Origin of the sequence: Paenibacillus sp. NPDC058898, assembly GCF_049316025.1 — a bacterium.
GTDB lineage: Bacteria > Bacillota > Bacilli > Paenibacillales > Paenibacillaceae > Paenibacillus_AQ.
In genome coordinates this window covers 1-56,007 of record NZ_JBMOSM010000021.1, presented here as the reverse complement: position 1 = coordinate 56,007, position 56,007 = coordinate 1, and the positions used below count along the sequence as shown (strand labels likewise).

67 protein-coding genes, 1 rRNA gene and 1 other annotated feature (1 of these 69 only partly in view) are annotated in these 56,007 nt (G+C 48.5%); of the genes, 4 read left to right on the top strand and 64 right to left on the bottom strand.

Annotation, left to right across the window (positions count from 1 at the left end; all coding sequences use genetic code 11):
• The 42 genes from rplO to cysE form a co-directional block, all read right to left on the bottom strand.
• On the bottom strand, positions 1–315 hold the 5' portion of the coding sequence (gene rplO, locus ACOZB4_RS31505) for a 50S ribosomal protein L15 (RefSeq protein ID WP_006212903.1). Its footprint begins 126 nt before the window's first position; 315 of the gene's 441 nt are visible here — the first part of the coding sequence; it begins with the start codon at positions 313–315; its stop codon lies off the left edge, out of view.
• A gap of 46 nt (positions 316–361) precedes the next feature.
• A complete protein-coding gene (gene rpmD, locus ACOZB4_RS31500) occupies positions 362–547 on the bottom strand; it encodes a 50S ribosomal protein L30 (protein WP_076326218.1) in 186 nt (61 codons plus the stop codon).
• Between the two features lie 12 nt (positions 548–559).
• Complete coding sequence (rpsE, locus tag ACOZB4_RS31495) at positions 560–1,057, bottom strand: 30S ribosomal protein S5 (protein ID WP_009589212.1); 498 nt, start codon at positions 1,055–1,057, stop codon at positions 560–562.
• 26 nt (positions 1,058–1,083) lie between these two features.
• Positions 1,084–1,452 carry a 50S ribosomal protein L18 gene (rplR, locus tag ACOZB4_RS31490; RefSeq protein ID WP_076326219.1) on the bottom strand — a complete coding sequence of 123 codons (369 nt, stop codon included), beginning with the start codon at positions 1,450–1,452 and terminating at the stop codon, positions 1,084–1,086.
• Positions 1,453–1,563: 111 nt separating this feature from the next.
• Positions 1,564–2,106 carry a 50S ribosomal protein L6 gene (rplF, locus tag ACOZB4_RS31485; RefSeq protein ID WP_076326220.1) on the bottom strand — a complete coding sequence of 181 codons (543 nt, stop codon included), beginning with the start codon at positions 2,104–2,106 and terminating at the stop codon, positions 1,564–1,566.
• Between the two features lie 29 nt (positions 2,107–2,135).
• Positions 2,136–2,534 carry a 30S ribosomal protein S8 gene (gene rpsH / locus ACOZB4_RS31480; RefSeq protein ID WP_006212908.1) on the bottom strand — a complete coding sequence of 133 codons (399 nt, stop codon included), beginning with the start codon at positions 2,532–2,534 and terminating at the stop codon, positions 2,136–2,138.
• A gap of 33 nt (positions 2,535–2,567) precedes the next feature.
• On the bottom strand, positions 2,568–2,753 hold the full coding sequence (locus ACOZB4_RS31475; protein WP_074961883.1) for a type Z 30S ribosomal protein S14: 186 nt from the start codon (positions 2,751–2,753) through the stop codon (positions 2,568–2,570).
• Positions 2,754–2,799: 46 nt separating this feature from the next.
• Complete coding sequence (gene rplE / locus ACOZB4_RS31470) at positions 2,800–3,342, bottom strand: 50S ribosomal protein L5 (protein WP_076326221.1); 543 nt, start codon at positions 3,340–3,342, stop codon at positions 2,800–2,802.
• 28 nt (positions 3,343–3,370) lie between these two features.
• The gene (rplX, locus tag ACOZB4_RS31465) at positions 3,371–3,727 is read right to left on the bottom strand and encodes a 50S ribosomal protein L24 (RefSeq protein WP_076326222.1); all 357 of its coding nucleotides are present in this window, start codon (positions 3,725–3,727) and stop codon (positions 3,371–3,373) included.
• 78 nt (positions 3,728–3,805) lie between these two features.
• Complete coding sequence (gene rplN / locus ACOZB4_RS31460; RefSeq protein ID WP_006212911.1) at positions 3,806–4,174, bottom strand: 50S ribosomal protein L14; 369 nt, start codon at positions 4,172–4,174, stop codon at positions 3,806–3,808.
• Positions 4,175–4,210: 36 nt separating this feature from the next.
• Positions 4,211–4,477: a 30S ribosomal protein S17 gene (gene rpsQ / locus ACOZB4_RS31455; protein WP_009589223.1), complete on the bottom strand. Its 267-nt coding sequence runs from the start codon at positions 4,475–4,477 to the stop codon at positions 4,211–4,213.
• A gap of 44 nt (positions 4,478–4,521) precedes the next feature.
• Positions 4,522–4,719, bottom strand: coding sequence for a 50S ribosomal protein L29 (gene rpmC, locus ACOZB4_RS31450; protein WP_007132561.1), 198 nt, complete (start codon positions 4,717–4,719; stop codon positions 4,522–4,524).
• Positions 4,709–5,143, bottom strand: coding sequence for a 50S ribosomal protein L16 (gene rplP, locus ACOZB4_RS31445; RefSeq protein WP_009589221.1), 435 nt, complete (start codon positions 5,141–5,143; stop codon positions 4,709–4,711). Before rplP ends, rpmC begins: the two co-directional genes overlap by 11 nt.
• Positions 5,144–5,145: 2 nt before the next feature.
• Positions 5,146–5,811: a 30S ribosomal protein S3 gene (gene rpsC / locus ACOZB4_RS31440; RefSeq protein ID WP_006212915.1), complete on the bottom strand. Its 666-nt coding sequence runs from the start codon at positions 5,809–5,811 to the stop codon at positions 5,146–5,148.
• 13 nt (positions 5,812–5,824) lie between these two features.
• Positions 5,825–6,157, bottom strand: a complete 333-nt coding sequence (gene rplV / locus ACOZB4_RS31435) for a 50S ribosomal protein L22 (protein ID WP_015737624.1) — start codon at positions 6,155–6,157, stop codon at positions 5,825–5,827.
• A 36-nt stretch (positions 6,158–6,193) separates the two neighbouring features.
• Positions 6,194–6,469, bottom strand: a complete 276-nt coding sequence (gene rpsS / locus ACOZB4_RS31430) for a 30S ribosomal protein S19 (RefSeq protein WP_023964919.1) — start codon at positions 6,467–6,469, stop codon at positions 6,194–6,196.
• Between the two features lie 71 nt (positions 6,470–6,540).
• Positions 6,541–7,371: a 50S ribosomal protein L2 gene (gene rplB, locus ACOZB4_RS31425; RefSeq protein WP_076326223.1), complete on the bottom strand. Its 831-nt coding sequence runs from the start codon at positions 7,369–7,371 to the stop codon at positions 6,541–6,543.
• A gap of 29 nt (positions 7,372–7,400) precedes the next feature.
• Positions 7,401–7,694: a 50S ribosomal protein L23 gene (gene rplW, locus ACOZB4_RS31420; RefSeq protein WP_006212919.1), complete on the bottom strand. Its 294-nt coding sequence runs from the start codon at positions 7,692–7,694 to the stop codon at positions 7,401–7,403.
• Positions 7,694–8,317 (bottom strand): 50S ribosomal protein L4, encoded by a 624-nt coding sequence (gene rplD / locus ACOZB4_RS31415; protein ID WP_076326224.1) that lies wholly within the window; start codon positions 8,315–8,317, stop codon positions 7,694–7,696. The genes rplW and rplD overlap by 1 nt, the downstream gene beginning before the upstream one ends.
• A 26-nt stretch (positions 8,318–8,343) precedes the next feature.
• Positions 8,344–8,967, bottom strand: coding sequence for a 50S ribosomal protein L3 (gene rplC, locus ACOZB4_RS31410; RefSeq protein ID WP_076326225.1), 624 nt, complete (start codon positions 8,965–8,967; stop codon positions 8,344–8,346).
• A 41-nt stretch (positions 8,968–9,008) separates the two neighbouring features.
• Positions 9,009–9,317: a 30S ribosomal protein S10 gene (gene rpsJ, locus ACOZB4_RS31405; protein ID WP_006212922.1), complete on the bottom strand. Its 309-nt coding sequence runs from the start codon at positions 9,315–9,317 to the stop codon at positions 9,009–9,011.
• A 457-nt stretch (positions 9,318–9,774) separates the two neighbouring features.
• Positions 9,775–10,965 carry an elongation factor Tu gene (gene tuf, locus ACOZB4_RS31400; RefSeq protein ID WP_076326226.1) on the bottom strand — a complete coding sequence of 397 codons (1,191 nt, stop codon included), beginning with the start codon at positions 10,963–10,965 and terminating at the stop codon, positions 9,775–9,777.
• Positions 10,966–11,060: 95 nt separating this feature from the next.
• The gene (gene fusA, locus ACOZB4_RS31395; RefSeq protein ID WP_339268319.1) at positions 11,061–13,142 is read right to left on the bottom strand and encodes an elongation factor G; all 2,082 of its coding nucleotides are present in this window, start codon (positions 13,140–13,142) and stop codon (positions 11,061–11,063) included.
• A gap of 48 nt (positions 13,143–13,190) precedes the next feature.
• The gene (gene rpsG, locus ACOZB4_RS31390) at positions 13,191–13,661 is read right to left on the bottom strand and encodes a 30S ribosomal protein S7 (RefSeq protein WP_006212929.1); all 471 of its coding nucleotides are present in this window, start codon (positions 13,659–13,661) and stop codon (positions 13,191–13,193) included.
• Positions 13,662–13,714: 53 nt separating this feature from the next.
• Entirely contained in the window at positions 13,715–14,134 is a 420-nt protein-coding gene (gene rpsL / locus ACOZB4_RS31385; RefSeq protein ID WP_006212930.1) for a 30S ribosomal protein S12, read from the bottom strand.
• Positions 14,135–14,274: 140 nt separating this feature from the next.
• Positions 14,275–14,526, bottom strand: a complete 252-nt coding sequence (locus ACOZB4_RS31380) for a ribosomal L7Ae/L30e/S12e/Gadd45 family protein (protein WP_006212931.1) — start codon at positions 14,524–14,526, stop codon at positions 14,275–14,277.
• Positions 14,527–14,694: 168 nt separating this feature from the next.
• Positions 14,695–18,309, bottom strand: coding sequence for a DNA-directed RNA polymerase subunit beta' (gene rpoC / locus ACOZB4_RS31375; RefSeq protein WP_076326228.1), 3,615 nt, complete (start codon positions 18,307–18,309; stop codon positions 14,695–14,697).
• A 93-nt stretch (positions 18,310–18,402) separates the two neighbouring features.
• Positions 18,403–21,948: a DNA-directed RNA polymerase subunit beta gene (rpoB, locus tag ACOZB4_RS31370; protein ID WP_076326229.1), complete on the bottom strand. Its 3,546-nt coding sequence runs from the start codon at positions 21,946–21,948 to the stop codon at positions 18,403–18,405.
• A gap of 348 nt (positions 21,949–22,296) precedes the next feature.
• On the bottom strand, positions 22,297–22,902 hold the full coding sequence (locus ACOZB4_RS31365; RefSeq protein WP_379415373.1) for a class I SAM-dependent methyltransferase: 606 nt from the start codon (positions 22,900–22,902) through the stop codon (positions 22,297–22,299).
• A gap of 183 nt (positions 22,903–23,085) precedes the next feature.
• Complete coding sequence (gene rplL, locus ACOZB4_RS31360; RefSeq protein ID WP_076326231.1) at positions 23,086–23,448, bottom strand: 50S ribosomal protein L7/L12; 363 nt, start codon at positions 23,446–23,448, stop codon at positions 23,086–23,088.
• Between the two features lie 68 nt (positions 23,449–23,516).
• Positions 23,517–24,020, bottom strand: coding sequence for a 50S ribosomal protein L10 (rplJ, locus tag ACOZB4_RS31355; protein WP_090914113.1), 504 nt, complete (start codon positions 24,018–24,020; stop codon positions 23,517–23,519).
• Positions 24,021–24,078: 58 nt separating this feature from the next.
• Positions 24,079–24,237, bottom strand: a sequence feature (ribosomal protein L10 leader region).
• Positions 24,238–24,306: 69 nt separating this feature from the next.
• Entirely contained in the window at positions 24,307–24,999 is a 693-nt protein-coding gene (gene rplA, locus ACOZB4_RS31350; RefSeq protein ID WP_009591966.1) for a 50S ribosomal protein L1, read from the bottom strand.
• Between the two features lie 80 nt (positions 25,000–25,079).
• Entirely contained in the window at positions 25,080–25,505 is a 426-nt protein-coding gene (gene rplK, locus ACOZB4_RS31345) for a 50S ribosomal protein L11 (RefSeq protein WP_076326233.1), read from the bottom strand.
• Between the two features lie 71 nt (positions 25,506–25,576).
• Entirely contained in the window at positions 25,577–26,110 is a 534-nt protein-coding gene (nusG, locus tag ACOZB4_RS31340) for a transcription termination/antitermination protein NusG (protein ID WP_006212939.1), read from the bottom strand.
• A 21-nt stretch (positions 26,111–26,131) separates the two neighbouring features.
• Positions 26,132–26,323, bottom strand: coding sequence for a preprotein translocase subunit SecE (secE, locus tag ACOZB4_RS31335; protein WP_006212940.1), 192 nt, complete (start codon positions 26,321–26,323; stop codon positions 26,132–26,134).
• 24 nt (positions 26,324–26,347) lie between these two features.
• Positions 26,348–26,497, bottom strand: a complete 150-nt coding sequence (rpmG, locus tag ACOZB4_RS31330) for a 50S ribosomal protein L33 (protein WP_006212941.1) — start codon at positions 26,495–26,497, stop codon at positions 26,348–26,350.
• Between the two features lie 573 nt (positions 26,498–27,070).
• A complete protein-coding gene (gene sigH / locus ACOZB4_RS31325) occupies positions 27,071–27,715 on the bottom strand; it encodes an RNA polymerase sporulation sigma factor SigH (protein WP_006212942.1) in 645 nt (214 codons plus the stop codon).
• Positions 27,716–27,920: 205 nt separating this feature from the next.
• Positions 27,921–28,439, bottom strand: a complete 519-nt coding sequence (locus tag ACOZB4_RS31320; protein ID WP_076326260.1) for an NYN domain-containing protein — start codon at positions 28,437–28,439, stop codon at positions 27,921–27,923.
• A 5-nt stretch (positions 28,440–28,444) separates the two neighbouring features.
• Positions 28,445–29,197, bottom strand: a complete 753-nt coding sequence (gene rlmB / locus ACOZB4_RS31315; protein ID WP_076326234.1) for a 23S rRNA (guanosine(2251)-2'-O)-methyltransferase RlmB — start codon at positions 29,195–29,197, stop codon at positions 28,445–28,447.
• An 87-nt stretch (positions 29,198–29,284) separates the two neighbouring features.
• Positions 29,285–29,728: a Mini-ribonuclease 3 gene (locus ACOZB4_RS31310; protein WP_339268328.1), complete on the bottom strand. Its 444-nt coding sequence runs from the start codon at positions 29,726–29,728 to the stop codon at positions 29,285–29,287.
• On the bottom strand, positions 29,725–31,131 hold the full coding sequence (cysS, locus tag ACOZB4_RS31305; protein ID WP_379415334.1) for a cysteine--tRNA ligase: 1,407 nt from the start codon (positions 31,129–31,131) through the stop codon (positions 29,725–29,727). The genes ACOZB4_RS31310 and cysS overlap by 4 nt, the downstream gene beginning before the upstream one ends.
• Positions 31,132–31,189: 58 nt before the next feature.
• Complete coding sequence (gene cysE / locus ACOZB4_RS31300; RefSeq protein WP_379415336.1) at positions 31,190–31,879, bottom strand: serine O-acetyltransferase; 690 nt, start codon at positions 31,877–31,879, stop codon at positions 31,190–31,192.
• 181 nt (positions 31,880–32,060) lie between these two features.
• On the opposite strand from cysE, the gene ACOZB4_RS31295 reads away from it, so the two are divergent.
• Complete coding sequence (locus ACOZB4_RS31295; RefSeq protein ID WP_379415338.1) at positions 32,061–32,276, top strand: hypothetical protein; 216 nt, start codon at positions 32,061–32,063, stop codon at positions 32,274–32,276.
• Positions 32,277–32,553: 277 nt separating this feature from the next.
• Here ACOZB4_RS31295 and gltX read toward each other — a convergent pair whose 3' ends face one another.
• From gltX to ACOZB4_RS31275, 4 genes are all read right to left on the bottom strand, one after another.
• The gene (gene gltX / locus ACOZB4_RS31290) at positions 32,554–34,017 is read right to left on the bottom strand and encodes a glutamate--tRNA ligase (protein ID WP_339268333.1); all 1,464 of its coding nucleotides are present in this window, start codon (positions 34,015–34,017) and stop codon (positions 32,554–32,556) included.
• A gap of 69 nt (positions 34,018–34,086) precedes the next feature.
• A complete protein-coding gene (ispF, locus tag ACOZB4_RS31285; RefSeq protein ID WP_379415341.1) occupies positions 34,087–34,575 on the bottom strand; it encodes a 2-C-methyl-D-erythritol 2,4-cyclodiphosphate synthase in 489 nt (162 codons plus the stop codon).
• Positions 34,572–35,267, bottom strand: coding sequence for a 2-C-methyl-D-erythritol 4-phosphate cytidylyltransferase (ispD, locus tag ACOZB4_RS31280; RefSeq protein ID WP_379415343.1), 696 nt, complete (start codon positions 35,265–35,267; stop codon positions 34,572–34,574). The genes ispF and ispD overlap by 4 nt, the downstream gene beginning before the upstream one ends.
• 77 nt (positions 35,268–35,344) lie before the next feature.
• Complete coding sequence (locus ACOZB4_RS31275; RefSeq protein ID WP_076326240.1) at positions 35,345–36,433, bottom strand: PIN/TRAM domain-containing protein; 1,089 nt, start codon at positions 36,431–36,433, stop codon at positions 35,345–35,347.
• A 385-nt stretch (positions 36,434–36,818) separates the two neighbouring features.
• Here ACOZB4_RS31275 and ACOZB4_RS31270 point away from each other — a divergent pair, with 385 nt between their 5' ends.
• Positions 36,819–37,214, top strand: coding sequence for a DUF1573 domain-containing protein (locus ACOZB4_RS31270; RefSeq protein WP_076326241.1), 396 nt, complete (start codon positions 36,819–36,821; stop codon positions 37,212–37,214).
• Positions 37,215–37,336: 122 nt separating this feature from the next.
• Here the strand turns inward: ACOZB4_RS31270 and pssA are convergent, their stop codons facing one another.
• The 17 genes from pssA to ACOZB4_RS31185 form a co-directional block, all read right to left on the bottom strand.
• Positions 37,337–38,071 (bottom strand): CDP-diacylglycerol--serine O-phosphatidyltransferase, encoded by a 735-nt coding sequence (gene pssA / locus ACOZB4_RS31265; protein WP_379415347.1) that lies wholly within the window; start codon positions 38,069–38,071, stop codon positions 37,337–37,339.
• Between the two features lie 51 nt (positions 38,072–38,122).
• Positions 38,123–39,199, bottom strand: coding sequence for a DNA integrity scanning diadenylate cyclase DisA (gene disA / locus ACOZB4_RS31260; RefSeq protein ID WP_076326243.1), 1,077 nt, complete (start codon positions 39,197–39,199; stop codon positions 38,123–38,125).
• A 13-nt stretch (positions 39,200–39,212) separates the two neighbouring features.
• Entirely contained in the window at positions 39,213–40,580 is a 1,368-nt protein-coding gene (gene radA, locus ACOZB4_RS31255; RefSeq protein ID WP_009594669.1) for a DNA repair protein RadA, read from the bottom strand.
• Positions 40,581–40,895: 315 nt separating this feature from the next.
• Entirely contained in the window at positions 40,896–43,352 is a 2,457-nt protein-coding gene (gene clpC, locus ACOZB4_RS31250; RefSeq protein WP_076326245.1) for an ATP-dependent protease ATP-binding subunit ClpC, read from the bottom strand.
• Between the two features lie 110 nt (positions 43,353–43,462).
• Positions 43,463–44,527: a protein arginine kinase gene (locus tag ACOZB4_RS31245; RefSeq protein ID WP_076326246.1), complete on the bottom strand. Its 1,065-nt coding sequence runs from the start codon at positions 44,525–44,527 to the stop codon at positions 43,463–43,465.
• Positions 44,528–44,565: 38 nt separating this feature from the next.
• Positions 44,566–45,090 (bottom strand): UvrB/UvrC motif-containing protein, encoded by a 525-nt coding sequence (locus tag ACOZB4_RS31240; RefSeq protein ID WP_076326247.1) that lies wholly within the window; start codon positions 45,088–45,090, stop codon positions 44,566–44,568.
• Positions 45,091–45,114: 24 nt separating this feature from the next.
• Positions 45,115–45,576, bottom strand: a complete 462-nt coding sequence (locus tag ACOZB4_RS31235) for a CtsR family transcriptional regulator (protein ID WP_006212959.1) — start codon at positions 45,574–45,576, stop codon at positions 45,115–45,117.
• Positions 45,577–45,938: 362 nt separating this feature from the next.
• Positions 45,939–46,655, bottom strand: coding sequence for a GntR family transcriptional regulator (locus tag ACOZB4_RS31230; RefSeq protein WP_076326248.1), 717 nt, complete (start codon positions 46,653–46,655; stop codon positions 45,939–45,941).
• 8 nt (positions 46,656–46,663) lie between these two features.
• Positions 46,664–47,680 (bottom strand): sugar kinase, encoded by a 1,017-nt coding sequence (locus ACOZB4_RS31225; protein WP_379415354.1) that lies wholly within the window; start codon positions 47,678–47,680, stop codon positions 46,664–46,666.
• The gene (gene dagF, locus ACOZB4_RS31220; protein ID WP_379415356.1) at positions 47,673–48,428 is read right to left on the bottom strand and encodes a 2-dehydro-3-deoxy-phosphogluconate aldolase; all 756 of its coding nucleotides are present in this window, start codon (positions 48,426–48,428) and stop codon (positions 47,673–47,675) included. Before dagF ends, ACOZB4_RS31225 begins: the two co-directional genes overlap by 8 nt.
• A 1-nt stretch (position 48,429) precedes the next feature.
• Positions 48,430–49,533 (bottom strand): DgaE family pyridoxal phosphate-dependent ammonia lyase, encoded by a 1,104-nt coding sequence (locus ACOZB4_RS31215; protein WP_379415358.1) that lies wholly within the window; start codon positions 49,531–49,533, stop codon positions 48,430–48,432.
• On the bottom strand, positions 49,511–50,614 hold the full coding sequence (locus tag ACOZB4_RS31210; protein ID WP_379415376.1) for an amidohydrolase/deacetylase family metallohydrolase: 1,104 nt from the start codon (positions 50,612–50,614) through the stop codon (positions 49,511–49,513). Before ACOZB4_RS31210 ends, ACOZB4_RS31215 begins: the two co-directional genes overlap by 23 nt.
• 348 nt (positions 50,615–50,962) lie before the next feature.
• Positions 50,963–51,709 (bottom strand): hypothetical protein, encoded by a 747-nt coding sequence (locus tag ACOZB4_RS31205; RefSeq protein WP_379415360.1) that lies wholly within the window; start codon positions 51,707–51,709, stop codon positions 50,963–50,965.
• Positions 51,706–52,434: an ABC transporter ATP-binding protein gene (locus ACOZB4_RS31200; protein ID WP_076326253.1), complete on the bottom strand. Its 729-nt coding sequence runs from the start codon at positions 52,432–52,434 to the stop codon at positions 51,706–51,708. Before ACOZB4_RS31200 ends, ACOZB4_RS31205 begins: the two co-directional genes overlap by 4 nt.
• A complete protein-coding gene (locus ACOZB4_RS31195) occupies positions 52,431–52,796 on the bottom strand; it encodes a GntR family transcriptional regulator (protein WP_076326254.1) in 366 nt (121 codons plus the stop codon). Before ACOZB4_RS31195 ends, ACOZB4_RS31200 begins: the two co-directional genes overlap by 4 nt.
• Positions 52,797–52,841: 45 nt before the next feature.
• The gene (locus tag ACOZB4_RS31190) at positions 52,842–53,600 is read right to left on the bottom strand and encodes an ABC transporter permease (protein ID WP_379415363.1); all 759 of its coding nucleotides are present in this window, start codon (positions 53,598–53,600) and stop codon (positions 52,842–52,844) included.
• Entirely contained in the window at positions 53,593–54,630 is a 1,038-nt protein-coding gene (locus ACOZB4_RS31185) for an ABC transporter ATP-binding protein (protein WP_098749124.1), read from the bottom strand. Before ACOZB4_RS31185 ends, ACOZB4_RS31190 begins: the two co-directional genes overlap by 8 nt.
• 183 nt (positions 54,631–54,813) lie before the next feature.
• On the opposite strand from ACOZB4_RS31185, the gene ACOZB4_RS31180 reads away from it, so the two are divergent.
• Together ACOZB4_RS31180 and ACOZB4_RS31175 are read left to right on the top strand one after the other, a co-directional pair.
• Entirely contained in the window at positions 54,814–55,122 is a 309-nt protein-coding gene (locus tag ACOZB4_RS31180) for a metalloregulator ArsR/SmtB family transcription factor (RefSeq protein ID WP_379415366.1), read from the top strand.
• Between the two features lie 2 nt (positions 55,123–55,124).
• Entirely contained in the window at positions 55,125–55,835 is a 711-nt protein-coding gene (locus ACOZB4_RS31175) for an SRPBCC family protein (RefSeq protein WP_379415369.1), read from the top strand.
• 95 nt (positions 55,836–55,930) lie between these two features.
• On the opposite strand, the gene rrf is transcribed toward ACOZB4_RS31175, so the two are convergent.
• Positions 55,931–56,007, bottom strand: a 5S ribosomal RNA gene (rrf, locus tag ACOZB4_RS31170); the annotation flags it as partial.

Genomic DNA, 56,007 nt, shown 5'->3' with positions numbered 1-56,007 from the left:
TGTATTGTTAACAATACCGCTCTCAACCAAAACTTCTGGAGTCACTTCAGTACCTGCTGCAAAGCTGTTAAGTTCTTCGATGTTCACAATCGCGTACTCTTTCCGAGTTGGGTTTACGAAACCGCGCTTCGGAAGACGACGGTACAATGGGTTCTGTCCACCTTCGAAGCCTGGACGTACACCACCGCCGGAACGAGAGTTTTGTCCTTTGTGACCGCGACCCGATGTTTTACCCGTACCACTACTAGTACCGCGTCCAACGCGCTTGCGCTCTTTGCGGGATCCAGGTGCTGGGCTCAGCTCATGTAACTTCATCGTTCGTTGCACCTCCTTAATATGTCCGGGAATACGTTGCCCGGGATTAACCTTCGATTTCTTTAACAGAAACCAGGTGATTTACTTTCTTGATCATTCCGCGAATTGCAGCATTGTCGCTTTGAACCACGGAATGGTTGAGTTTACGAAGTCCGAGTGTTTTCACGGTTGCACGCTGATCCTCTGGACGACCAATCACGCTGCGTACGAGGGTGATTTCAAGTTTAGCCATGAGATTCCCTCCTTAACCCAACAGCTCTTCGACGGATTTGCCGCGAAGCTTGGCAACATCTTCAACACGCTTCAGGCGGGACAATCCCTCCAAAGTCGCATTGACCATGTTCATGGAGTTCGAAGAACCTAGAGATTTTGTCAAAATGTCGCCTACGCCAGCCAGTTCAAGTACTGCACGAACCGGTCCGCCAGCGATAACTCCAGTACCTTCAGATGCCGGCTTCAACAATACTCGGCCTGCTCCGAAGTGACCTGTTACGAGGTGAGGAATAGTTGTTCCAACAAGTGGAATGTGAATCAGGTTTTTCTTAGCATCTTCAATACCTTTGCGGATTGCATCCGGTACTTCGCCTGCTTTACCGATACCTGCTCCTACCCAACCTTTGCCATCACCGACAACTACCAGTGCGCTAAAGCTAAAGCGACGTCCGCCTTTTACAACTTTAGCAACGCGGTTAATGTTTACTACTCTTTCAGTCAGTTCTAAAGTGTTAGGATCTACACGCAAGTCGTTTACCTCCTTTTGAAAATATCTTAGAATTCAAGGCCTGCCTCGCGAGCTGCCTCTGCAAGTGCTTGAATACGTCCATGATACAAGTATCCACCGCGATCGAATACGATCACTTTGTAACCTTTGTCTGCAGCACGTTTTGCAACGAGTTCGCCGACTTTACGAGCGGATTCAACGCTTCCGCCGTTCTTGATATCAGTAGCCAATTCTTTATCCAACGTAGAAGCTGATGCCAAAGTCACGCCAGCCACATCGTCGATCAATTGAGCATAGATGTGTTTCGAAGAACGGAACACGTTCAGACGTGGACGTTCTGCTGTGCCTTGGATTTTCTTACGGACACGCAGGTGTCTTTTCAGACGAGCTTTGTTCTTGTCTTGTTTCGTGATCATGTTTCCATTTCCTCCCTTCAGTTTCGCCTTAAGAGCTTCGCTTTTAGACGCATCGGGTAAGTATGGGAGAAGAAGTAAGTTATCCACCAGGTGAGACCCCGGTTAGCTAACTTATTTCTTCTTACCAGCTTTACCTTCCTTACGGATAATGCGTTCACCTTCGTATTTAATACCTTTACCTTTGTATGGCTCAGGCTCACGTACGGAACGGATCTTAGCTGCGTATGCACCTACGCGCTCTTTATCGATACCGCGAACGGTGATTTTTGTGTTTGTTGGTACTTCGAATTCGATACCAGCTTCCGGTGTAATTTCAACTGGGTGGGAGTAACCCACGTTCAGAACGATTTTATCTCCGGTTTTGCTTGCACGGTACCCGACACCTACCAACTCAAGGTTTTTCGAGAATCCTTCAGTTACACCGTTGACCATATTTGAGACAACGCTGCGGGTCGTGCCGTGAAGAGAGCGATGTGTTTTGTTGTCGGAAGGACGAACAACATTGATCTCGTTGTTTTCTACTGTAATTTGCATGTCTTTATGCAGTTCACGAGTCAAGGTACCTTTAGGTCCTTTTACAGTGATTACAGTGTTATCCAGTGTGACTTCCACACCGTTAGGAATAGCAATTGGTTTACGACCAATACGGGACATTCATTACACCTCCTATCTTGTGACGTTGATTACCATACGTAGCAGAGAACTTCTCCGCCAGCTTTGGATTGACGAGCTTCTTTGTCGGTCATAACTCCCTTAGACGTGGAGATGATCGCAATACCCAAACCACCAAGTACGCGAGGTACTTCGTTGCTCTTCGTGTAAACGCGAAGACCTGGTTTGCTGATTCTTTTCAGACCTGTGATTACACGTTCGTTGTTGGAACCATATTTCAGGAATACACGAATGATCCCTTGTTTATTGTCTTCCACAAACTCTGCATCACGGATGAAGCCTTCACGCTTCAAAATGTCAGCGATTTGTTTTTTAATCGTCGAAGCAGGCATTTCTACTGTTTCGTGGCGAACCGTGTTCGCGTTACGAATACGAGTTAGCATATCTGCAATTGGATCGGACATAGTCATGTAGGATAAACCTCCTTCCCGTTTATAAACTTCTTACCAGCTTGCTTTTTTCACGCCAGGAATCTGGCCTTTATAAGCTAATTCACGGAAACAAATTCTGCAAATTTTAAACTTCTGCAGTACCGAATGTGGGCGACCACAACGTTCACAACGGGTATATGCCCGTACTTTATATTTCGGTGTACGTTGTTGTTTAACTTTCATCGAAGTTTTTGCCACTTAGCCTGACACCTCCTAAATAGTTTCGGAGAAAAGGACAACCGTCTTATTTCGCGAAAGGCATGCCCAGTTGAGCAAGCAGTTCACGGGATTCTTCGTCGGTTTTAGCAGTCGTTACGATAACGATGTCCATACCGCGAACTTTATCCACTTTGTCATACTCAATTTCAGGGAAAATGAGTTGCTCTTTCAGACCGAGCGTATAGTTACCGCGTCCGTCAAATGCTTTCGTGGACACGCCTTGAAAGTCACGTACACGTGGAAGTGTAACGTTGAACAGCTTGTCGAGGAAGTAGTACATACGCTCACCGCGCAGTGTTACCTTCACACCGATAGGCATGTTCTCACGCAGTTTGAATCCCGCGATGGATTTCTTCGCACGGGTGATAACCGGTTTTTGACCAGCAATCAGCTGCATGTCGTTCACAGCGGAATCAAGCACCTTCGAGTTAGCTACAGCGTCACCTACACCCATGTTGACGACAACCTTCTCGATTTTTGGTACTTGCATTACTGTCTTATAGCTAAACTTCTGCATCAGAGCAGGAGTTACTTCGTTCAAAAAACGTTCTTTCATTCTTGCTGCCATGATTCAAGGACCTCCTTTCTAAACCGTCTTATTTATCGATAACTTCTCCGGATCTTTTTGCTACGCGAACTTTTTTACCGTTGTCCAGTACTTTGTAACCGATACGGGTTACTTTTCCGCTCTTCGGATCAACGTGCATAACGTTCGATACATGGATCGGAGCTTCCTTCTCGATGATACCGCCTTGTGGGTTCATTTGGTTTGGCTTCTGGTGCTTCTTGATCATGTTCACACCTTCAACCAAAACACGATTTTCACGAGGGTACGCTGCGATGACACGGCCTTTTTTGCCTTTGTCTTTACCGCTGATGACGATAACAGTATCATCCTTTTTCACGTGCAGTTTGTTGCTATGGGATTCCAGATCTTTTTTCACTTTAGGCATTCGTTACACCTCCTATGACTAGCCAGTTCAACTATTTATCGGGTTCCCGAAAAGTTACGTCACTTTTTGGGGTGTTATTTAGATTACTTCCGGAGCCAAGGAAACGATTTTCATGTAGTCTCTTTCGCGAAGTTCGCGAGCAACTGGTCCGAAAATACGAGTTCCGCGTGGGCTTCTGTCGTCTTTAACAACAACAGCTGCATTCTCGTCAAATGAGATGTAGGATCCGTCTTTACGACGTACAGAACGCTTCGTACGAACGACTACCGCTCTTACTACATCACCCTTTTTGACAACGCCGCCTGGTGTTGCTTGTTTGACGGAACATACGATCAAATCACCGATTTGAGCTGTACGACGACCAGTACCACCCAATACGCGGATACACATCAGTTCCTTCGCACCGGAGTTGTCAGCAACAGCTAAACGTGTAAATGGTTGAATCATTTAAATTTCCTCCTTCCATCAAAAACTGATCATATCTTAGATGATAACCGCTTTTTCAACCACTTCTACCAATCTCCAGCGCTTGTCTTTGGAGAGAGGGCGAGTTTCCATGATTTTAACGGTATCTCCGATTTGAGCTTGATTGTTCTCATCATGCGCTTTAAATTTTTTCGTGTATTTAATGCGTTTGTGATACAAGTCATGCTTCTTATAAGTTTCAACAGCTACAACAATGGTTTTATCCATTTTATCGCTGACAACTTTACCAATTTGCACTTTACGAGCATTGCGTTCTTCGCTCATTTGTTAGCCTCCTTCCTGAATTCAGAACAGTGAGTTCCGTTTCATTAACTAATCCCAAGTTCTCTTTCACGGATAACGGTTTTAGCACGAGCTATTTCTTTGCGAACGTCACGGATCCGAGTCGGGTTGTCAAGCTGGCCTGTGGCCAATTGAAAACGGAGGTTAAAGAGTTCCTCTTTAAATCCGGCGATTTTTTGCTCGATTTCTGCAGTGGTTAAGTTGCGCAGTTCATTAGCTTTCATTTGCTTCACCACCCACTTCTTCTCGTTTCACAAACTTCGTTTTAACAGGCAGCTTGTGAGCGGCGAGACGCATCGCTTCGCGGGCGATTTCCTCGGACACGCCTCCAAGTTCAAACATGATCTTGCCTGGTTTTACAACGGCAACCCATTTCTCTACGTTACCTTTACCGCTACCCATCCGCACTTCGAGAGGCTTTTGAGTAATCGGCTTATCTGGGAAAATCTTGATCCATACTTTACCGCCACGACGAATGTAACGAGTCATCGCGATACGAGCAGCTTCGATCTGACGGTTCGTGATCCAGCCTGGTTCTGTAGCTTGCAGACCGAATTCGCCGAAGTTCAGTTCAGTACCGCCTTTAGCTTGACCTCTCATATGGCCGCGCTGTTGTTTGCGGTGTTTTACACGTTTTGGTACCAACATGATTAGTTGCCTCCTTCCTGAGCAGCTTGTTTCTTAGCCGTAGGAAGAACCTCTCCACGATAGATCCATACTTTCACGCCGATACGGCCGTAAGTCGTATGCGCTTCTGCTGTACCATAGTCGATGTCTGCACGAAGCGTATGAAGTGGAACAGTTCCTTCACTGTAGCCTTCCGTACGAGCAATCTCGGCTCCGCCAAGACGTCCGCTGACCGATGTTTTAATCCCTTTAGCTCCAGAGCGCATAGTTCTTTGAATCGCTTGTTTCAGTGCACGACGGAAAGACACACGACGTTCCAACTGTTGTGCAATGCTTTCAGCAACAAGAATAGCGTCCAGCTCAGGGTTTTTAATTTCAGAAATGTTGATGTGAACTTTTTTACCGCCGGCAATTTTAGTCACTTGTCCGCGCAGTACTTCTACTTCGGAACCACCTTTACCGATAACCATACCAGGCTTCGCAGTGTGGATCGTCACGTTCACACGATTAGCCGCTCTCTCGATTTCGATACGAGATACAGCGGAGTCTTTCAATTTATTTTTCAGGTATTCACGGATTTTCACGTCTTCCAGCAAAAGATCACCGAAGTCTTTGCCTGCATACCATTTGGATTCCCAATCACGGATAATACCGATACGGAGTCCTACTGGATTTACCTTTTGGCCCACACGTTTTCCCTCCTTATTTTTCAGCTACCACCAAAGTAATGTGGCTGGTGCGTTTATTGATCCGGCTTGCACGTCCCATCGCACGCGGGCGGAAACGTTTCATAGTCGGTCCCTGGTTGACATAAGCTTGCGTCACAACCAATTTAGTTACATCCAAAGAGTAGTTATGCTCAGCGTTTGCGATAGCCGAGTTCAAAAGCTTCTCAACAACCGGAGATGCAGCTTTCGGAGTGTGACGAAGAATTGCGATCGCTTCGCCCACTTGCTTACCGCGGATCAAGTCAACAACGAGTTGAGCTTTACGAGGAGCAATACGAATCGATCTAGCATGTGCTTTTGCTTCCATATGTTTAACCTCCTCTCAAACAAAGAGCTTCATTAATTATCTTCTTGTTTTCTTATCATCTTCATGACCTTTGTAAGTACGAGTTGGAGCGAACTCACCCAACTTGTGTCCTACCATGTCCTCTGTTACATATACAGGTACATGTTTACGGCCATCGTATACTCCGAACGTGTGACCGATAAATTGCGGGAAAATAGTGGAGCGGCGGGACCAGGTTTTGATCACAGCCTTTTTGCTTGCGCTGTTCATGTCCTCCACTTTTTTGAGCAGATATCCGTCAATAAAAGGTCCTTTTTTCAAACTACGGCTCATATTGAAATCCTCCCTTCACCAAATTGTCTCGTTACCTTCGAGCCTGTCACGAAGTTATGCACAATCGCGCATTACTTCGTGCGGCGGCGAACGATATATTTGTCAGAAGCTTTACCTTTTTTACGTGTTTTGTAACCAAGGGTTGGTTTACCCCATGGAGACATAGGCGATTTACGTCCGATTGGAGCGCGGCCTTCACCACCACCGTGAGGGTGATCGTTAGGGTTCATTACCACACCACGTACTTCAGGACGTTGTCCAAGCCAGCGGCTACGACCAGCTTTACCGATTTTGATCAACTCATGGTCTTGGTTACCCACAGAACCGATGGTTGCACGGCAAACTTTCAGGATGCGGCGAACTTCACCGGAAGAAAGACGAACAGTTACGTACTTATCTTCTTTACCGAGAAGTTGAGCTTCTGTACCAGCAGCACGAACCAATTGTCCGCCTTTACCTGGTTTCAATTCGATGTTGTGGATAACGGTACCTACTGGAATGTTTTCCAGTGGAAGTGAGTTACCAATCTTGATGTCAGCACCTACTCCAGATACTACTTGGTCTCCAACTTTCAGACCTTTAGGAGCGATGATATAACGCTTTTCACCATCTACATAGTGAATCAGAGCGATGTTGGAAGTACGGTTCGGGTCGTATTCGATTGTAGCAACGCGACCTGGAATGCCGTCTTTATTCCGTTTGAAGTCGATGATACGGTATTTACGCTTGTGTCCGCCGCCATGGTGACGAACCGTAATTTTACCTTGGTTGTTACGGCCAGCTGTTTTGCTCAGCGGAGCCAGCAACGATTTTTCCGGCTGATTCGTGGTGATTTCTTCGAAAGTCGACACGGACATGTTGCGTCGAGCCGGGGATGTCGGTTTATACTTTTTAATAGGCACTGAATTTTCCCTCCTTACTTAAGAAATTCTTATTCAACCGATTCAAAGAACTCGAGCGGTTTGCTGTCTGGAGCCAAAGTCACGATCGCCTTTTTCCATTCGGTTGTGTAACCGGAATAACGGCCATAACGCTTTGGTTTAGCAGGGACACGCATCGTATTCACGTTCGATACTTTAACTTTAAAAATAGATTCGACAGCTTGCTTGATCTCGGTCTTGTTAGCGCGGATATCCACTTCAAAAGCATATTTCAGCTCTGCCATGTAGTCAGCCGTACGTTCCGTGATCACCGGGCGCTTGATTATATCGCGTGGGTCTTTCATTACGCGAGCACCTCCTCTACCTTCTGAACTGCTTCCTTCGTAATGATCAGTTGATCGTACGACATTACGTCAAGAACATTAATGCCGTCAGCCGCTACGAATTTCACACCAGGAATATTACGTGCGGAAAGGGCTACATTATCATCATAGCTTGGAGCAACGATCAGAGCTTTACGGCCTATTTTCAGGTTGCTAAGGATGTTAGCAAACTCTTTCGTTTTCGGCGTATTCAGCGTCAATTGATCCAATACGATAATTGCGTTGTCAATCACTTTGGAAGACAATGCGGATTTGATAGCCAAACGACGAACTTTCTTAGGAAGTTTAAACGTGTAGCTGCGCGGAGTTGGTCCAAATACCACACCGCCGCCTTTCCATTGTGGAGAACGGATCGAACCTTGACGAGCACGGCCAGTACCTTTTTGTTTCCAAGGCTTACGTCCGCCGCCGCGTACTTCAGAACGTCCTTTTACTTTGTGGGTACCACGACGAAGGGAAGCGCGCTGCAACAACACTGCACTGTGCAGTACGTGTACGTTCGGCTCGATGCCAAACACAGCTTCATTCAATTCTACTTCGCCAACTTGGCTACCGCTGACATTATAAAGTGCTACTTTAGGCATTCTTTGTTCCTCCTTTCTTTAGGCGATTATTTCTTCACCGTTTCTTTGATTTGAACGAAACCTTTTTTAGGTCCAGGAATGGAGCCTTTAACAAGGATTACGTTACGCTCTGTGTCGACTTTGACAACTTCGAGCTTTTGAATCGTAACTGTCTCATTGCCCATGTGACCTGGCAGGCGTTTTCCTTTAGGAACACGGTTTGCCTGGATCGAACCCATGGAACCTGGTCTACGGTGATAACGGGAACCGTGAGACATTGGTCCGCGGCTTTGGCCCCAACGTTTGATTACACCTTGGAAACCTTTACCTTTGGAAATACCCGTTACGTCAACAAATTCGCCTTCTGCGAAGACATCAGCCTTCAGCTCTTGTCCAACCTCGACACTCGCGAGGTCAACACCGCGAATTTCGCGAACGTAGCGCTTAGGCGCAGTGTTTGCTTTTTTCGCATGGCCTGCTTCTGGTTTGTTAGATCTGTTCTCTTTCTTATCAGAGAAACCGACTTGAATCGCTTCGTATCCGTCGTTTTCCAGATCTTTCTTTTGAAGAACAACACAAGGACCTGCTTCGATAACCGTTACAGGAATTACAACACCCTCAGGGGTAAACACTTGAGTCATTCCGAGCTTTCTACCTAAGATACCTTTCATGTTGACACCTCTTTTCTCTTCTCTAATTCATTATGCAATGCTTACAGTTTGATTTCGATATCTACACCGGACGGCAGGTCCAAGCGCATCAAGGCATCCACAGTTTGTGGAGTCGGGTTCACGATGTCGATCAAGCGTTTATGTGTACGCATTTCGAACTGTTCCCGAGAATCCTTATACTTGTGCACCGCACGGAGAATGGTAATTATTTGTTTCTCAGTTGGAAGCGGGATCGGACCGGATACACCAGCACCCGAACGTTTTGCTGTCTCAACAATTTTCTCAGCGGATTGATCAAGAACTCTGTGGTCGTATGCTTTCAAGCGAATACGAATTTTTTGCTTTGCCATTTTATTCCCTCCTTCTATCGCCCAATTTGGTATCGGACATACTCCGCGAAAATTTTCCAACCACCCACCTCATGGCAAAGGGGCCGGGTGTGTCGGTAACCTCTCACATCATCGCAACGTCGCAGAACAACATTCACTATTATATATAAAAGATAGGCGTATTGCAAGCACTAATTCATAATTAATATGTATTTACATCTTTAACCGAAGGTTGCAGAACTTGGCTAATAGATTTCATCGCTTTTCGCATATCATATTGTAACGCACTCTCTATTCTATATAATAGAAAGTTTCGAATTAAATAACTGATATCCATCAGAGAATGTAATCAGATTATTGGGGCTGATCCCTAAAGAAAAGAGCCTGATCCAAAGGATCAGACTCTTTTATCAGAACATCACATTGTTGCTCGTTACAATACACTGTTGCTATATTCAAGGCTATTCGTAAGCCTTAATTATTTAATGATGGAAGCAACGGAACCAGCACCTACGGTACGGCCGCCTTCACGAATGGAGAACTTAGTTCCTTCTTCAATCGCGATTGGGTTGATCAGGTTAACCGTTACAGTGATGTTATCACCAGGCATAACCATTTCAGAACCCTCTGGCAAGTTGATCACACCAGTTACGTCCGTAGTACGGAAGTAGAACTGTGGACGGTAGCCAGTGAAGAAAGGCTTATGACGTCCGCCTTCTTCTTTGCTCAGTACGTATACTTGAGCTGTGAACTCCGTGTGTGGTTTAACGGAAGCAGGCTTAGCAAGTACTTGACCGCGTTCGATTTGAGTACGCTCAACACCACGAAGCAATGCACCGATGTTGTCACCAGCTTGTGCGGAATCCAGCAATTTACGGAACATCTCAACGCCCGTAACAACGGATTTCTTAGTTTCTTCAGCGATACCAACGATTTCGATCTCGTCACCAACTTTGATCGTACCACGCTCTACACGACCTGTAGCAACGGTACCACGACCAGTGATGGAGAATACGTCCTCGACAGGCATCAAGAAAGGCTTGTCAGTGTCGCGCTCAGGCAATGGGATGTACTCGTCGATTGTTTTGAACATTTCAACGATTTTTTGTGCCCATTCGCCATCTGGGTTTTGCAGAGCTTCACGAGCGGAACCACGAGTGATCGGAGTGTCGTCGCCTGGGAAGTCATACTCGTTCAGAAGGTCGCGAACTTCCATCTCAACCAATTCCAAGAGCTCTTCGTCTTCAACCATGTCGCATTTGTTCAAGAATACAACGATGTAAGGAACGCCTACTTGGCGGGACAACAGGATGTGCTCGCGAGTTTGCGGCATTGGGCCGTCAGCTGCGGATACAACCAGGATTGCTCCGTCCATTTGAGCTGCACCAGTGATCATGTTTTTAACATAGTCAGCGTGACCTGGGCAGTCAACGTGCGCATAGTGACGAGCGTCAGTTTCATACTCTACGTGGGAAGTAGAGATTGTGATACCGCGTTCGCGCTCTTCTGGAGCTTTGTCGATTTGATCGAAAGACATTGCAGCACCACCGTAAGTTTTGGACAATACAGATGTGATTGCAGCTGTCAAAGTTGTTTTACCATGGTCAACGTGACCGATAGTACCGATGTTAACATGGGGTTTCGTACGTTCGTATTTAGCCTTTGCCATTTGAACAATTCCTCCTTAAGGGGATATATATGTTGGGCCGGAAGCGGAGTTAACGGGATGTTGGTCCCGCCTCCTATCCAGCAGGTAAAACGTTATTACTCTCCGCCTTTGATCTTGGACACAATTTCATCGGAGATATTCTTAGGAACTTCTTCGTAGTGGGAGATTTCCATGGAGAACACACCGCGTCCTTGTGTACCGGAGCGAAGGGTAGTGGAGTAACCGAACATTTCGGAAAGAGGTACTTTCGCACGGATAATTTGAGTACCACCACGGGAGTCCATACCTTCGATACGTCCACGGCGGGAGTTCAGCATACCCATTACGTCGCCCATGTATTCCTCAGGCACGGTAACTTCAACTTTCATAATAGGCTCGAGCAGGACAGGCTTACACTTGTCTTTAGCTGCTTTCAAAGCCATGGAACCGGCGATTTTAAACGCCATTTCATTGGAGTCAACATCATGGTATGAACCGTCGACGATGGTTGCTTTAACGTCAACAAGCGGGAAGCCGGCGAGTACACCGTTCTTCATTTGCTCTTCAATACCTTGTTGAGCTGGACCAATGTATTCTCTTGGTACAGAACCACCGACAACCTTGCTCTCGAATTGATTACCGCTACCTGCTTCCAGAGGTTCGAACTCAACCCATACGTGACCGTATTGACCACGACCACCGGACTGACGAACGAATTTACCTTCAACGCGAGCTGGTTGACGGAATGTTTCGCGGTAAGCTACCTGTGGTTTACCCACGTTGGTTTCTACTTTGAACTCACGACGCATACGGTCGATGATAATGTCCAAGTGAAGCTCACCCATACCTGCCAGGATCGTTTGGCCTGTTTCTTCATCAGTATGTGCACGAAGAGTTGGATCCTCTTCAGTCAACTTACCGAGAGCTACACCCAATTTATCTTGGTCAGCTTTTGTTTTAGGCTCAACTGCGATTTCGATAACCGGATCAGGGAAGTTCATGGACTCCAAGATAACCGGGTCCTTCTCATCACATAGTGTATCACCTGTACCCGTATCTTTCAAACCTACGGCAGCTGCGATATCTCCGGCGAATACTTCGGAAATTTCTTGACGGCTGTTCGCATGCATTTGAAGGATACGACCAATGCGCTCACGTTTGCCTTTAGTTGCATTCAGTACGTAAGAGCCGGATTGCAGTACACCCGAATATACGCGGAAGAATGTCAGCTTACCAACATAAGGGTCCGTAGCGATTTTGAATGCCAAAGCCGAGAATGGCTCTTCATCGGAAGAATGCCGGATAGCTTCAGTTCCATCTTCATGGGTACCCTTGATGTCCGGAACATCAGTTGGAGCCGGCAAATAATCGATTACAGCATCAAGCATCAACTGAACGCCTTTGTTACGGTAAGAGGATCCACAGATAACTGGGAAGATCTTAACTTCGACAACACCTTTACGCAGAGCAGCTTTCAACTCAGCTATGGTGATTTCTTCACCTTCAAGATATTTCATTGTCAAGTCTTCGTCAAGTTCTGCTACCTTCTCAACAAGCTCGTTGCGAAGCTCTTCCACTTGATCCTTGAATTCTGCTGGAATTTCGGTTTCTTCGATGTTTTGACCAAGGTCATCCTTATACATAAAGGCTTTTTCCTCGATAACATCGATGATGCCAATGAAATCATTCTCTGCACCAATCGGAAGCTGAATCGCTACCGCGTTCGCTTGCAGACGTTCTCTCATATCTTTAACTACGTTCAAGTAGTCGGCACCGATAATATCCATTTTGTTTACGTATGCGATCCGCGGTACACCGTAACGGTCTGCTTGTCTCCAAACCGTCTCCGACTGAGGTTCTACGCCCTCTTTCGCACTGAATACACCTACTGCCCCATCCAATACACGAAGGGAACGTTCAACTTCTACTGTGAAGTCAACGTGCCCCGGGGTGTCGATAATATTAACGCGGTGACCCTTCCAAGAAGCGGTAGTCGCGGCGGAAGTAATGGTAATTCCGCGCTCCTGCTCTTGCTCCATCCAGTCCATAGTAGCGGAACCCTCATGGGTTTCACCGATTTTATGAGTACGGCCTGTGTAGAACAAAATCCGCTCTGTTGTGGTCGTTTTACCAGCATCAATATGCGCCATGATCCCGATATTACGTGTATTTTTCAAGGAGAACTCTCTTGTCGCCATGCGAATAGTCTCCCTTCAAAATTAAAGTGTAAAATTAGTTGCTGAATCCTACCAACGGTAGTGAGCAAACGCTTTGTTCGCTTCAGCCATTTTGTGTGTATCTTCGCGTTTCTTAACGGAAGCGCCTGTGTTGTTGGAAGCATCGATGATCTCAGCCGCCAAACGCTCTTCCATGGTTTTCTCGCCGCGGTTGCGGGAGTAGTTTACGAGCCAACGTAATCCAAGGGATGTACGTCTCTCTGGTTTAACTTCGATTGGAACCTGGTAGTTAGCACCACCGACACGACGAGCTTTAACTTCCAATACTGGCATGATGTTCTTGATAGCTGCTTCAAACACTTCCATCGGATCATTACCAGTACGTTCCTTGATGATGTTGAACGAATTGTAAAGGATGCTTTGAGCAACACCTCTTTTACCATCCAACATGATGCGGTTGATCAGACGAGTTACCAGCTTGCTGTTATACACTGGATCTGGCAGCACGTCTCTTTTAGTTACTGGACCTTTGCGTGGCATGGATATCCCCCTTTCTTCAGTCATGAGTCATGTTACGAAAACATGAGCATCAATTAGCTTTTTGCTTTAGGACGCTTCGTGCCGTATTTGGAACGAGCTTGCATCCGGTTGTTTACACCAGCGGTATCAAGTGCGCCGCGAACGATATGGTAACGTACACCCGGAAGGTCTTTTACCCGTCCACCGCGAACCAATACAACACTGTGCTCTTGCAAGTTATGTCCGATACCCGGAATGTAAGCCGTCACCTCAATGCGGTTCGTCAAGCGAACACGAGCATATTTACGAAGTGCGGAGTTCGGTTTTTTCGGCGTCATTGTGCCTACACGAGTGCATACACCGCGTTTTTGCGGAGCGCTCAAGTCGGTCTCCTCACGTTTCAAAGCGTTAAAACCTTTTTGAAGAGCTGGAGATTTCGATTTGTAAACTTTAGCTTGACGGCCCTTGCGAACCAGTTGGTTAATTGTTGGCATGCTAGCCACCCCCTTCCCGTATTTATCATCCTAATTACAACCCCGTTTAAGTCCACAGACCCAGGCGGTTCATAAAAGGACAAATGAAAAGTTTTTGCCGAGAGAAGTAACGCCTTCTCCAACAAAAACGATTTCTCAAATCATGATTTCAAGACAGCTACCATAGCTGCACCAACTTCAATACCGCATGCTTCTCCAAGCTCTATCATCGTGGGTACATAGTTGATATGCACACCATTCTTATCACACTCGGATACGACTTTTGAAATCAAACGCTGGTCGCAATCTTCAGCCACATAAACCTCTGCAGCCAAACCGGATTCAACGGCCTTCATCGTTTGTTTGGTGCCAATCTTGATGTGTGCATCCTGTAATCCCTTATCATTAGACACAAGTCATTCCTCCAAAAGAACAGGGAACAAAGAAACTATTCACGCACCTTTGCTATATTAGCATCTGCCCTAAGCGATGTCAAGCTATTAAATCAGGAAAAAGAAACATTGGGACGGAGAAATTCAGCATCTTACGACGCGAAAATCTCCCCGTCACCTGACTGTCTCTTAATCTATAGAAGCTGTTTCGAGTTCCTGACTTTCGTCATTCACATCGTTTTGTCCCGCGAACTTCACGCTGCGATAACGGTTCATACCCGTTCCCGCAGGGATCAGTTTACCAATGATAACATTCTCTTTCAGACCAAGCAGTTGATCGACTTTACCTTTGATTGCAGCGTCAGTCAACACGCGAGTTGTCTCCTGGAAGGAGGCCGCTGACAAGAACGAATCGGTTTCGAGAGATGCTTTTGTAATCCCGAGAAGAACCGGTTTGGCAACCGCTGGTTCCTTCCCGGAGAGAATAGCGTCTTTATTGGCTGTCTCGTATTCATGCATATCCACGAAGGAGCCTGGCAACAGGTTCGTATCTCCCGCATCAACAATACGGAATTTACGCAACATCTGTCTGATCATAACTTCAACGTGCTTATCGTTAATTTCTACGCCTTGGTTACGGTATACGCGTTGTACTTCCTGAAGGATGTAGTTCTGCACACCACGGATACCTTTGATGCGAAGCATTTCCTTCGGATCAATGGAACCATCGGTCAGTTCATCCCCGGCTTCAATGTGCTTGCCTTCGCTTACGCGCAGACGGGAACCGTAGGTAACTGCGTAAACCTTAGTTTCAGCTTCACCTTGAATTTCGATTTCACGACGGTCCTTCGTTTCGCGGATTTCTTTAACCACACCATCAATCTCACTAATGGTCGCTTGACCTTTAGGATTACGGGCTTCAAAGAGCTCCTGGATACGCGGAAGACCTTGTGTAATATCATCACCGGCAACGCCGCCTGTGTGGAACGTACGCATCGTGAGCTGTGTTCCCGGTTCGCCGATAGATTGAGCTGCGATAATACCAACCGCTTCACCAATCTCAACATGCTTACCAGTAGCCAGGTTACGACCATAACATTTTTTGCAGACGCCATAACGTGCACGGCAGCTCAAGATGGAACGAATTTGCAGCTTCTCAACACCAGCTGCTACGATTTCCTCAGCTTTGTCGGAATCAATCAATTCGTTGCGATTCACGATGATCTCTTTCGTTTCCGGATGACGAACGGTTTCAAAGGCATAACGTCCCTCGATACGGTCATAGAGATCCTCGATAACCTCTTTACCGTCCTGAATACGGCTAACAGTAAAGCCTTTATCCGTGCTGCACTCATCTTCGCGAACGATAACATCCTGGGCCACGTCAACAAGTCGACGAGTCAAGTAACCGGAGTCAGCGGTACGAAGCGCTGTATCGGCAAGGCCTTTACGCGCACCGTGCGTGGACAGGAAGTACTCGAGTACCGTCAGTCCTTCACGGAAGTTCGATTTGATTGGGAGTTCGATGATACGACCCGACGGGTTCGCCATCAGACCCCGCATACCACCGAGCTGAGTGATCTGCGATTTGTTACCCCGCGCTTTGGAATCCACCATGAGCATGATGGAGTTAAAGCGGTCCATCGATTTCATGAGTACATCCGTAATATCGTCTTTGGTCTTGGACCAGATATCGATAACACGGTCATAACGTTCTTCATTCGTAATCAAGCCGCGGCGATATTGGTTCGTTACCACTTTAACCTTCTCGTCGGACTCTTTCAGAATTTCATTCTTCTCGTCAGGTACGATAACGTCGGATACCGCAACGGTTACGCCAGCACGAGTAGAGTATGTGAAACCGATCTGCTTGATTTTATCCAAAATCACAGAGGTTTCGGTTGTATGGTACGTTTCAAAGCAGCGTGCAATGATGGAACCCAGATATTCCTTACCAACAGCACCGCTGATTGGCAGTTCTTGGATCACTTTTTGAATATCTGCACCCTTCTCATATACGAAATACTTCTCAGGCGTACCTTGCAGCAGGTTCGTACGAGTCGCTTCATTGATATAAGGGAAGCTGGCAGGGAAAATCTCGTTAAAGATAATCCGGCCGATCGTCGTAACCAACATCGCATTCTGCTGTTTTTCCGTAAAGCATGTTTTGCCCAGGGCTTTAACCGGAATCGCTACGCGTGCATGCAGACCAGCTGCTTCACGCTGATAAGCGGAAACCGCTTCGTTCACGCTGCCCAGAATCATGCCGGTACCTTTCTCTTCCTTGTTATCCATCGTGAGATAGAAGGAACCCAGTACCATATCCTGAGAAGGCGTAACAACTGGCTTACCGTCTTTCGGGTTCAGAATGTTACCCGATGCCAGCATCAAAAGACGCGCTTCAGCTTGAGCTTCGGCAGACAAAGGAACGTGAACCGCCATTTGGTCACCGTCAAAGTCAGCGTTATATGCTGTACATACGAGCGGATGAAGACGGATCGCATGGCCCTCAACCAGAATCGGTTCAAATGCTTGGATACCGAGTCTGTGAAGCGTCGGTGCACGGTTCAGAAGAACCGGATGCTCTTTAATAACCTCTTCGAGCACATCCCATACTTCTGGACTTACACGTTCTACTTTGCGCTTCGCACTCTTGATATTATGTGCAAGGCCTTTGTTGACCAATTCTTTCATAACGAACGGCTTGAAGAGCTCAAGCGCCATTTTCTTAGGCAGACCGCATTGGTACATTTTCAGGTAAGGACCTACAACGATAACGGAACGACCAGAATAATCAACCCGTTTACCGAGCAAGTTCTGACGGAAACGTCCTTGTTTACCTTTCAGCATGTGGCTGAGGGATTTAAGCGGACGGTTACCAGGACCTGTGACCGGACGACCGCGACGGCCGTTATCGATCAGTGCATCGACAGCTTCCTGCAGCATGCGCTTCTCGTTCTGTACGATAATATCCGGCGCACCGAGATCCAGCAATCTTTTCAGACGGTTGTTCCGGTTAATAACGCGACGGTACAGATCGTTCAAGTCGGAGGTCGCAAAGCGTCCACCATCAAGTTGAACCATCGGACGAAGCTCCGGTGGAATGACTGGCAGCACATCCATGATCATCCACTCCGGATTGTTGCCGGAGTTACGGAACGCCTCAATCACTTCCAGGCGTTTGATGGCCCGGTTGCGGCGTTGACCCTGTGCAGTGCGCAGTTCTTCTTTAAGGAACTCAAGCTCTTTGTCAACATCGATGTCTTGAAGAAGCTTCTTAACGGCTTCAGCACCCATGCCTGCTTGGAATCCGTAGCCGTACTTTTCACGGTAGCTGCGGTATTCCTTCTCGGACAACAGCTGCTTCTTCTCCAGCGGTGTATCTCCTGGATCGGTTACAACATAAGATGCGAAGTAAATGATCTCCTCAAGAGATCTTGGGGACATATCCAGAGCCAGACCCATACGGCTTGGAATCCCTTTGAAATACCAAATATGCGATACAGGAGCCGCAAGCTCGATATGGCCCATCCGTTCACGACGGACTTTAGCGCGTGTTACTTCAACGCCACAGCGATCGCAGACTACTCCCTTATAACGGACACGCTTATACTTACCGCAATGACATTCCCAGTCCTTCTGCGGACCGAAAATCCGCTCACAGAACAGGCCTTCTTTCTCCGGCTTCAATGTACGGTAGTTAATCGTTTCCGGCTTCTTTACCTCTCCGCGAGACCAAGAGCGAATTTTTTCCGGTGAAGCAAGACCGATTTTCATGTACTCAAAATTGTTAACGTCCAACAAGGAGCAACCCTCCTCAACCTAGTCCTATTTATGTGCTATACGACCATAACACCACCGCCGACCTATAAGCCGACGGGGGTGAATGATTGACCGTTATTCCACTCCGACTTCAGTGCCTTCCAAGTTAAGGCTCAGTTTATCACCTTGAGCATCGTCTTCGTCATCGAGTTCTTTCATCTCGATTTCCTCTTCATTCTCGCTCAGGATTTTGACATCCATACCGAGAGACTGAAGCTCTTTAATCAATACCTTGAACGATTCAGGAACACCCGGTTCCGGAACGTTCTCGCCCTTGACGATGGATTCGTAGGTTTTCACCCGGCCGACCACGTCATCCGACTTGACGGTAAGAATTTCTTGCAGCGTATAGGCAGCACCATAAGCTTCAAGTGCCCATACTTCCATCTCACCGAAGCGCTGTCCACCGAACTGAGCTTTACCACCCAGCGGCTGCTGCGTAACGAGTGAGTATGGTCCCGTAGAACGGGCGTGAATTTTATCATCAACCATGTGCGCGAGTTTGATCATATGCATGACGCCGACGGTAACTTCACGTTCAAAACGTTCACCCGTCCGTCCGTCGTACAATACGGTCTTACCATTGCGCTGCATGCCTGCTTCTTCCATCGTATCAAACACGTCATACTCGCTTGCGCCGTCAAATACCGGTGAAGCCACGTGAATGCCGAGCTGGAGCGCAGCCATACCCAAGTGAACCTCGAGCACCTGACCGATGTTCATCCGTGATGGAACCCCTAGAGGGTTCAACACAACTTGAACCGGTGTGCCATCTGGCAGGAACGGCATATCTTCTTCAGGCAAAATACGGGCAACGACACCTTTGTTACCGTGACGTCCGGCCATTTTGTCACCTTCGGAGATTTTACGTTTCTGTGCGATGTAAACGCGAACCAGTTGGTTAACGCCCGGTGGCAATTCGTCACCGTTCTCACGTGTAAACACCTTCACATCCACAATGATCCCGTCACTACCGTGAGGAACGCGCAGCGAGGTATCGCGCACTTCGCGAGCCTTCTCACCAAAGATCGCATGCAGGAGACGCTCTTCCGCCGTCAGTTCGGTTACACCCTTAGGCGTTACCTTACCCACGAGGATGTCTCCGGCGCTGATTTCGGCACCGATGCGGATAATTCCGCGCTCGTCAAGGTTCTTCAGTGCTTCTTCCCCTACGTTAGGAATATCACGCGTAATTTCTTCTGGTCCGAGCTTCGTGTCACGAGCTTCGGATTCGTACTCCTCGATATGAATCGAAGTGTACACGTCCTCTTTGACCAGTTTCTCGGAGAGAAGAATCGCATCCTCGTAGTTGTAACCTTCCCAAGTCATGAACGCCACAACGACGTTGCGGCCCAGTGCCAATTCGCCCATCTCCGTGGATGGACCGTCTGCGAGAATATCACCTTTTTTGATGACATCGCCGCGTTTAACGATTGGACGCTGATTAATGCATGTTCCTTGGTTCGAACGCATAAATTTGTGTAATTTATGTTTAATAAGATCGCCTTTGACTTCTTGTCCGTCGACATTTTCCACACGGCGGACCCAGATTTCATTAGCGGATGAACGTTCAATAATCCCGTCATGTTTGGACACAATACATACACCGGAGTCTTTTGCAGACTTGTGTTCCATTCCAGTTCCGACCAGCGGAGCTTTAGGAATAAGAAGTGGAACAGCCTGCCGCTGCATGTTGGATCCCATCAGCGCGCGGTTGGAGTCATCGTTCTCAAGGAACGGAATGAGCGCCGTCGCTACCGACACTACCTGCTTCGGCGAAACGTCCATGTAGTCTACACGGTCGCTCGGCATAGGAAGGATGTTATCGGATTGCTTGTTATAACGGACGATAACCATTTCGTCAGTGAAGGTACCATCTTCGTTAAGCTCGGCGTTCGCCTGGGCAACGATATAGTTATCCTCTTCGTCTGCAGTCAGGTAATCGATTTGGTCCGTTACTTTACCGGTCTTCGGATCCACCCAACGATACGGAGCTTCAATGAAGCCATATTCGTTGATGCGCGCAAACGTCGACAAGGAGTTGATCAGACCGATGTTCGGTCCCTCCGGCGTCTCGATCGGACACATACGGCCATAGTGACTGTGGTGAACGTCCCGCACTTCAAAGCCCGCACGCTCACGCGTCAAACCGCCGGGTCCGAGAGCAGACAGACGACGTTTATGCGTCAGTTCCGCAAGCGGGTTGGTCTGATCCATGAACTGGGACAGCTGGGAGCTGCCGAAGAACTCTTTAATCGATGCGATAACCGGACGTATGTTGATGAGCGCCTGCGGCGTAATCACATTAGCATCCTGAATCGACATTCTTTCACGAACGACACGTTCCATCCGGGACAAACCGATACGGAACTGATTTTGAAGCAATTCGCCTACAGAACGCAGACGACGGTTACCCAGGTGATCGATATCATCCGTATTGCCGATTCCATGCAGCAAGTTGATGAAGTAGCTGATGGAAGAAATGATATCCGCCTGCGTAATGTGCTTCACAGATTTATCAATGTTTGCGTTCGCGATGACCTTCACGACTTTTGCATCCTCGATTGGAGAGAATACATCGATCGTTTGCAGCGGGATATCCTCGCTGTCCATCACACCGCCGGTAACATGATAATTCTTAAAGCCTACGCTCTTCTCAAGGTAAGGCATGATCTCGTCCAAAAGACGACGGTCTACGGTTTGACCAGCTTCTGCAATGATCTCACCCGTATCGATGTCTATCAAACTCTCTGCCAAACGTTGATTAAAGAGACGGTTCTTAATATGAAGCTTCTTGTTGATCTTGTAGCGACCAACGTTAGCCAAATCATAACGCTTCGGATCGAAGAAACGGGCAACAAGAAGGCTCTTCGCATTCTCTAGTGTTGGCGGCTCACCCGGACGAAGACGTTCATAGATTTCGATGAGCGCTTTTTCCGTGGAGTCGGTGTTGTCTTTATCCAGCGTATTTTGAATATATTCATCATTGCCCAGAAGATCCAAAATCTCGGCATCTGTACCAAAACCAAGTGCACGTAAAAGTACCGTTACAGGGATTTTACGGGTACGGTCGATCCGGACATAGATAATGTCCTTCGCGTCCATCTCCAGTTCAAGCCAAGCGCCGCGGTTAGGGATAACTGTTGCAGTGTACGTCGTCTTACCGTTTTTATCCACTTTTGTGCTGAAATAGACGCTGGGAGAGCGAACCAACTGGCTGACAATAACCCGTTCGGCACCATTGATAATGAATGTTCCGGTTTCCGTCATTAACGGGAAGTCTCCCATGAACACTTCCTGCTCCTTGACCTCTCCGGTCTCCTTGTTAATGAGCCGGACTTTCACGCGGAGCGGCGCCGCATAAGTAACGTCGCGTTCTTTCGCGTCATCGACGGTGTATTTCGGTTCTCCAAGGCTGTAGTCAATGAACTCTAGTACCAAATTACCTGTGAAATCCTGAATCGGCGAGATGTCCTGGAACATTTCGCGGAGTCCTTCCTCCAAAAACCATTCATAAGATTTTTGTTGGATTTCAATCAGGTTCGGAACTTCGAGTACCTCGTTAATACGAGCATAACTTCGCCGAGTGCGTCGACCATATTGAACAAGATGTCCTGCCAACTTAAACTCACCCCTCATGTCTACTCACTTTAAAAATTTCATTGCGAACCTCTGTTTGTAACACTATAATGGAACATACAGAGGACACTCCCATAAATAGAGAAAAGCCCTTATCGAATACCTTTTCGAAAAAAGAGCAGCTTATCCATGGTTATGATAATCATCTCATATCCTGTAGATTTGCCCAAAATGTACATATTATACGTCAATATGATCGACTTTATGCATCTTTCCACACATTAAGTCTTGACATTTCAGCCAACTAAAGACAAAGAGACCATCCTAATACTGACATTTTATAATAATACCATACCAGCATACCCAAGTCAACAGCCTAGTCGAACTATTTTAAGAAGATTTAGTCGCTTTGAATATCCGGTATCCTTTATCCTTCGTTACTTCCTCAACCTGATGAAATAAACTCTCCAGTTTCGCTTTCGCTGAAGGTGCGCCTTGCTTCTTCTGAATCACAACCCACAGTTGCCCATTCTCACGCAAATGCTTCCACGATTCTTCGAATATAGCATGTACCGTCTCTTTCCCGGCACGAATCGGCGGATTGGTTAGAACCACGTCAAATTGCTGATCCTGAACCGCGGCAAACAAATCGCTCTCCAAGATGGTCACATTGGATATACCATTACGTTTCGCATTCTCCTTGGCTAATTCGACAGCGCGGCTATTGATGTCGATCAACGTCACATGTCCTTGCGCAGCCATTCTTGCCGCCGACAGACCGATCGGACCATATCCACAGCCTACATCCAACACTTGGGCGTGCTGGTTAAAATCCATAGCCTCTATTAATACCTTGCTGCCATAATCCACGCCACTCTTAGAGAATACGCCCGCGTCACTGATAAAGTTGAAAGTCTGCCCCCGAAGCTCCGTCTTTAACTCCTTACGGTCATGAGCAATTTCCGGCTGATTCGAGTAATAATGTTGATTCGGCATCATTTCCTCCGTCTTGAATCAAAGTCTACCCGCCTAAGATATTTCACTCTTAAGCGCTCTTATTTCAGTATAACCTTAGTTGCGGAGAATCAGTACCTTGTGGTCTCCCCGCCACAATAACAAACCCCTTGAACAAATATTCAAGGGGTTTGATTCTTGCTGACGTGAATCTCAAGAAGCTAATTACTTAACTTCTACGGATGCGCCTGCTTCTTCCAATTTAGCTTTAACAGCTTCTGCTTCTTCTTTAGCTACTTTTTCTTTCAATGGTTTTGGAGCGTTGTCAACCAGTTCTTTTGCTTCTTTCAAGCCAAGACCTGTGATTTCGCGAACCACTTTGATTACGTTGATTTTGGACGCGCCTGCGCTAGTCAGGATTACGTCAAATTCGGATTGCTCAGCAGCTTCAGCTGCACCAGCGCCACCTACAACAGCTACTGGAGCTGCAGCAGTTACACCAAATTCTTCTTCGATTGCTTTTACAAGATCGTTCAGTTCCAGAACAGACATACCTTTAATTGCTTCCAAGATTTGCTCTTTGCTCATTTAAGTTGAACCTCCATTTATTATTAAGATTTTATAGTTGTTGTTACACAGCTTCAGCAAGACAAAGCTTATGCGCCTTGTTCTTCCTTCTCAGCAACAGCTTTAACTGCAAGCGCGAAGTTGCGCACTGGAGCTTGAAGCACGCTGAGGAGCATGGAGAGGAGACCTTCGCGGGACGGAAGTTCTGCCAGAGCTTTGATTTCGCTCTCTCCGATTACACGGCCTTCTACTACGCCGCCTTTCAATTTCAACGCGTCGTTTTTCTTAGCAAAATCGTTAAGGATTTTTGCTGGAGCGACAGCGTCATTAGTACCAAATGCAACAGCTGTTGGACCAGTCAGGACTTCGTCCAGATCAGACAGCTCTGCTGCCGCAGTTGCACGGCGAAGCAGTGTGTTTTTCAGTACTTGGAACTCGACGCCAGCTTCACGAAGCTGTTTACGAAGTTCAGTTACTTGCGCAACGTTCAGTCCGCGATAGTCAGCAACTACTGTCGATACGCTTTCGCGCAGTTTAGCAGCAACGACATCAACCGCTTCTTGTTTCGCTTGGATCACTTTTGCGTTTGCCAATGATTACACCTCCTGGTTGTATTAGTAGCGTAAGAGCACCAGGCTCTCCGCTCTTCCTACGGGCACTAAAAAAGCCTCCGTAGAATCACGAAGGCCTGATGAATCATCATTTGGCCGGTGTAACCGGACAAATTGTTGACGTTCTATCATAACACCTCGGTAGGAAATTAAGCCTGCTTAGGGCACCTACTGTCTACGGTAAGCATATTCAACTTTAAGGGTCAGTCTCGAAGACTCACAACTGTTACATAATATCAAACTTCATTGACCAAAGTCAATGGTAATATTATCTGTAAACGGTTGTGTTCACGCGAGCGCTTGGTCCCATAGTCGAGGAAACAGCGATACCTTTCAGGTAAACACCTTTAGCAGCAGCTGGTTTCGCACGATTCAATGCATCGATGAGAGCTTTAAGGTTCTCATTCAATTGAGCTGCATCGAAAGACACTTTACCGATTGGCGCGTGAATTTGACCTGCTTTGTCCAGACGGTACTCGATTTTACCGGCTTTGATTTCTTGAACAGCCTTAGCAACATCGAATGTAACCGTACCAGCTTTAGGGTTAGGCATCAGGCCTTTACCACCGAGCAGACGGCCAAGTTTACCGACTTCACTCATCATATCAGGTGTAGCTACGCAGACATCAAACTCGAACCAGCCTTGTTGAATTTTGTTGATCATGTCTTGATCGCCAACAAAATCAGCGCCAGCTGCTTCTGCCTCTTTCGCTTTTTCACCTTTTGCAAATACCAGAACGCGTTGTGTTTTACCTGTGCCGTGAGGCAAGACAACAACACCACGAACAGCCTGGTCTTGTTTACGTGGGTCTACACCCAAACGTACAGCCGCTTCAACAGTTTCGTCGAATTTGGCAGTTGCAGCCTTCTTCACAAGCTCTACAGCTTCCAAAGGCTCGTAAGTTGCTTCGCTGTCAATCAGCTTCGCAGCTTCAACGTATTTCTTACCGTGTTTAGCCATGTTTGTTTTCCTCCTTTGTGGTGTTAGCGGAAATTCCTCCCACATGATCCGAACCTCGTTCGGTTTCAATCGAGAGACAATTAGTCTTCGATTGTGATACCCATACTACGGGCAGTACCTTCTACCATCTTCATTGCAGCTTCAACAGATGCAGCGTTCAGGTCAGGCATTTTTGTTTCAGCGATTTGACGAACAGCGTCACGCTTAACAGTAGCCACTTTCTTCTTGTTAGGCTCGCCGGATCCTTTTTCGATCTTAGCAGCCACGCGAAGCAGAACAGCAGCCGGTGGAGTTTTAGTGATGAATGTAAAGGAACGATCTTCAAACACCGAAATTTCAACCGGAATGATCAGACCAGCTTGATCAGCAGTACGTGCGTTGAATTCTTTACAGAATGCCATGATGTTGACACCCGCTTGACCCAATGCAGGACCTACTGGAGGAGCCGGATTCGCTTTACCTGCAGGAATCTGCAGTTTCACAATCTTGATAACTTTCTTAGCCATAGTTGACACCTCCTTGCATCAATAGTGGTAGCGGACGCTTTGACACGACCTCCCACAAGAAACCTGAAGAATTAAATCTTCTCCACTTGAGTATAATCCAACTCCAGCGGGGTTTCCCGTCCAAACATGTTGACGTGAACTTTCAACTTGCTCTTTTCAGCCAAAATCTCTTCCACGGAGCCCACAAAATTCGCAAAAGGACCAACCTTGATACGAACGGATTCCTTGATGTCGAATTCGATCTTCGGTTTCGGCTCTTCCATGCCCATATGCTTCAGAATCTGTTCTACTTCTTCTGGAAGCAAAGGCGTCGGTTTAGAACCGGACCCTGTCGAACCAACAAAACCGGTCACTCCTGGTGTATTGCGGACAACATACCAAGAATCATCGGTCTGAATCATTTCGACCAAGACATATCCCGGGTAAACTTTACGCATGACGGTTTTTTTCTTGCCGTCTTTGTTTACGATTTCTTCTTCCATCGGAACAAGAACGCGGAATATTTTGTCCTCCATGCCCATGGACTCGACACGTTTTTCCAAATTGGCTTTGACTTTATTCTCATACCCAGAGTAGGTATGAACTACGTACCATCTTTTTTCCATATCAAGCCACCTGGGACCCTTCTAAATTATCGCTTCGATCACAGCGGAAATACCGATGTCTACAACCCAAAAATAAATCGTGACAAACACTATGGTGCCGAGAACAATTAAAGTATAGTTCGTCAGTTCTTTACGATTGGGCCAGCGAACTTTTTTAAGTTCCGCCCAGCTTTCAGAGAAAAAGGAAAACAGAGACTTGAAACCACGTTTCACGCCGACTACACCTCCAAAAGAAAACTATCTGGTTTCGCGATGAGGAGTTTGCTCGTTACAGAACTTGCAAAATTTCTTCATCTCCATGCGGTCGGGGTGATTTCGCTTGTTTTTGGTGGTTGTGTAGTTTCTTTGTTTGCAGCTTGTACAAGCCAAAGTGATAATTACCCGCATGATGTGCACCTCCCGAAGACGTCCTTCTTTGTCAGAAGAATCGATATTGATCCTAGTAGAAACAACCTTGTTCTCATCGAAACTCGGTTATTTCTGCGAGATGAATAAAACCGTTGTTCCAAAAACTGTAACAACGATCCATTCATAAAACACGCGAATTTAGGCCTACCTAAAACACTTTATCACAAGGGTAGCGCCATTTCAAGCCTTTTTCTCTCTGATTGTGGGCTGCAATAAATGCCATTGCCAGCTAGACCAGGGGATTCGTCCCCGGAATATTGTAAACACCTCGCTGTAAAAAACTGTGGCGTTTCACAGTCTTTGTCCATCCTGCATAGCATTTAGTCTATATCCAGTATGTTCAATCTTCCAACAGATGAAACACCAAATATTACACATTTTGCTTTTGCGAAAATGGACATCCTTGATTATCGTCCTATCCTGTCTGCCAACTAAAAATAATGGCGACAAAGTATACGGAGATCCTTCGCCGGCCATCCTGATTCAAAAAACGATCAGGCAATTAAAAAAAGGCTCTGATTGAGCCTTCTGCTTCTTATCCGACACTTGCTATTAATTATCCCTGACTTCCAGATAACGTTCAAGCTTGCGCTTTACCCGCTGGAGTGCATTGTCAATCGATTTTACATGACGCCTTAAATCTACCGCAATCTCTTGATAGGACCGACCGTCCAAATAGAGCATCAGGACTTTCCGTTCCAGATCGCTTAAGATTTCTGACATCTTGTCTTCCAGGCCGACAAATTCCTCTTGATTAATAATCAGTTCCTCCGGATCGCTTACCGCAGTGCCACAAATGACATCCAACAGTGTACGGTCCGAATCCTCATCATAAATCGGCTTGTCCAATGAGACATACGAATTGAGCGGAATATGCTTCTGTCTCGTAGCGGTCTTAATTGCCGTAATGATCTGTCTAGTAATGCAGAGCTCGGCAAAGGCCTTGAACGAAGACAGCTTATCCCCTTTAAAATCACGAATTGCCTTGTACAGCCCGATCATGCCTTCCTGGACAATATCTTCCCGGTCAGCACCAATCAGAAAATAGGAGCGGGCTTTAGCACGTACAAAATTCCGGTATTTATTGATCAAATACTCCAGCGCCCCGCTATCACCCTCGCGGACCGCCTCGACAATGTCTTCATCGCTTATCACATCATACCCTGACAACATGACTTCCTTGAGGTCCACACTCAATAGAATCCCTCCGGCCCGGAACGCACGGTAGCCCGTCACTCGCTTGAAATATATGACAAGTATATATGATGTCTACTAGACCGTCAACCACGTTCTACCTAAAATAGACCGATAATAACATTTAATGTAAACTTTTTCGTAGATTCATATACCGTTTTCATTCTCCAAATGAGCCGACCTTTCGTCCCTATTGTGTAAAACAGTTCTATTCCCTGCGCCAGCGCTCGAACATCTGTCTCACATCCGGCGGCAGCTTCCCGTCAAGTGTATTCCGGCTCTTGGTCTGCTCTTTCGTTATTTTCTGCTTCACTTCGCGCTCGCTCTGTTCCACTTCGTTTAGCAATTCCCGGGCGGACAACCTGAGTGCTCCCCGAGCAAAAATCACATGCTGCTCAATTAAATCGCTGGTCGCCACATAAATTTTTCGCCGGCGGTGGCTGAACTCTCCGACTAGTCGTTCAATGCACTCATCTGCGGTTTCTTTTTCCTTAGTAAAAAACACCTGAACCTTGCCTTGCGTGTAGGATTTCCCCAGCCCAGGGACCCGGTATGCGTCAAAAATCACCACGACTCTGAGGCCGGAATACGCCTGGTAATCCGCTAATTTCTCCAGCAGCAGGTCTCGCGCATCATGCATGCTGCTATTGGCGAGCTTCGCAAGATATGGCCAGCCGCCGATCATATTATAACCGTCGACCAGCAGCACATCCCGCCAATCGGCCATCATTGCTAACCTTGAAGGCGGCGACGGCGAAGCACTTCGTACATAACGACACCTGCGGCAACCGAGGCGTTAAGCGAGTTGATTTTTCCGGCCATCGGCAGTTTCACAAGCACATCGCATTTTTCACGGATCAGACGCCCCATTCCTTTACTTTCATTACCGATAACGATAGCAACCGGCCCGTCAAAAACCTCAGTGTCATACAATTCCTGAACAGCATCAACGACCGTCCCGACAACCCACACGCCCATTTCCTTCAGCTGATCGATGGTTTGGCCCAGATTGGTCACTCTGGCTACGGGTACATACTCTACTGCGCCAGCAGATGTTTTGGATACCGTTGCCGTTACTTGTGCGGATCTGCGCTTAGGCAGTATGACGCCATGAGCACCCGTGCAGTCTGCCGTACGGAGAATCGAGCCCAGATTGTGCGGATCCTCGATCTCGTCAAGCAGCAGCAAGAAAGGCGGTTCGCCCTTTTCCTCCGCAACCTTCAGCAAATCTTCCACTTCCACATAGGCATACGGTGCCGCTTGGGCAACCACGCCTTGATGCTGTACCCCTGGAACCATCTGATCCAGCTTGCGTTTGTCCACATGCTGAATGACAATGCCCAGTTTCTTCGCTTCCGCGATGATCGGCAGGGTCAGATGTTTTTGCGCATTTTCGGCAATCCATATTTTATTGATCGTACGTCCTGATTTGAGCGCTTCCGTTACGGAGTGCTTACCAGCTACTACTTCCTCTTCTTGCAACATGTAGGTCTCCTCCTGCATATCAGCCGGCGTCCCCTTTGAGAAACACCGGCTGTATCGTTTCAATGTTGATCTCTATTGCCTGACGGTCTATTTAACAGACCCCTCAATAAACTCGATGCTCTTCCCAATGAGCTCGCGGAGACGATCCTGCTCCCCCGTATAATATAAATACCCAACGAGCGTCTCAAATGCCGTTGCATGCCGATATTCGAGCACGTCGGCATTTTTGGGGATGCTGCCTGATTTGGCATTGCGTCCTTGACGCACAACATCGCGTTCTTCTTCCGTCAGCTCCGGATCCAGATAAGCCAATATTCGGCTCTGTGCCTTCGCCGACACAAATCCTGTTGCTGTCCGGTGCAAGTGATGGGGGCGGAGATTCGCTCTTGATATCAAAAACTGCCGCACCGCCACCTCATAAATGGCATCTCCGATATAGGCAAGCACGATGGGCGGGATTAACCGGGCCGGCTTCGACGGTGGAAAATCGAACCAGCCTACCGCGGGATCATGATGCTCAGGCCCGCTCATTTACGCCGCCAGCGCATACCTTGCGCCGTATCCTCAAGCACGATGCCTTCGTCCGCCAGCTTGTCGCGGATTTCATCCGCTCGCGCCCAGTTTTTATTCTTCCGGGCTTCGATACGTTCGGCAATCAGAGCTTCAATCTCCTCATCCAGCAATTCATCCGTGCCTGTATTTACGATGCGCAGCACGCCGTTCATTTCGTTGAAAGCACGCAGCACTTCATGCAGGTCAGCTGCAGGAATCGAGGCTTCCTTCAGCAGCTGATTCGCCTCGCTGGCCCATTGGAACATGGCGGTGATGGCATCCGGCGTGTTGAAATCATCCTGCATTTTCTGGTGGAATTCGACAAGGACGGCCGATATTTTATCCGCAACTTCCTGGCTTACGTTATCGTCCTTCGAACCGATCGCGGTACTCAATCGATGCTCGACATTAGCCGCCGCATTCGCCAGACGTTCCACGCTGTTCTGTGCCTGCTCCATCACCTCATCGCTATAATTCAGCGGGTTGCGGTAGTGGGTGGACAACATGAAATAGCGGACAGCTTCTTTTGTATATTGTTCACGAAGTTCCTTAACCAATACACCATTACCTAGCGATTTCGACATTTTCTCGTTATTGATGCGGATATAACCATTGTGCATCCAATAGTTCGCCAGCGGTTTGCCTGTCAGCGCCTCGGACTGCGCCACTTCGCATTCATGGTGCGGAAACTGCAGGTCTTGACCGCCGCCATGGATATCCAGCGTATCCCCAAGATAACGACGGGCCATGGCGGAGCACTCAATATGCCAGCCCGGGCGGCCGTCGCCCCAAGGACTGCTCCAGTAGATCTCTCCGGGCTTCGCAGCTTTCCATAGCACGAAGTCCTCCGGGTTTTCTTTCCGCTTATCCACCTCAATCCGGATACCGAATTGCAGCTCATCGAGATTTTGCTGGGACAGCTTGCCGTAATCGTCAAATTTGCGGGTCCGGTAGAAGACATCTCCCCCGTTCTCATAAGCAAAGTCGCGGTCAATGAGTTCCTGGATGAATTCGATAATGCTCTCCATATTGTCCGTTACCCGCGGATTTAATGTCGCTCTTGGTATGCCAAGACCGTCCAGATCCTCGTAATAGGCGTGTATAAACTTATCCGCGACCTCCGGAACGGTAGTACCGGTTTGCTCTGCTTTCCGGATCATTTTGTCATCTACATCCGTAAAGTTCACCACGTAATTCACATCATTACCCTGATTCTCAAAATAAGCTCGAACCACGTCGAAAAAGATCATCGGACGGGCATTCCCGATATGGATATAATCGTACACGGTAGGACCGCACACGTAGATCTTTACCTTTCCAGGTTCCTGAGCAACAAACGTTTCTTTCATACGGGTTAACGTGTTATAGATTTGAAGTGCCATAGGGTATCATCTCAATCCTTTCATTCCATCGCTTATTGTTCCTTCACGGCTTACGGGTTTACTCTTCTTTGGCCGAAGACACAACGACCTCGGATACCATGCCTTTAGGCTGGTTTCGTTTGCTCTCATGAAGCTCCGCCCGGAGCTGATCGATCTCCTTCTGCATTGAACGCAGCATATCCACAATCGGATCGGGCAGATTCGTGTGATCCAGCCGGTCGCGCACCCGCTCCCCGTTCTGTTTCACGATTTTTCCCGGATTGCCGACAACGGTGCTGTTTTGGGGGACTGGTCTTAGTACGACTGCATTGGAACCAATGTTACAGTTATCCCCAATCGTAAAAGAACCTAGCACTTTCGCCCCCGATCCGATGACCACGTTGTTGCCGATGGTCGGGTGCCGCTTGCCCTTCTCCTTACCGGTTCCACCAAGCGTAACCCCTTGGTAGATCACCACGTCATCCCCAATCTCACAGGTCTCTCCAATGACAACCCCCATCCCATGGTCTATGAACAGCCGATGCCCGATACGGGCTCCCGGATGAATCTCAATCCCTGTCATAAACCGGCTGAACTGGGAGATCAACCGGGCCAGCGTATACCATCGCCGCTTAAATAATGCATGAGCTATCCGGTGCGCCCACAGTGCGTGAAGCCCCGAGTAGGTGAATACCACTTCAAAAAGTCCCCGGGCAGCCGGGTCATTCTCGAACACTGTCCGAATATCCGATTTCATCTGTTTAAACATGAACGCTCCCTCTTTCCCCTCTTCCAATCGCGCATGCAACTTGCCATCCATCGTTATTCCTGTAAATAAAAAACGCCCCTGCAGCTTATCGCTGCAGAGGCGCTAGACCGCGGTTCCACTCTGCTTAGAACCGGCACAAGCCTCCTCCCTTCGTCAGGGACGGATTCTACCGATTCTCTTCATGTCATTAACGGCAGACGACCGGCATGATCTAACGATTGTGTTCGCTTCAACCATGCAGCTCACAGGTGCATTTCCGCTGCAGGCGACGGGACAACTCTCAGCCGGCAAATTCAAGTGGTCCTTGTCTTTTGCCGATTGTCCTCTCTGGAACGTGCCTGTTTTACGCGTACTTCTCCTGATCGTAGCTTTTATACGTTTATATTTGTTGATCTAGGTGAGGGAAACAACGCTCTATAGAACGCTGCGCTGACGGATTGTGCTTCCGATCGCTGTTGCCTTCCGATTTCTTTAACGATATCACATAGGTGGAAATCGGAAGACAAAGGCGAACGCTTCGCTTCTACAGCACAATTCCGTCCTCTCCGCTGCTTCTCCGTATGAGTTGTTGCTACCTAACCTAGATCAAAGAATATCTCACTTATAGTTTGGTGTAATTATAACTGATGATATACGGGCTGACAAGAAACGTTTATCGGAAAGCCGCGCCCTATTTATGCACCCTTGATTTGGGAACGCAAACGGTCAAGCACACGATCCTTACCAAGCAGCCAAATCGTCTGGTTCAGGTCCCGGCCATGGGTTTGTCCCGTCAAGGCTACGCGGATCGGCATAAAGAGCTGTTTGCCCTTAAATCCGGTCTCCTTCTGGACTTCCTTGATCAGTGCCGCAATCTTCGGAGCGTTAAACTCATCCGACTGCTCGATCTTCGCAAGGAATGCCGACAATACGGCGGGCACCTGCTCGCCGCCCATCACTTCAATCCCTTCGGAATCCAGCTCCAGATGTGTGCGGAAGAACACTTCCGACAGATCCACGATATCCGAAGCAGCAGTCAACTGCTCCTGATAGAGCGCCACAAGCGCGCGTGCCCATTCCTCTTGCTCGGCCGTAAGCTCGGACGGCAAGCGACTGGCTTTCTGCAAATGCGGAATGGCTAGATCGGCAATCCGATCCGGATCCGCATTCTTGATATACGTGTTGTTCAGATGAGCCAGCTTGTTTGTATCGAACACTGCCGGGCTCTTGGATAATCGATGCTCATCAAAGATCGAGATCAACTGCTCTTGGGAGAACACTTCCTCTTCCCCTTCCGGAGACCAGCCAAGCAGCGAGATGAAGTTGAACAGCGCTTCAGGCAAATAGCCAAGCTGGTCATACTGCTCAATGAACTGAATAATCGATTCATTACGCTTGCTCAGCTTCTTATGATCCTCGCCCACGATCAGGGTCATATGTCCGAACTGAGGCGGCTCCCAGCCAAAGGCTTCATAGATCATCAGCTGACGCGGCGTATTGGAGATATGATCCTCCCCGCGGAGCACATGGCTGATCTTCATCAGATGATCGTCCAAAGCTACAGCGAAATTGTAGGTAGGAATGCCGTCTTTTTTAACGATGACGAAGTCGCCCGTCTCTTTGCTGTTAAACGAAATCGTGCCCTTCACCATGTCATCGAACGTGTAGATACGATCTTCCGGAACGCGGAAGCGGATGCTGGCCACACGGCCTTCAGCCTCAAGTGCCTGACGCTGCTCTTCCGTCAAATCCCGATGCTTCCCGGAATAGCGCGGTGTTTCGCCGCGAGCCATCTGCTCTTCCCGCTCCTGCTCCAGCTCTTCCTCCGTGCAATAGCAGCGGTAAGCAAGCCCGCGATCCAGAAGGTCCTGCCAATATTCTTTATAAATATCAAGACGCTCGGTCTGGCGATAAGGTCCGTACTCGCCTCCGACATCCACGCTCTCATCCCAGTCCATACCCAGCCACTTCAAATATTTCAGCTGGCTTTGCTCTCCGCCTTCTACGTTGCGTTTCACATCCGTATCCTCGATGCGGATAATGAATTTCCCGTTATTCTTGCGGGCAAATAAATAATTGAATAATGCCGTTCTGGCATTGCCGATATGTAAATGTCCCGTTGGACTCGGTGCATAGCGCACGCGGACTTCTCCGGTCATTGTAACCCCTCCGCTTCCCTATTCTTTCAAGATTCCTCGCTCAAAAAACTCCCTTATTGAACACATACTTCAAGATGATAGCATACCTTTTACGAGGCAGACAACCGATTGCGCGGCGATACCTTCGCCCCTGCCAGCAAACCCGAGCTGCTCGGTGGTGGTCGCCTTCACGTTAACCTGATCCACCTCGGCATCCAGCGCTTTGGCGATCACTTCCGCCATCTGCGGAATATAACGCGCCATCTTCGGCTTCTGCGCAATAATTGTAGAATCGATATTACCAAGTCTATACCCGCGTTCCTTCGCCATGACCCATACCTGCTCCAAAAGCTTCAGGCTGTCGGCGTCTTTAAAGGCAGGATCGTTATCAGGAAAATGACGACCAATGTCGCCAAGCCCAAGCGCTCCCAAAATCGCGTCCGTTACGGCGTGCAGCAGCACGTCGGCATCGGAGTGCCCGAGAAGCCCCTTGTCATAAGGAATCGTGACGCCTCCGATGATGCACGGCCTTCCTTCTACGAGCTGATGTACGTCAAACCCCTGTCCTACTCGAATCATCCCATGTCCTCTCCCTTACGTTTCTGTAAAAAAGCTGCATATTCCAGATCCTCCGGTGTGGTGATCTTAATATTGCTGTATTTCCCCTCCACCACGGTTACCAGATGCCCTGCTCGCTCCATCAGCATGGCATCGTCAGTGCCTGTAAACCCATCCTTCGCTGCAGCCTCATGTGCAGACAGTAGGTCGGAAAGACGAAAAGCCTGTGGGGTCTGGACGGCCCACAGACTTTGACGGTCCGGGGTGCCTGTAATCAGCCCCTTACCGTTCACCTGTTTAATCGTATCCTTCACGGGGACCCCAAGTACCGAGGCGCCCTCACGGATTGCCGCATCGCGACAGACTTCAATTTCCTCTTGCGTTACAAACGGCCTTACGCCGTCATGTATCATTACCCACTCTGAAGAAATTTGCTTGATGCCTTGGTATACGGACTGCTGCCTCTCGCTTCCCCCGGGGATTACAGCGGACACCTTGTTCAAACTGTATTCCTGAATCCAGGATTCGCAGCGAGGGACATCCTCTATCCCCGTCACAAGCACAATTTCCTGCAGCCATGGTATCCGGCTGAATGCTTCAAGCGTATGAACGATAATGGGCTTTCCGTTCAGAGCCAAGTACTGCTTGCTCTCCCGGGTGCCCATCCTCGTTCCTTTTCCCGCCGCTACAATGACAGCGCCGAAGTTACTCATCAAGCACCAAACTCCTGTCTCACCCAACACGTCCCAAACGGACGAATAGCGGATATGTATATCCCCATCATACCCCTTTACTGGGCTTTTTCCAACAGTTTTGGTTTCGCGAAGATCATCCGGCCCGCTGAGGTTTGCAGTACGCTGGTAACGAGCACCTCCATCATCGTGCCGATGTACTCGCGACCGCCTTCCACGACGATCATCGTGCCGTCATCCAAATAAGCGACGCCTTGACCATGCTCCTTGCCGTCCTTGATAATCTGTACCAGTATTTCCTCCCCTGGCAGAACCACCGGCTTCACCGCGTTGGCGAGATCATTAATGTTCAGTACCGACACACCCTGCAGCTCACATACCTTATTCAAGTTGAAATCATTCGTGACCACTTTGCCTTGAAGCACTTTGGCCAGTTTCACCAGCTTGCTGTCGACTTCGGATATTTCCTCAAAGTCCCCTTCATAAATGAGCACCTTGACGTCCAGCTCTTTCTGGATTTTGTTCAAAATATCAAGACCCCGCCGGCCGCGATTTCGCTTAAGAAGGTCTGAGGAATCCGCAATATGCTGAAGCTCCTCCAGAACAAACTCAGGAATGACAATCGTTCCTTCGATAAATCCGGTCTTGCAAATATCTGCAATTCTCCCGTCAATGATGACACTCGTATCCAAAATTTTATGTTCCTCTATGCGCCGGCCCTCAGGCTCAGCAGCTTGACTCCACTTGCCCGACATCCATAGAGAAGCCAGTTCATCCTTCTTTTCCAGTCCAATGCGAAACCCGATGTAACCACCGAGCAGCGTAATGCCAACCTGCAGCAGCTGCCCTGCTTGTCCGAGCAAGGACAACCCTGGTGACAGCAATACAGACAGCAGCAGGCCGCTCAACAGTCCGGCAGTACCCGCAGCCAGCTCATTCATCGGAATCCGGGAGAACGAAGAGATCAGGCTGTGCAGCCATCTCGTTACCCGATCCGCTGACAGCACGCCGATCATGCCAAACAATAATCCTCCAAGCACCGCGAAGGCTCCGCTTCCCGCTGCAAATAAACCTTGTCCAAAAATAGGCGATAGCCCTGAGAAAGACCGTTCCATTGTATGATATAACGTATACCCGCCCCATGCTCCGCATAATACTGTAAATGCTAAAATAGCTTTTTTTACCATGAGCTTCCGCACACCTCCTTTTTATACATAAATATCTTTGCTTCTATTTTCCAGTATGGTCCAATTTATAAAGTCGTAATCGTGCCGACCCATCTTTTTTAAGATAAAAGTTTTCAGTGAAACCAAATGAATTGGATAATCGCAAGAAAAACATCCTCAAATATGCAGGCTATCTTCTGTAAAAGTGCGCCTATTGACGCTTTTTTATCCTATTTCCATATCCCCATATCCTACCGGTTTTGCCCACCCCCATCAGGCTTTGACGTGTACTTACATCAACCTCACAAATGGAATTGACCGCCTTCGGACACCTGAAATTGGTTGAAATCGCCTGAAGTAGTGGAATATAATGAACTCAATTCATAATATCGAGGTGGATGTATAAATGAGCGCTCCTAGTTTACAGGCTTTTCAGGACCAAGTTTCCGAATTGTTGCTCCGTCACCGCAGTCTCTTGGATGTTCTCTCTAAAAATGGTCAAAGCAATGCTTCAGTCAACCGGGCCGTAACCAAGGCCATCACAGAATGCGGATGCATCGAGCTCCACGCCACGAAGCAATCCTTCGATATGGGCGCTGATCTCGAATCAGCCCGGGAATTAGCTGGCACGCACGTCGAAGGCCATCTGTGCGAGAATTGCCGTGAAGCGGTAAGCACCGAGCTTGGCCGCAACCTATTTTATATGTCTGCTCTTGCGAATCTTCTGGACATTCAACTGGATGAGGTTGTTGACAAGGAGTCGCAGAAATGCTCCACATTGGGTATTTTCAACCTGTCGTAAAGCCGCTAACATGAAAACGGTTCGTAACGGCAAGGTACTCCATGCATACAAAAAAAAGCATTTATCTCGCTGCGCTAGCAGGGAAATAAATGCTTTTTATTTGGATTATGTCACAAATCTGTCTATCGGTCAGAGGATTGAAAGGCCTCATCTGATTTGGGATCATCCTTTTTACGACGTTTTTTGCGGGTTAGTCGGCGGAAATTCTGCTGTAAGCCATAACCTGCGTACAGGACCAATGGCAAGAATATCAGCTTGGAGGTCTGCTCTGGTAAGAACACGGCAACCATGACTGCGCCAATGATGACGAGCGGTGTAAATTTAATCGCTGTTTTCGGAATGCCAATCTTCTTGAAGTTCGGATACTTGACTGCGCTAACCATGAGGTAAGAAAGTAGTAATATGGCAATAATCATATAAGTTGCTGTAATCTCTTCATGGAATAACGCCAAGGTTGCCAGCACGCCTCCCGCAGCGGGGATCGGCAGGCCGATAAAATATCCCGGTATGCCCGGACGAACATTAAATCTTGCAAGACGCAGTGCGCCGCACATCGGAAATATGGCGGTCACTGTCCAAGCCAGTGCTGTATTAATATCCGTAAACGCTACGGTATACATAATGAGTGCCGGTGCTACGCCAAATGATATTACATCGGATAATGAGTCAAGTTCCTTGCCGAGCTCGCTTTGGGCATTCAATGCCCGAGCTACCCGACCGTCCAGTCCATCAAGGAGCATGGCAATGATAATCATTATGGCGGCCATACTCGTTCGACCTTCCGTCGCCAAGATGATACCAATCATTCCGAGAAACAGATTACCTAAAGTAAACATATTCGGAATTGATTTCGTCATTTTTTTTATTCACCTCATTAATGTTACGTACGAACATCGATTGTAGGTCTTTTAGATTTGTCTGTCAATGAATACTTGTTCTTGCAATCGTTTCAGGCCTTCTTTAATGGTCCGTGCGCGAACTTCGCCAATCCCGTCCACTTCATCAAGTTCATGGATGGAAGCGATCATAATGCTGGATAAATCATGGAACTGGTCGACCAGATTACGTACGATCACATTCGGAAGGCGCGGGATTTTGTTCAAAATCCGGTAACCACGCGGCAGTATTTCTTCCTCCGAAGCAGCGGCGGAAGCCGGATAGCCAAGAAGCCTTACAATATGATGAATGTCCAGCAGTTCCTCATCCGTTGAACGCTTCAACGCAAGAATGATCTCGCGGATCTTCTCCTCGCTGTACTCCCGGGCATAGTCCGCATACAGCAGCCAAGCCTCTTCCTCTATGTTGCTTACAAGCTCATCCATCTGCATGCTGATCAAACGACCTTCGTTGCCGAGCTCGTTGATATAGCGCTTGATCTCCTTCTTGATGCGGAGCACCATCTCGACGCGCTGAATCACATTCACGACTTCCGGAATGGTGACCAATTCTTCAAATTCAGATGCCGAGAGGTTGGTAAGCGATTGATTAAGCACCACTCGGTATCGCTCCAAGGTCTGTATAGCCTGATTCGCCTTGGTTAAGATTACGCCGATTTCCTTCAATGCATACCGCAGCGATCCTTGATACAGCGTAATAATGTTTCGGCGCTGCGAGATGGACACAACCAGCTTGCCTGTCTGTTTCGCTACCCGCTCCGCTGTTCTGTGCCGTATCCCCGTCTCGATGGAAGAGATCGAAGAATCCGGAATCAGCTGGGTATTCGCATATAAGATACGTTTCAAGTCTTCACTCAGGATGATGGCGCCGTCCATCTTGGCCAGCTCGTATAAATAGTTTGGCGAAAAATCGCAGTTAATGGAAAAGCCGCCGTCGACAACTTCCATTACTTCCGGGCTGTAGCCCACAACGATCAGGGCGCCCGTCTTTGCCCGCAGCACGTTCTCCAGTCCGTCGCGAAACGGCGTTCCCGGTGCTACCAGCTTTAGCAAATCATTCATTTTGTCCAGTTGGCTCGTTTCTTTCACCTTCGTATGCCCCCTAATCTAACGCAACCGCTAATGCATCTGCAACGGTGTTTACTCCTATAATTTGTATTCCTTTCGGATGCTTCCATCCCTTTAAACTCTTCTCCGGCATGAGTACGCGCTTAAAGCCCAGCTTCTCGGCTTCCCTTACCCTTTGTTCCGCTCTGGAAACGGCACGAACCTCGCCGGTCAGGCCAACCTCGCCAAAGATGACATCATACGGCTTGGTCGGAATGTCGCGGAAGCTAGATGCAATGCTAACCGCTATGGCCAAATCCACCGCTGGCTCATCGAGCTTCACGCCGCCGGCAACATTCAGATAGGCGTCTTGCGTTTGCAGGTACATGCCCATCCGTTTCTCCAGCACGGCAATGATCAGATTCATGCGGTGATGGTCCACCCCTGTGCCCATCCGGCGCGGGGACGGGAAGTGGGTTGTGGAGATGAGCGCCTGCAGCTCGACCAGAACCGGACGAGTTCCCTCCATGCTTGCAACAACGGTCGAACCCGCTACCCCTAAGGGCCGTTCAGATAAAAACAGTTCCGATGGATTCCCGACTTCCCGAAGTCCGTCCTCACCCATCTCAAAAATGCCAATCTCATTCGTCGAACCGAAACGGTTCTTTACCGCACGAAGCAAACGGTAAGTATGGTGACGCTCTCCTTCAAAATAAAGCACACAGTCCACCATGTGCTCCAGCATCCTTGGGCCTGCAATAGCGCCTTCCTTGGTCACATGACCGACCAGGACGGTCGCTATGCCCTTTACCTTCGCCAATCGCATGAAGCGTGCCGTACACTCCCGCACCTGGGAAACGCTGCCCGGCGCACTGGTTACCTCCGGCAAATACACCGTCTGAATGGAGTCAATGACAACAAAGCCAGGTTGCACGTTCTCAATGGCTTCCTCAATCGATTCCAAATTGGTTTCACACAGGACAAACAGCTCCGGAGACAGCGCCCCGAGCCGATCTGCACGCAGTTTGGTCTGGCGTACGGATTCCTCACCGGAAATGTACAGAACGCGAATACCGTTCTGGGCCAATCGATTGGAGGCTTGCAGCAGCAGCGTGGATTTGCCGATGCCGGGGTCACCGCCGACTAACACCAGCGAGCCCGGAACAAGCCCGCCGCCGAGCACGCGGTTCAATTCCGCAATGCCGGTCTGGATTCTGGGTTCTTTACCGCTTTCTATATTTATGATCGAAAGGGGTTTTTCTTTACTATGAAAAAGAGGGGAATTCATCCCCTGCGTCTTGATCACCGTCTCGGTCTCTTCTACCATGGAATTCCATGATTGGCAGCCCGGACATTTTCCGAACCATTTAGGCGCTTCATAGCCGCACTCGGTACAGAAAAATTTCGTTTTAGTTTTTGCCATGTAAGTCTCCTTTATGTCGCACATCAATTGTCGGATTTCGTAAAACCCTGCAAAATCAGGCATTACTCAAAGTTTACCATTTCTTATAATTCAACGTAAAGGTTAATTGGAAACTTTACGCGAGATGTTTCGAATTTGAAGGGTCGTTAAACCATACATGTCCGCTTCGCTGCCGGATCGTTCTTACGATCGCGTCAATGCATTCAATGACTTCTGAGCATCCAAGTCTCTGCCCCATACAAAACCTTCATCTTCCATTAACCTTAAAATCAAAAACCCCCGCTGGTTTTAATCCAACGGGGGTTGAAGTTACACTTATTCCGTTTCAGCTGATGCGGCAGTGACGCTCTCGTTCTTGTGTACAACCAGCTCGCCATTTGCCTCATCAATGGTGAGCGAGTCACCCTTGGCCACAGTACCTTTCAGCAGCTCCTCGGAGAGGCGATCCTCGATGTGCTTCTGGATAGCCCGGCGCAGTGGGCGTGCACCGAAGGCCGGATCGTATCCTTCCTTCGCAATGAAAGCCTTCGCTTTGTCTGTGAGCTCGAAATGCACCTCGAATTCCTTCAGACGTTTACGCAGCTCGTCGGACATCAATGTCACGATTTGGGCAATGTGTTTCTCTTCCAGAGAGTGGAACACGATGATCTCGTCAATCCGGTTCAAGAACTCCGGACGGAAGCTCTTCTTGAGCTCATCCATCACTTTGCCTTTCATGTTGTTATAATCGCGACCTGCATCCGTCACTGCAGTAAAGCCAAGCGTAGAGTTCTTCTTGATGGCTTCCGCTCCCACGTTGGAGGTCAGGATGATCAGGGTGTTGCGGAAGTCCACCACGCGGCCCTTGGAGTCGGTCAAGCGTCCGTCTTCCAGCACCTGAAGCAAGATGTTGAATACCTCAGGGTGTGCCTTCTCGATTTCATCGAGCAGCACAACGGAATATGGTTTGCGGCGGACCTTCTCGGTCAGCTGACCGCCTTCTTCATAGCCGACATATCCCGGAGGCGCTCCGACGAGACGTGATGTGGAATGCTTCTCCATGTACTCGGACATATCGATCCGCACAACCGCATTCTCATCTCCGAACATCGCTTCCGCAAGGGCGCGTGCCAGCTCGGTTTTACCTACCCCGGTAGGACCCAGGAAGATGAAGGAGCCCATTGGACGCTTCGGATCTTTCAGTCCTGCACGTGCCCGGCGAACCGCACGGCTGACCGCTTTGACCGCTTCCTCTTGACCGATCACCCGGCTGTGCAGAATTTCTTCCAGATTCAGAAGACGCTCGGTCTCTTCTTCTTTCAGTTTATTTACAGGAATACCAGTCCAGTTGGCTACAACGTCGGCGATATCCTCCGGAGTTACCTCGGAATCGGTACGTCCTTGTTTTTCTTTCCATTGATTCTTCGTAATTTCAAGCTCTTCACGCAGCTTCTGCTCCGTATCGCGCAGCGCTGCAGCTTTCTCGAATTCCTGGCTTTGGACAGCTGCGTCCTTCTCTTTGCGGATGTCCTCCAGATGCGCTTCTTGATCTTTCAGATTTGGCGGTATGGTATACGTATGAAGGCGAACTTTCGAACCGGCCTCGTCAATCAGGTCAATCGCTTTATCCGGCAGGAAGCGGTCCGTAATGTAGCGGTCGGACAATTTCACAGCCTGCTCGATCGCTTCATCCGTAATTTTCACGCGGTGATGCGCTTCGTAACGGTCACGCAGTCCATACAGAATCTGAATGGCTTCCTCTGGCGACGGTTGGTCCACCGTAATCGGTTGGAAACGACGCTCGAGAGCAGCGTCTTTTTCAATATATTTACGGTATTCATCCAGGGTGGTTGCCCCGATGCACTGAAGCTCTCCGCGTGCCAATGATGGCTTAAGAATATTGGAAGCGTCAATCGCACCTTCTGCACCGCCTGCACCGATCAAGGTATGAAGCTCATCGATGAACAGAACAATGTTACCCGCTTGACGAATCTCATCCATAATTTTTTTCAAGCGATCCTCAAACTCGCCGCGGTATTTGGTTCCGGCAACAACCGAGCCCATATCCAGTGTCATGACGCGTTTGTCACGCAGTGTCTCCGGAATTTCGTTGTTAATGATGCGTTGTGCCAGGCCTTCGGCAATCGCCGTTTTACCTACCCCTGGTTCACCAATCAACACCGGGTTGTTCTTCGTACGGCGGCTCAGTACCTGAATCACGCGCTCGATTTCTTTGCTGCGTCCGATGACCGGATCCAGATTGCCTTCTTTGGCAATGGCGGTCAGATCGCGAGCGAGACTGTCGAGTGTAGGCGTGCTTACGTTTTGCGGCGTGCCATGATGGCTCGATACCGCTTCACTGCTGCCAAGCAGCTGCAGTACTTGCTGGCGAGCCTTATTCAAGCTAATGCCCAGGTTGTTTAGTACACGAGCTGCAACCCCTTCGCCTTCGCGAATGAGCCCCAGCAGAATATGCTCAGTACCTACGTAGGTATGACCAAGCTTGCGAGCTTCGTCCATGGAGAGCTCAATTACTTTTTTCGCTCTAGGCGTATAAGCAATGTTGGTAGGCTGCTCCTGTCCGCGTCCGATTAATGTTTCGACTTCATCCTGAATTTTCTCAAGACCAAGTCCAAGTCCGATCAGCGCTTTGGCTGCAATGCCGTCTCCTTCACGAATAAGTCCTAGCAGGATATGTTCTGTGCCGATATTGTTGTGACCCAGACGTACCGCTTCTTCCTGAGCCAATGCAAGCACCTTTTGTGCACGTTCCGTAAATCTGCCAAACATCATAGTATTGCACCTCCACGTTTCAATTAATATATTGAACCTCGCGGATTTCGGTGTATCGTCAGCTATAGGACGCTTACACCGTCATCCAACTGTAAAACGAGTATAGATCCTTAATGGGTACCCAGTGTTTCTCTGATGAGCTTAGCCCTGTACATGTCGCGTTCGGAAGGAGTCATTCCTTCTCCATAGGTCTTCTGCAGAAAGCCCGGCTGTGTCTTCACATTCAGTTCATTCATGACCGGGATTTCCGGGCCTTCCAAGAGGCCGAGATCCACACCAAGCCGAACATCGGATAAACGCTGGGCTGCTTCCTTGGAATCCATCACCGCCGCATAGGACAGTATGCCATAGGAGCGCATGACCCGATCCGTAATCCGAAGCTTGGATTCACCCAAGAGCCGGGCTCTGGCATTCTTCTCATGCTCGATGATTTGCAGGGCGACGCTGTGAAGATTCTCAATGATCTCCGACTCGGTTTGACCGAGCGTAATCTGATTCGAGATTTGAAACAGGTTGCCTAACGCTTCGCTGCCTTCACCGTAAATCCCTCTTACCGTCAAGCCTACCTGCGATACAGCCGAGAGAATCCGGTTAATCTGCTGTGTCATAACAAGAGCGGGCAGATGCATCATGACGGATGCGCGAAGACCGGTGCCGACATTCGTCGGACAGCTTGTAAGATAACCTCGCTTGTCATCAAACGCATAATCGATCTCGGATTCAAAAACATCATCCAGCGCCGTCGCACGTGCCCATGCCTCACGAACCTGAAATCCGGGATATAAACACTGGATGCGCAGGTGATCCTCTTCATTGATCATAATGCTGACGGATTCATCTTCAGTAAGGATGACTGCACCGTTTCGGGATTCATTCGCCAGATTGGGACTGATTAGATGCTTCTCAACAAGAACCTTCTTATCCAGCTCATCAATCTCACTTAATTTAATTACATGCAAATCCCCGAAATCCTGCAAATCGTCCTTATTCTTCAATACATCCGTCAGGCGCTCTAGCACTTCTCCTGACTGCTGATCCGTTGCCAGCAGCGGGAAAGGAAGATGCTGCAGATTGCGCGCCACCCTAACACGGGTGCTGATGACAATGTCGGAATCCTGACCGTTCCCGCGCATCCACTCGCTCAGCGCCGAATCGGTAAACCGGAGATTAGACATCACGCATTCCTCCTACTAAAGTGCAAAATCTTACAATCTTATCCCTGAGCCATATTTCGCTCCAGCTCACGGATTTGGTCCCGTATCTCGGCAGCCGTTTCAAACTCCTCCTGCACGATCCGAATTTGAAGCTCCTTCTTAAGGTCATCGATTTGGCGTTTGATCTGAATCCGGCCACCCGTACGCTTCGGCACTTTGCCGACATGGGAAGTCCCCCCATGGACTCGCTTAAACAATGGATCCAATCGATCCGAGAAATATTTATAACACGAGCTGCAGCCGAACCGGCCAAGCTTGCTGAACTGGGAATACGTCATACCGCATTCTTCACATTGCAGCGTCTGAGCCATTTTTGCACCGGGGCTCTGGCCCTTGCCTGAAGGATCCAGATCCAGAAGGCCTGACAGCAAACTGTGTATAGAAAAACCATTCGACGTGCCGGGGATCAATTCCCCTTTTTCACGGGCACAGGTTTCACAAAAATGAAACTCCGTTTTCTCCCCGTTCACAATTTTGGTGAAATGAAGTGTCGCCGGCCGTTTACCGCATTCTTGGCATAACATAATCCGATGCCTCCTTACACAGACTCACTTACCTAATAAAGAAATAAGCATCGCCTTCATAATCCTTGCACGCAGCTCATCCCGATAAGGAAGCTTCACATTCAGGCACTCCCTCGAAATGGCGGCCCGCATCAGGCTGGCCTCCCGCCTCGTTAAAAACCGGGATTCCTCCAGCTGGTAAATCAATCCTTCAGCCACCGTCTGATCAATCATGCTGCCAATGGTATGGTGAAGATGCTGCTGGAGTGCAGTATGCTGGGGAAGCTCGATACGCTGGATGCGTATGTACCCGCCCCCGCCTCGCTTGCTCTCGACAAGAAAGCCCTTCTCCAGCGTGAACCGTGTACTGATCACGTAGTTAATCTGGGAAGGAACGCAAGAAAATTGCTCCGCCAGATCGTTGCGTTGAATTTCAACGGTACCCTCCGGACTTTCCTGCAATATGCTCTTCAGGTATTGTTCGATAATATCAGAGATATTACGCATTGGTCTGTTCATCCTCCACTGTTTGAAACGTTAAGACGGATAGTGATCTTACACGTCCGCACAGAGCCTTGCTTATACGTTAATTTTAACCATAATCAAAATCAGCGAACCCTCTCGTTGACTTTGACTTTCTTTGACTTTGATCTCATTATAGCACATTTTTTCATTTTGCCAAGAGGGTTCTTCTCAATTTGTCGCGGTTAGCAGTTATTCTTATTGTACCCAGTTCTTTGACCGCTTATAGCCTCTTTCCCTAGAACAATTCATTTCAAGGGCAACAAAAAAAGAAGCAGCCTTCATGCCGGGTGAAAACCGGTCTCAAGGCCACTTCTCCATATCGTGCTCCTGTATCGTCTACATCTTCAAGCATCATAACTGATCAAGTAGTGCTGTAATTCCGTATTGTAATAACCGATGCTGTATTCAATGATACTGCCTGTCCCGTCATAAGAGGATCTGAGCCGCTTCAGTAACGGCGCGCCTATACTTACTTCAAGCAAGGAGGCAATCTCCTCATTTGCCACGGTCGCCAGAAAACGGTCGCGGAAATTCTCCAGCGTAATTTGACTCTCCTCGATGCGGTCATACAGAGACGGCAGTTCGGTGGAACCGAACTCTTCACCCATATCCACTTGGGATGACACATAGTGGGTGTAGTAAATGAAAGGGCTCCCGTCCAGTAAATACAAACGTTCAATAAGCAGGCACCGCTCCCCGAATTTTAAGAACAATTCGCTATCCGGCTCATTGAGCACCCATTCCGTCTTCAGGTGGCGTTTCCGAATCTGGTGTCCTTCTTCGACCAGAATCTCGGTGAACAGCTTGCCTTTGGAAAGCTTGGAGAAGGAAGTGTTCCGGGTCACAATCGTTCCTACCCCGCTCCGCTTCTCTACATACCCTTCCTGATACAACTCCTGGATCGCATTGCGGACCGTCATTTTGCTAACGTTAAATTCCTGTTCCAGCTGCGGCTCGGAAGGAATATGGGAGCCAAGTGGATACTCCCCATGCAGAATCCGATCTTTTATGATCTTCTTGATTTGCAAGTATAACGGACCGTTCTTCCGCGTGATCGACATGCTTCCTCCTACCTTTCCACGTCAGACATATGATGACTCATTGCCTGAAGCACTTCGCGTTCGCTCGCCGTCGGCGTATCCCCTGTTACGGTATGGGCAAGCATCGCAGCAGCTGCGGCAAAATCAACCGTCCGATTCGGTTCATATCCCTCCGAGATCCCGTGAATCACCCCACTGGCGTAGGCATCACCTGCGCCGATACGGTCATGGACGGAAAACGTCAAGGTTTTGGAAAAGTGAAACGCTCCATCCGTGTAGAGATAGCCTTGCAGGGAATGAGTGTTATCCCCGTTGATCTTGCGGTGGGTACCCGACGCAACCGTAATATTATACTTCGCTGCCACCTTCGGGATCAACTCCTGCAGCTGTTCGCTCTGATCCTCCCGGGTCGTCTCCATGCCAAGGATATAGATGGCATCTTTCTCATTCATAAAGACGATATCCGCTAAAGACAGCATTTCCTCATAGTGCGGCTTGGCAAACTCGTAGCGGTCCGCCCCCCATAAAGTGGGACGATAATTGCAATCGAACACAACGGTTCCGCCGTTTTTCTTAACTTCACGAGCCAGTGTCTTCATTTGGCCCCGCACCGTATCGTTCATGGAAAGGGTAATCCCGCAAAAATGGACCATGTCTATCTTTTCGGCAATCGCATCGAAATCGTACATGGCATCCTCCGCCGTATTAAAGCTGCTGCCCAGTCGATCCGTATAAGTTACACGTCCGGGTCTTACACCAAAGCCATTCTCCAAAAAGTACATGCCGACATATTTGCCTCCACGGCTAATGAGCGCAGTATCGATGCCAAGCTTGCGCAGGTAGGAAATCGCCGCTTCACCAAGCGGGTTATCCGGCAGCGTGCTGACCAGATATCCGTTATGACCGAACCTTGCCACAGCCGAGGCGATGTTTACACCCGTGCCGGAAAAGGAGTAATTCAGATGGCTCTCTTGAGCTAAGGAAGCATATCCCGGTACTTGAAGACGCATCATCACTTCGCCATATGCGGCAATCGTCTTAGGCATATTGATCAACCAGCGCTTTTAGCTTAAGATGCAGCTCTTGAACATCGCTAATGATCGTATCTCCACTGGCCGAGTCGATAATCGAAGAGTACACGTGCGGGATGACCTGCTGCACTCCCGCTTCGAATGCGATGCGCACGATGGCTTCAAAATTCTCTTTATCAATCCCGCCTGTTGGTTCAAGCGCGAATCCTTCCTCCGCACATGCCTTCGCTACCGCGCGGTACTCATCCTCCAGCTCCAAGCCTTGCATCGGGAAGTACTTCAGTGCGTTACCGCCCATGTCGCGCACAAGCGCGATGGCCGCTTTTACAGGTACGATGGCTTTGTCTGATCCGGCAGCGCTCACCGGTCCAGTTGAGATATTCACGTAGCCCACTTGACCTGAAGGAGACACAAGGCTGTTAATCCAGCTTTCTTTGCCATCCAGATTGGCACGTGTAGCACCAACTGCTGGGAACACCTGATTGATATGCGTGCCTGAGTAGTTCTTCACAATCTCGGCTACCACCCCAGCTTGACGGTTATCGCCGGCACCCAATCCGATCGATACCGCATCTTCGATAACGGCACCATACTCCTTCATCGCAATAACGGCCTCTTGCGCGTTCGGATAATTTTTGGACAATACGCCGACCACCACATGCCCTTCCGCAGCTTCAAAAATATCCTTCGCATTCTGAATGCTGCCTGCAAGTACGTTCAGTGCCGCGCGATTTCTATAAAGACGTTTCTCCATATTTGCCATTTTAGTTTCCCCCTGCAATCTGTTGTATTCTCGTTATAATGACTTGCAAATCATCCCCGGAAAGCGAGCGAGGATCGATATCAAAATACCCCTGGCGAACGCCGTAATCCCTGGTGTATACGGCAATATCACCTTCGCGAAGCTGATCGTTCATGGACTTCGCACTAACCCCGGCCGCATGTTCATCGACTTTCACGCGCCCCCGGAAGATCGCCCTTCCCGCTTCGTCCTGCACAATGGTGACCTCAATGCCCGGCAATTTCGATAAGGACTTCATTTCCTCCAGCGCCGCTTTCTCCTGCTCACTCTTATCTTCCTTCACCATATACTCGCCCAGCGCCTGAAGCAATCCAAACGTTGTTTCCTTGCCGACCTTCATACTGCGCCCAATACCATGCAGCTGCGCTTTCACCCACTCCACATATTGGCGTTTGCCGCCGACAATGCCGGAGGTCGGGCCTTCAATTGCCTTGGATCCGCTGTATATGGCCAGGTCCCCGTATTTCACATATTTCTGGATATCCTCTTCAGCAGCAGCATCAATGATTAGCGGAAGTCCATGCGCCTGAGCCACTTCTGCCGCTTCTTCCACCGAGATCATATTTTTCTGCACGCAGTGATGAGATTTCACGTACAAAATGGCTGCAGTACGCTCATTTATCGCTTCCGCGATATGCTCCTTACGCCCTTCGTTGGCATACCCGACTTCAACGACCTTGCCGCCTCCGAGATAAACCATCGTTTCAACAGGTGCCCCATATTGCACGTTATGTCCCTTAAACATGATAATCTCGTTCTTCGCGATTGGCTCCTGGTGTAATCGGTCACTGCGCCTGCGATTGCCTTCGGTGACGATTCCAGCCACGGAAAGAGCGATACCGCTGGAAGCGGAATTGACAACAACCGCTGCCTCGGAACCGAGAATTCGCGCCATGTAATCGCCTGCTTTATCAACCAGATCCGCGATTTCCACGTAACTCTGCCCACCGATCCGCATCGCTTCCATGACGGTATCCGTCGGTGCCGATACGCCAAGAATACTCATGCGCCCGCTGGCATTAACTACGCGCTTCAACCCATATTTAGCATGTAATGAATGATCCATTGACTACCACTCCTCTGGCTTCAATATATCGATCAGCGATCCGGGTCTCCCCTTCGGAATCCGTTAAACTCATAGCCTCCTGCTGCATCGCAAACAGTGTCAGGTGAGCGGCATCGCCGACTTGGATTCGGCCAAGCTCCGGACGGCGCAGCCATCCTGCTGCATGGTCCGTTACCGCTGAGATCACCTCCTGCAAGCTGTATCCCAAATAAAGGAACTTCGTCAGGACATTAGCCAGGCTGTACACCGGGCCATTGATGCGATTCCCGCGATAGATATCAGTGCTGATCGTGTCAGGTTTAATCCCTTGGGTCTTGGCATACTCTGCCACCAAGAACGAGAAGCTTGCCGTTCCATGGCCCACATCCAGATGAACGCCGCGAGCTATCGCCTCCACCAGGGCAGGAATCGGCTTTCCGTCGGAATCAAATAAATTGTTGGCCTTCCCATTTAAATAATGAGTGATAATGTCGTCCTTCTGAAGCAATTCCAATACTTCCTCAATCGGTGGTGGCCCGGACCCGATATGTACCATTAGCGGCAGCGACGTTTTTCCTGATATTTTTCTTGCAAGACGAAGCGGCTCTACCCCATTCTCCTTGACTACGCTTTTGCTGATTCTGGCCTTGAGTCCAATGATCAGATCTGGATAGGTGCATACCGCCTTTGTTGCCTTCTCAGCATCGATCCATTCCAAACTGGACAACTCGTCGACCCGCTGCAGACCGATATGGGAAATATTCAAAAAAGCAAACACATTCGTCTTGGACCTTGCAACCTCGGCTGCCAGTTCTCCAATTGTATCCGCGCCACAGCTCCCTGCGTCGATAATGGTGGCAACCCCTTGCTTTACGCCTATCTCGTCGATGGCATCTCCGTAAGGCTCCAGCTTAGCGACCGCATGGACGTGCATATCGATCCAGCCGCTGGACACATATAGTCCCGTACCATCAAAACTGTTGGCACCGTGTGCCATGTTCGCATCCGTTATTTCGGTTATGAACCCGTTCTCCATGACAATGTCAAAAGGTTTATCCTCATGCACCGTCTTTACATTGCGTATAATAAAACGCTGTTCCAATATCTTCATAGCTTCACTCCTTCAGCCTTGCCGGACCAGCCTTAGATCCTCTTATCCCGTCGGTTTACATTGTATAAGTTGAGTGTCGTGATTATAGCATAGCACAGAACGTGCGTTACGTGAATATAACGTTATAATGTTTAAATCCTATTTCTATATTTATTAGAATGATGCAATGAAGGGTTGCGCTCTTGCTCAGTACGGGTATGGGTATGGTTCTAGTTCTGTTTTCCCCGTGTTATCTCCTTCCATATGCAAAAAAACTGCCTTCGATAGGCAGTCTCTTTGTTCGTTCTATAGTCTAGACCTTCTTCATTCATCTTCCGGATTTCCAAGTACTCTTTTTTGTTAAACCTCAACCTTCCGGTCGATGAGGTAAACCGTTGCATACAAGATCAAAGCGGCCATGATCACTTCAAAAGCAAGTCCCCCCCATGCTAATGTATATTGCATTGTCGACACCGTAATGTCTGCTTCTTTCTCGAAAAATGAAATGTTAGCCATAGGGCCGACCCACGCTGCCTCATCTCCGAAGAGTACTTGGCTAAGCCAGCCAAGAACATATTGCAATACGAAGAACACCAGAATGCCGATCCATGTACTGCCCTTCTTCGTGATGCTCCTGGACACGGTAATTGCAAAAAATATCGCAATCATCAAATAGATGAATTTCCATACCATCAGCAGGGCAAACCCAACATAATACGAAACGGGAACATCGACGAAATTGATATTTTCCCAAATGCCGGCTGAACTCCAGTAGTACCATAAATGCAGAGCCATCAATATGCCAAGTGCCAGCAAGCTTACACATGCAAGTAAAAGTGATGAAACCACATTCCACACGGAACGTACGGGGAGTAAACGCCGGTGATATGCCTTTATGTTATAGCCGAAGTTCTTGCCAGTGACTACAAGAAGCAGGACACTCACAGAGCCATAAGCCAGCATGCTTAAACCCAACTTTATTCCAAGCTCCCAATCTTTTATAGAGCCCGTTACGGTGATCGCTATCTGAACGATGAGAAGGATCGCGAAGGCGCCGAGCACCGTGGTCGAGTTTCTCTTCCAGTCGTATTTGAACAGTTTCATCATTCCGCATACACCTCTTTAAACATCTCATCCACGCTTTTTCCGTGTTTTAGGCGGATGTTCTCAACTTCGTCATGCATCACTACTTCGCCGCCCTGAATAAAGATCACTTCATCAAATATCCGCTCAATATCCCGGACCAAATGGGTTGAAATGATAATGCTGCTATCCTCATTGTAGAATTCAACTATCGCATCCAAAATTTTGCCCCGGGCTACCGGATCCACTCCACCAATCGGCTCATCCAGCATATACAGCTGGGCTTCACGGGACAAGGCCAGTGTTAACTGCAGGCGCTCATTCATTCCTTTTGACAAGGAACTGATGCGGTCTTGGGTCTTTAAATTCATGAATTCCAGCATGTTGCGGGCCTTCTCCACATTAAAGTCCTCATAAAAATCTTTAAAATATGCCACCGCATCCGATACCTTCATCCAAGATTCCGTCACGGGCCGGTCCGGCATAAAGGAAACGATGGCTTTGGTTTCCAAGCCGACCGGTTTGCCATTCACGTAAGCGCCGCCCTTTGTCGGCTGCATCAACCCAGCCGCAATCTTCATGAGCGTACTCTTTCCGCTGCCATTGGTGCCCAGCAAACCAATGATTTTCCCACCGCTGATATCCAGATTGACATCCTGTAACGCTCTGCGACCACCGGCATATGTTTTGGTCACGTTCCTTACCTGTAACAGATTCTCCACCGTGATTTCACCTCCACTATGGATCATGGCTGCTTCACAGCATCTTCCACGATCGATATGATGTCCTGATCTTTAAAGCCAAGCTCCTGCATACCGCGAATAAAGCGTTCCAGCAGATCGCCGGCCATTTCTTTTTTGATTTCCATAATTTTGGATTCCTCGCTTGTCACGTATCGGCCCAATCCTCTCCGTGTCTCCACAATACCCTCACGCTCCAATTCCTGAAAAGTTCGCTGCACCGTGTTTGGATTTATTTGAAGCTCACTCGCTAATTCTCGAACCGATGGGATTTTATCACCGGGCTGCAGTTTACCGATGATGATTTCTTTCTTTAGATACGTCATGATCTGTAAATAGATCGGCAGATTATTGTCGAATTCTATACTCACTGTCGGGTTGCTCCTTTCCGCCGCTCTACCTCGAACTCAGGTCCCTTATGCGACATCCCGTTTTTTAAACGTAACAAAGCCTATCGCAAGAAACAAGAGGAGATATACAGCGAGCATCATCATTGAGAATGTTAAACTCATGCCTGGAATTGGGGAGCCTGCCCCTCCGCTGTACATGGAGAGATCCACGTTCAGGAACAGCAGGTATTTAGACCAGGAGTAACGCGCAAGCAGCTGTACCACCATACTTTCCATAATGACCATGAACATGCCGATGCCGATTGCAGGACCTGTAGATCTCGTTAGAATGCCTACCATAAAGGTTAGCGTTACATAAACGATCGTATACACCAGGTTGTTCACTGCTCCAATGAGCACATCGCCAAGCGTAACGGAGCCGACATCCATACCGAACGTAATTTGACCAGTCAGCACGGCTACAGCAAACATGAAGGCCACCAGTGTTAAGGTGTAAATCAATACGGCAACATATTTCGATGCCAAAATTTTGGTGCGGCTCTGTGCACGTATGAGCAGCAATTTGATCGTTCCCATGCTGTGCTCCTTCGCTACGGCTCCTGCCGTCACGACAATGGCAAGCAGGGTCAGCACTTGCCCCATTCCCTTGGTTGTTACAGCTATCTCGGCAAATTCATAACCGGTACTGCCCCCACCGGAAAACTTATAGAGCAAGAATGCCGTGAAGATCACCATCCCGGCTAAAAGCGCATATGGCAGAAAGAAGCTGCGTTTCTTAAACATTTTGAGCCATTCATTCCAGACGAGATTTCCAAAGCTACGCAATGCGGTTGCCTCCTGTCCATTTTAAGAATTCTTCTTCAAGTGACGATTTGATCTCTTCCACCCGGTAAATCCGTACCCGTGCATCACACAGTGACTGGATCAACCCAGGAATATCTTCTTCATGAAGTTGAAGGGTAATGGTTCCTTCCTCCATTTGAGTGTTGAGCAATGTGATGTTTTGCAAGTGTCTAATCGTTTGCTCGGCCATAGCCACGTCATTCACGCGGAAGCTTACCGTGGTTAACTCTTCATTAACGACTGGACCCCCGATCGAACGCTCGGTTACGAGTTTACCTTCCTGGATAACGACCACACGGCTGCACATCAGTTCCATTTCCGACAGCAGGTGACTGGATACAAGAATGGCAATTCCCTCATCTTTGGCGATTTGCTTCAAGTAATCCCGCATCTCGCGGATACCGGCTGGATCCAGGCCGTTTGTCGGCTCGTCAAGAATGAGGATGGATGGATTATGCAGCAAGGCCTGCGCTATTCCAAGCCGTTGGCGCATCCCCAGGGAATAAGCACGCACCTTCTTGTGTATGGCATCCTGAAGCCCAACCAGCTTGACAACCTCCATGATTCTCGTGATAGTCACACCCTCGGACATCCGCTGGTACTGTCTCAGGTTGTCATAACCGCTCATATAAGGGTAAAATTCCGGGTTCTCGATAATGCCCCCGATATGGCGAACGGCTTGAACGAAGTCTTTCTTGATACTGTGTCCTTTCACCTGTACATCGCCATGGGTCATCTCAATCAACCCTACAATCATCCGAATGGTTGTTGTTTTGCCTGCGCCGTTCGGCCCAAGCAAACCAACGATTTCGCCGCGATGAATGTCAAAGGAAAGTCCATCGACGATGTTCTTCTTTCCAATCGTTTTGGTGACTTGTTCAACGGTCAGAACGACTGGACCTTGCTTGGCATTCTTCCTCTCTGTGGAGGCTGAAGCGTGTACTCCGTTCTTTAAATCTGTTACGGCATTCTCTATATTGGTTGTTGCCTCATTTGATGCGTTCCTATTCATGGTTTTTCATTCACTCCTTCTCGTATCGGTGTCATAGTTAAATAGTACACTAGTGTCTTGGTTCTGTAAAGCCCAATTTTTTTGTTTAATATTTCGTATTGACATCCAACCGTTGGATAATTATGATTAATTCATTCATATAACCAAAAGGTTATATTTAAAAGAGATGGGGGGACTCCAATCATGAGTGATATATACCGCGCCGTTTCAGATCCCATCCGAAGAAAAATCCTAAATATGGTCGCTCATCGAGAGCTCCCTCAGTTGGAGATCGTGAAGTCATTCCATATCTCACAGCCGGCTGTAAAAAAGCATCTTGCCATCTTGCTGGAAGAGGAGCTGTTACTAGAGCGAAGAGAAGGCAAGTATTGTTACTACCGATTGAATACCCCGACTTTTCAGCGCGGGTATGCGGAACTTCAACAAGAGCTTGGCTCTATTCTGGAGAATAAGTTAAGCAGACTTAAACAATATCTTGAGGAGGAATCATAGGAATGGACTCTATTTTTAACCATGTTCAGCGGGAGATTGTCATCCATACAACACCCGATCGTGTATGGAAAGCATTGACCGATCCGCAAGAACGCAATCAATGGGAGACTCGCCATTGTGAGATCGACCTGAAGGTCGGCGGTCAAGTCGCTCTTGATTACGGCTGGGGCGTATCCTATGTTGGTACGATTGAGGAGCTTATCCCTTACAGCAAACTCACGCTCAAGGGAGAGGACCAGGAACTTACTATTTGGACCATTGAGCCACATATCGAGGGAACCTTGGTCCGCATCGAGTACACGGGATCATGGTCCAATGAGCGAGAGTATATGATGATGGATAACATGGCCTTTGGTACATGCCGATTCATGCGGAATATGAAGAGCGTGCTGGAGACGGACCAAGATATTCGGTCCACTTTCTGGTCCAGCTGGATCGGCATGAACCATTATACATACCGCCGTGACGGTATAGAGGGCGTCAAAGTCATTGAGGTGTTTCCCCATACACCTGCAGACGGTGTCATTGAGGAAGGCGATATCATTTCAAGAGCGGCTGGCCAGGTCATTCGGAGCTATGATGAGCTTGAGGATAAGGTCACATCGATGCAGCCTGGCGAGGAGGTTGTCATCGAGTTCGTCCGACATGGCGAACCCAGCAGCGCTACGCTTACGGTGCTGCCTTATGGACAGCGGGACGTGGTTGAAACATAAGTCATGAATTGCAGTAAGTAATGAAGTAGTTCAAATTATCTGCATATAGGAAAAGACCGTTATCGAGTAATCGATAGCGGTCTTTATGGTTGTTCGCTTGGCGACGTCCTACTCTCCCGGGACCCTTCGGTCCAAGTACCATCGGCGCTGGAAGGCTTAACGGTCGTGTTCG

Excerpts from the sequence above, each read along its gene's own strand:
- rpmD (WP_076326218.1), bottom strand. The coding sequence starts at position 547 with ATGGCTAAACTTGAAATCACCCTCGTACGCAGCGTGATTGGTCGTCCA.
- rplR (WP_076326219.1), bottom strand. The coding sequence starts at position 1,452 with ATGATCACGAAACAAGACAAGAACAAAGCTCGTCTGAAAAGACACCTG.
- rplF (WP_076326220.1), bottom strand. The coding sequence starts at position 2,106 with ATGTCCCGTATTGGTCGTAAACCAATTGCTATTCCTAACGGTGTGGAA.
- rpsH (WP_006212908.1), bottom strand. The coding sequence starts at position 2,534 with ATGACTATGTCCGATCCAATTGCAGATATGCTAACTCGTATTCGTAAC.
- rplE (WP_076326221.1), bottom strand. The coding sequence starts at position 3,342 with ATGGCAGCAAGAATGAAAGAACGTTTTTTGAACGAAGTAACTCCTGCT.
- rplX (WP_076326222.1), bottom strand. The coding sequence starts at position 3,727 with ATGCCTAAAGTGAAAAAAGATCTGGAATCCCATAGCAACAAACTGCAC.
- rplN (WP_006212911.1), bottom strand. The coding sequence starts at position 4,174 with ATGATTCAACCATTTACACGTTTAGCTGTTGCTGACAACTCCGGTGCG.
- rpsQ (WP_009589223.1), bottom strand. The coding sequence starts at position 4,477 with ATGAGCGAAGAACGCAATGCTCGTAAAGTGCAAATTGGTAAAGTTGTC.
- rpmC (WP_007132561.1), bottom strand. The coding sequence starts at position 4,719 with ATGAAAGCTAATGAACTGCGCAACTTAACCACTGCAGAAATCGAGCAA.
- rplP (WP_009589221.1), bottom strand. The coding sequence starts at position 5,143 with ATGTTGGTACCAAAACGTGTAAAACACCGCAAACAACAGCGCGGCCAT.
- rplV (WP_015737624.1), bottom strand. The coding sequence starts at position 6,157 with ATGGAAGCAAAAGCACATGCTAGATCGATTCGTATTGCTCCTCGTAAA.
- rpsS (WP_023964919.1), bottom strand. The coding sequence starts at position 6,469 with ATGAGCCGTAGTTTGAAAAAAGGACCTTTTATTGACGGATATCTGCTC.
- rplW (WP_006212919.1), bottom strand. The coding sequence starts at position 7,694 with ATGAAAGACCCACGCGATATAATCAAGCGCCCGGTGATCACGGAACGT.
- rplD (WP_076326224.1), bottom strand. The coding sequence starts at position 8,317 with ATGCCTAAAGTAGCACTTTATAATGTCAGCGGTAGCCAAGTTGGCGAA.
- rplC (WP_076326225.1), bottom strand. The coding sequence starts at position 8,967 with ATGAAAGGTATCTTAGGTAGAAAGCTCGGAATGACTCAAGTGTTTACC.
- rpsJ (WP_006212922.1), bottom strand. The coding sequence starts at position 9,317 with ATGGCAAAGCAAAAAATTCGTATTCGCTTGAAAGCATACGACCACAGA.
- tuf (WP_076326226.1), bottom strand. The coding sequence starts at position 10,965 with ATGGCAAAGGCTAAATACGAACGTACGAAACCCCATGTTAACATCGGT.
- fusA (WP_339268319.1), bottom strand. The coding sequence starts at position 13,142 with ATGGCGACAAGAGAGTTCTCCTTGAAAAATACACGTAATATCGGGATC.
- rpsG (WP_006212929.1), bottom strand. The coding sequence starts at position 13,661 with ATGCCACGCAAAGGTCCAGTAACTAAAAGAGACGTGCTGCCAGATCCA.
- rpsL (WP_006212930.1), bottom strand. The coding sequence starts at position 14,134 with ATGCCAACAATTAACCAACTGGTTCGCAAGGGCCGTCAAGCTAAAGTT.
- ACOZB4_RS31365 (WP_379415373.1), bottom strand. The coding sequence starts at position 22,902 with ATGCCGAATCAACATTATTACTCGAATCAGCCGGAAATTGCTCATGAC.
- rplL (WP_076326231.1), bottom strand. The coding sequence starts at position 23,448 with ATGAGCAAAGAGCAAATCTTGGAAGCAATTAAAGGTATGTCTGTTCTG.
- rplA (WP_009591966.1), bottom strand. The coding sequence starts at position 24,999 with ATGGCTAAACACGGTAAGAAATACGTTGAAGCTGCGAAGCTGATTGAC.
- rplK (WP_076326233.1), bottom strand. The coding sequence starts at position 25,505 with ATGGCTAAGAAAGTTATCAAGATTGTGAAACTGCAGATTCCTGCAGGT.
- nusG (WP_006212939.1), bottom strand. The coding sequence starts at position 26,110 with ATGGAAAAAAGATGGTACGTAGTTCATACCTACTCTGGGTATGAGAAT.
- rpmG (WP_006212941.1), bottom strand. The coding sequence starts at position 26,497 with ATGCGGGTAATTATCACTTTGGCTTGTACAAGCTGCAAACAAAGAAAC.
- ACOZB4_RS31320 (WP_076326260.1), bottom strand. The coding sequence starts at position 28,439 with ATGGCCGATTGGCGGGATGTGCTGCTGGTCGACGGTTATAATATGATC.
- rlmB (WP_076326234.1), bottom strand. The coding sequence starts at position 29,197 with ATGTTGCAAGAAGAGGAAGTAGTAGCTGGTAAGCACTCCGTAACGGAA.
- ACOZB4_RS31310 (WP_339268328.1), bottom strand. The coding sequence starts at position 29,728 with ATGAGCGGGCCTGAGCATCATGATCCCGCGGTAGGCTGGTTCGATTTT.
- cysS (WP_379415334.1), bottom strand. The coding sequence starts at position 31,131 with ATGGCACTTCAAATCTATAACACGTTAACCCGTATGAAAGAAACGTTT.
- cysE (WP_379415336.1), bottom strand. The coding sequence starts at position 31,879 with ATGTTTAAACAGATGAAATCGGATATTCGGACAGTGTTCGAGAATGAC.
- ACOZB4_RS31295 (WP_379415338.1), top strand. The coding sequence starts at position 32,061 with ATGTCATTAACGGCAGACGACCGGCATGATCTAACGATTGTGTTCGCT.
- gltX (WP_339268333.1), bottom strand. The coding sequence starts at position 34,017 with ATGACCGGAGAAGTCCGCGTGCGCTATGCACCGAGTCCAACGGGACAT.
- ispF (WP_379415341.1), bottom strand. The coding sequence starts at position 34,575 with ATGATTCGAGTAGGACAGGGGTTTGACGTACATCAGCTCGTAGAAGGA.
- ispD (WP_379415343.1), bottom strand. The coding sequence starts at position 35,267 with ATGAGTAACTTCGGCGCTGTCATTGTAGCGGCGGGAAAAGGAACGAGG.
- ACOZB4_RS31275 (WP_076326240.1), bottom strand. The coding sequence starts at position 36,433 with ATGGTAAAAAAAGCTATTTTAGCATTTACAGTATTATGCGGAGCATGG.
- ACOZB4_RS31270 (WP_076326241.1), top strand. The coding sequence starts at position 36,819 with ATGAGCGCTCCTAGTTTACAGGCTTTTCAGGACCAAGTTTCCGAATTG.
- pssA (WP_379415347.1), bottom strand. The coding sequence starts at position 38,071 with ATGACGAAATCAATTCCGAATATGTTTACTTTAGGTAATCTGTTTCTC.
- radA (WP_009594669.1), bottom strand. The coding sequence starts at position 40,580 with ATGGCAAAAACTAAAACGAAATTTTTCTGTACCGAGTGCGGCTATGAA.
- clpC (WP_076326245.1), bottom strand. The coding sequence starts at position 43,352 with ATGATGTTTGGCAGATTTACGGAACGTGCACAAAAGGTGCTTGCATTG.
- ACOZB4_RS31245 (WP_076326246.1), bottom strand. The coding sequence starts at position 44,527 with ATGTCTAATCTCCGGTTTACCGATTCGGCGCTGAGCGAGTGGATGCGC.
- ACOZB4_RS31240 (WP_076326247.1), bottom strand. The coding sequence starts at position 45,090 with ATGTTATGCCAAGAATGCGGTAAACGGCCGGCGACACTTCATTTCACC.
- ACOZB4_RS31235 (WP_006212959.1), bottom strand. The coding sequence starts at position 45,576 with ATGCGTAATATCTCTGATATTATCGAACAATACCTGAAGAGCATATTG.
- ACOZB4_RS31230 (WP_076326248.1), bottom strand. The coding sequence starts at position 46,655 with ATGTCGATCACGCGGAAGAACGGTCCGTTATACTTGCAAATCAAGAAG.
- ACOZB4_RS31225 (WP_379415354.1), bottom strand. The coding sequence starts at position 47,680 with ATGCCTAAGACGATTGCCGCATATGGCGAAGTGATGATGCGTCTTCAA.
- dagF (WP_379415356.1), bottom strand. The coding sequence starts at position 48,428 with ATGGCAAATATGGAGAAACGTCTTTATAGAAATCGCGCGGCACTGAAC.
- ACOZB4_RS31215 (WP_379415358.1), bottom strand. The coding sequence starts at position 49,533 with ATGGATCATTCATTACATGCTAAATATGGGTTGAAGCGCGTAGTTAAT.
- ACOZB4_RS31205 (WP_379415360.1), bottom strand. The coding sequence starts at position 51,709 with ATGATGAAACTGTTCAAATACGACTGGAAGAGAAACTCGACCACGGTG.
- ACOZB4_RS31200 (WP_076326253.1), bottom strand. The coding sequence starts at position 52,434 with ATGATCCATAGTGGAGGTGAAATCACGGTGGAGAATCTGTTACAGGTA.
- ACOZB4_RS31185 (WP_098749124.1), bottom strand. The coding sequence starts at position 54,630 with ATGAATAGGAACGCATCAAATGAGGCAACAACCAATATAGAGAATGCC.
- ACOZB4_RS31180 (WP_379415366.1), top strand. The coding sequence starts at position 54,814 with ATGAGTGATATATACCGCGCCGTTTCAGATCCCATCCGAAGAAAAATC.
- ACOZB4_RS31175 (WP_379415369.1), top strand. The coding sequence starts at position 55,125 with ATGGACTCTATTTTTAACCATGTTCAGCGGGAGATTGTCATCCATACA.